This is a genomic window from bacterium (assembly GCA_035549195.1).
Classification (GTDB): Bacteria; Oederibacteriota; Muellerivitia; order Muellerivitales; family Muellerivitaceae; genus DASZRK01.
In genome coordinates, this window is sequence record DASZRK010000055.1 from 1 (window position 1) to 57,501 (window position 57,501).

Consider the following 57,501-nt stretch of genomic DNA (forward strand, 5'->3'; position numbering starts at 1 on the left):
ACGCGGACGAACACGCCGGTGCCTCCGACGAACACCTTCACCAATACCCCGGTGCCGCCGACGGCCACCTTCACCAACACGCCGGTCCCCGCCGGGAACTTCAAGGTCCAGCTCCTGAGCGGTGTCACCTCCGGCACCACCAATAGCCCGCACCCCCAGATCCAGGTCGTCAACACGGGGACCGGGCCCTTGAGCCTCAACAACGTGACGGTGCGCTACTGGTACAACTGTGACTGCACCAACCAGACCGAACAGGCCTGGGTGGACTGGGCGGGCCTGATGCCCACCGGCAGCACGGTCTCCACCAATGCCCACGTCTCGGTCGTGGGCACCAGCCAAGGCGGGCAGACCCACTATGTGCTCTATACCTTCACGGGGAACATGGTCCTGCAGCCGGGCCAGGCCATCCAGGTGCAGAGCCGCTTCAACAAGAGCGACTGGAGCAACATGAGCCAGTCGAACGACTGGAGCTTCGCGGCGAACACCAGCTATGTGGATGACGGCAAGGTGACGGGTTACCTGAGCGGTGGCCTGGTCTGGGGCCAGGAACCGACGTCGACGGCGGCGGCCCTGGTGGCCTCCAACGCGGTGGCCTTCCCGAACCCCTCCACGGGCAATGGGACGACCCTTCAGTTCACGGTGGGCGGGACCTCGAACGGGGTCGGCGCCTCGGACCTGACCAGCGACCATCCGACGATGACGGATGCCAACGCCAAGATCACGCTGAGCATTTACACGCTGGGTCAAAGGCTGATCTGGACGAAGACGCTGACCGGCGGGGCCTATGGGACGACGGGGGACCACCAGATCTACTGGGACGAGAAGGACCTGAGGGGCGGGGGACTGGCCAACGGCCTTTACCTGCTCAAAGTGACCATCGAGTCCAACGGGAAGACCACCACCACCTACGCCAAGATCCTCATCTTGGGGTAAGTTCCAGGGACCAAGCCAAGCATCCACCGAAAGCCGCCAGGAAAATCCTGGCGGCTTTTCTATTCCCGAACGAACTTTAATTGCCCATAAATTGAGACCATGGATAAAAGCGGGCTTTAAGGGCCTTTTTCCCCATCGGTCCCGGGGAAGGTTTTTCCGGAGTTTGAAGCGGTTTTGTGGGAAAATTGGGCCGTGTTCACCTGGTCTTTGGCCGGGCCCCTATCCTAAAATTCCTTTCTTGATCTGGATCGAATATGGACCATCGTTCTTGCGGCTTGAAGCATTATCTGTCTGGCATCCTGTTCCTCCTGATGTTCCTGACAAGAGCCTTTGCCGCGACCGTGAGCAACCAGGGGGCCGATTTTTGGCTCACCTTTCCCCACCAAACGGTGGGGAATTCTACCCAAGCCTACCAATTGTATATCTCCAGCCAAACCGCCGTTTCAGGGACCGTGGCCATGTCCTCGGCCGGTTTTTCCCAGTCCTTCACCATCCCCGCGGGGGGAATGACGGTCATCGATCTTCCGGCTTCGGCGGGCCCCATGGTCCCGGACAATGTGGTCACGGGATCGGGCATCCACGTGACGGCGAACGGTAACGTGGCGGTCTATGGGTTCGGCTATCAGCAATACGCCACCGACGCCTACCTGGCCCTTCCGGTGAGCGCCCTGGGGTCCAATTATATGATCGAGAATTTCCCGACCGAGGACATCAATGGAACGGTCTATAGCGGGGAGTTCAGCGTGGCCGCGCCTTCCAATGGGACCGTTTTGACCATCGTGCCCAGTGTGACCACCCAGGGGCATTCCGCCGGGGTGCCCTATACGGTGACCCTCAATCGGGGGGATGTTTACGAGTTGATGGACCAGACCGTCGGGAACGACCTGACCGGGACCATCATCAACTCCAACAAGCCGGTGGCGGTCTTCCAAGGGAATGAAGCCGCCGATGTCCCCAGTACGCTCTATACGGCGGCCAATTACCTGGTGGAGGAGGCTTGGCCCGTGGCCGACTGGGGGACCCAATTCGTGACCGTGCCCCTGGCCACCCGGTCCAATGGGGATCTTTTCAAGGTCACGGCCTATAGCAACGGGACCCAAGTGGCCTTCAATGGAACGGTGGTCGCCACGCTCAACGCGGGCCAGTCCTATTCCCAGGAATTGACGGCTTCGACGGTGATCACCGCGAACCAGGCCATCAATGTCATGCAGTTCTCCAACGGCTCCTCTTGGGACGGTTCGACAGGGGATCCTTACATGATCACGGTCCCCTCCACGGGGGAATATGACACCTCCTACATCGTGGGCGCTCCCCAGAGCAATTTTTCGATCAATTACATCAATTTGACCGTGCCGACCTCGGTGGTGGGCTCCATCACGCTGAACGGTTCCGCGATCCCGGCGGGGAGCTTCAGCCCCATCGGCTCTTCGGGGTTCTCGAACGCCCAGGTGCCGGTGAGCCCCGGGACCAACCGGGTCTCGGGACCGGTGCCCTTCGGGGCGGCTTCCTATGGCTTCGACCAATACGACGGGTATGGCTATCCCGGCGCGCTGGTCTTGATCGCCAACCCGCCCACCTTCACCCCGACCCCCACGGGCACCCAGGCCACCCCGACCAATACCCCCACGGGGACCCTGACCGTGGTCATCCCGACCGCGACGGACACGCCGACGCCGACCGAATCCCCCACGCCCACCAACACCCCGACGGTCACCCCGACCCTGGGGCCCCGCGTGGATGACTTTTACGTGAGCAAGAACATCATGAGTGCGTCCGATCCGGTCTCGATCCATGTGGCGACCAACCAATTCCCGGGGCATTATGAATTGCGGATCTACAACTCGGCGGGGGAGCACATCAAGACGCTGTCGAACAAGGAAATGACCGGGCCCTTGGTGGAGGATTATCTCTGGGACGGGAAGAACAAATACGGGGACCCTTGCGCCAGCGGGGTCTATATCTTCTACCTGATCGAGCCCTTCGGGACCAAACAGCGCCGGATCATCCTGATGCGGTGAGGGGGTCCTTAGGAACCGCGGCGCTCCTGGCCCGCGGGCCCTCCACCACGGCCGCTGCGGCGGTCCTTGGAGTAGAGGACGTAGTTGTTCCCGATCTTGCGGAAGACTTCCTTGGTCTCGGGATTGAAGAAGAGCCCCTTGGCGATGGGCTTGAGATGGACCGGCAACTCATCGAACTTGGCGCGGCGGTCCTTGACCACGGGGCGGTTGACCCGGCGGCGGTCATGCAGGACGAGGATGAATTGATCCCCCTGCTTCCTCATGATGGTCTTCTGGACCGGGTCGAAATAGAAATTCCCCTGAAGCTTGATGTATTTCTCCGCGCTCATGGTCCCTCCTGGGTTGAAAAGCCTTAATCTACCATCGGCCCCGCGCACGACCAAGCAAGGCCTGCTGGGGTGCGCCTTCCTTTAACCGCTCGAACAAGGGCTAAAACCCCTAAAATAAACCGTTTTAATTGATTATACTGAGGGCCTCTCACGATAGGAGGCCCTATGTTGCGCGACCGTGGATCGAAGTTTTTGGCGGTGGTTTGTTCCTTTTTCCTTCTTTCCCTGGCCGGCGGTTGCGGCCATTCCAACAAGACGGTCCTGCGTTGCACCGGCTGGGGGGACACGGAGGAAGCCAGGATCCTCCAGGCCATCGTGGGCGATTTCCAGAAGGCCCATCCCGGCGTGGAGGTCCGCTTCGAGCGGGCCCCCTACGGGGAATACATCACGAAGGTGCTGACCCTCTTCTCGGCCGGTTCGGCCCCGGATGTCATGGCGGTCAACGCCGAACAGATGGTGGCCTTCGCTTCCCGGGGGGCCTTGCTGGACCTGGGACCCTACGTGGACAAGGACCCTTCGATCCAGATGAAGGATTTCTATCCCGAGGCCATCCGCCATTACACCTACCGGGGGGCCCTTACGGCCCTGCCCCGCGATATCGCGCCGGTGGCCTGCATCTACTACAACAAGAAGGCCTTCGACGAGGCGGGCCTGCCCTACCCGAAGAACGATTGGGACTATCAACAGTTCCTCGCCGACGCCCAGAAGCTGACCTTGAAGGACGACCAGGGGAACATCAAGCGTTTCGGGTTCGTGGACGAGTGGACCGCCTGGGACGCCTGGGTCTATGCCTTTGGGGGAAGCCTGGTGGACGACCTGGACCACCCGACCCGCTGTACGTTGGACAGCCCCCGGGCCGCGGCCGGGGTCCAATTCCGCGGCGATCTCATGACCAAATACCATGTCAGTCCCAGTCCTTCCAACCTGACGGCCATGGGGGCCATGGGTTCCTCGGACATGTTCGTGAACAAGACCGCCGCCATGTTCTTTTCCGGCATCTGGCGCACCCCCCAGTTCCGCGAGATCAAGGATTTCGACTGGGACGTGGTGGAATTCCCCAAGGGGCCCCACGGTCACCGGGGGTTCCCCTTGAGCGCGGCCGGATACGGCATCGTGAAGGGGACGAAGAACGCCGACCTGGCCTATGAACTGGTGAAGTACCTGGCCGGGGAGGTGGGACAGCGTTACATGGCCGCCACCGGCCTGACCCAGCCCGCCTTGAAGACCCTGGCCAAGTCGCCGGTCTTCTTGGACGGCAAGCCGCCCAAGTCCAAGGGATTCCTGGTGGACGCGGTGAAGGACGGCACCTTCCAGCCGGTCGATCCGAACATCAACGAGTGGTACAACAGCTGGGCGGTCCCGGCGCTGGACAAGGTCTGGAGCGGGAAGGAGACGGCGGCCCGGGTTCTTTCCGAATTGACGGCCAGCATCAACAGGAAGTTCTACAAGAAATGATCGAACCACGGAGGGCACGGAGTTCACGGAGAACGGCATCGAACAATGGTTGTGAGGCTTGAGGATGCCGGAGTTTCTCTGTGCTCTCTGTGATCTCTGTGGTTAGAGGGGTGTTGGTGTGATCCTTCTTTTCAACGAAACCGACTTTCCGACCTTGGGCACGGCGCCCTTGCCGCCGGCCCTCCTCAAGAAGGCCCTGGCCTCCGCCGGCCCAGTGACCCTTGCGGGGATCGCGGGTCTCCAGTCCCTGGACCCGGCCAAGACCGAACTTTTGGTCCTGCCCTATGGTTCCGCTTTCCCCAAGGACGCCTGGGAGGGGATCTTTCGTTACCTGGAAAAGGGCGGGAACCTGCTGGCCCTGGGCGGCAGGCCCCTGGAGAACCCGGTGCGCCGGGACGGGAAGGGCTGGGTGGCCGAACCGGCCCAGACGGCCTATTACCAGAGCCTCTTCATCGAACAGCTGAACAGCGTTCCCGTTTCCCGGGTGAAGAAATACCAGGCGGCTCCGGGTGAAGAGTCCCTCCAGGCACTGAACCTGCCCCCCTTGGAGACCCATTCGCTCATGCCTCGGTTCACCACCGTGGATGAGGAGGACCGGACCGGCTCCACGGGACCCATGGACGGGGAATTGAAGCCCCTGATCTGGGGGATCGACGAAAAAGGCCGCCGGGTCTCGACCCCGGCCCTGCTCCTGGACCGCTACCAGGGCCCTTTCGCCGGGGGCCGCTGGGCCTTCCTGCCGGCCAACCTGCCCCGTTGGACCGACGCCCTTTCCCAACTGGTCACCCGCCTGGCCTTGGCCGCCAAGGGCGGCGCTTTCCAAACGACCCTCCGGCCCGGCCTGGCCTGTTACCAGCCGGGCGCCCAGCCGACCCTGAACCTCTGGGTCCGGGGCCACGCGCTCCATGACCGTTCGGTCCAGGTGGACTTTACGGTCTTCGACCAGGGTGGAAAGGTCCATGCGGAGACCTTGAAGGCGCAGGTCAAGAAAGCATCCTTCTATCGGACGATCCCGTTGCCCATCACGGTGGAAGCAGGCCTTTACCGTATCGAGGCCAAGGTCTCGGTCAACGGCCGCTATTCGCACAGCCTAGTCCAGGGGTTCTGGGGTTGGGATGAGGACCTGGTCAAGACCGCTCCGGCCATCACGGTCCAGGGCACCCGGTTCCTCAAGGACGGGAAGACCCTGCCGGTCGTGGGCACCACCTACATGGCCGGGGACGTGTCCCGCAAGTTCATCACCCTGCCCAACCCGGCGGTCTGGGACGCGGACATGGCCGAGATGGCGGCCTCGGGCATCAACATGATCCGTACCGGCATCTGGGCCGCCCACCGCCAGGCGACCCTGGACGCGGGCAACACCCGGGAGGACGTGCTTGGCTCCCTGGACGCCTTCCTCTTGACCTCGATCAAGCATGGGCTGGCGGTCGCCTTCAATTTCTTCTCCTTCATCCCGGACACCTTCCCCTCCGAACACCCCTACCTGGACCCCCGGGCCATCGCCCTGCAGCGGGAATACATGCTTTCCTTCATCCGCCGTTACGCGGGGATCCCCTCGGTCCATTGGGATTTCATCAACGAGCCCTCGACCACCAATCCGGCCCTCCTTTGGAAGACGCGCCCGCTCCCCGGGAAATTGGAGGAGCGAGCTTTCACCGAATACCTGAAGAAGAAGCACGGGGACCTGGAGACCCTGCGGGTGCGCTGGAACATGACCCCCGAGGAGCTCTGCTCCTGGGAACAGGTCACCCTGCCCGAAGAGAAGGACTTCGCCGAACCCTGGGCCCCGGGGGCCAAGCTGGCCCGTTCGCCCAAGGCCTATGACTTCAACCGGTTCGCCCAGCAGGTCTTCGCCGACTGGGTGGCGGGCCACGTGGCGGTATTGAAGGAAGCCACCGGACAGCTTTTCTGCGTGGGACAGGACGAGGGCGGCGTTTCCTCGCTGCGTCCCAACAACCATCTCTTCCACGGCCCCTTGGATTACACCTGCAACCATACCTGGTGGGAGATCGAGGACATCGTGACCGGCGTCACCGCCGCCCGGGTCAAGGGCAAGCCCTTCCTATCCCAGGAGACGGGGATCATGTTCTCGGACAACCTGGACCGGATGAAACGCCGCAGCGAAGAGGAAGCCGCCCGTCTCTTCGAGCGCAAGCTGGCCGCCAGCTTCATGGGAGGCGCCGGGTTCATCCAATGGTGCTGGAACATCAACCAATATATGAGCGACCGCAACGAGGTGCAGATCGGCGCCTGGCGCGCCGACCGGACCGCGCGGCCCGAGGCCATGGTGATGCAGGCCTTCGGGGAGTTCTTCCAAAAGGCCGCCCCCTATCTGCAGGAAGAACCGGAGGAAGCGTCCCTCGCGGTGGTGGAGTCCCTGACCGGGCTCCTCTCGCCCAAGTCCCATGCCCAGGCCGCCCAGCGGATGTCGCACCGGGTCCTGGCGGCCCTGCGCCTGCCCTTCCTCACCCTGGCCGAGCATGAGCATGAGCGGGTGACGGGGGAGAAGGTCCTGCTCTTTCCATCGGTCAAACGCCTCGGCGGCGTGGCCGCCCAAGGTTGGGTCAAGGCCGCCAAGGGCCGGACCCTTTGGGTCTCGGGGCCTTTGGCCCAGGACGGCTGGGGCCGGGCGACGGAGGGTTTCTCCAGTCTGGGCATCCAGGAGGAACGGGTCGAGGTCCTGCCGGAGGAATCCCTGGGGATGAAAGGGGGGACGATCCCCCTGAACTATGGCAGCCACAAGACCGGTGTTGTGGACAAGGACGCGTCCCGGCCCGCCCAACTGCAGGTCCTTAAGAAGAACGGGACGGCCCTCTATTATTCGCCCCTCCCGGTGGAAGCCAACGACCAGCGGGCGAGCGTGGCGGAGTTCTACCGAGCCCTGGCAACCTTCTGCAAGGTCAAACCCTATTGCGAACTGAAAGGCGCCCCTGAGTTCGAGGTGACCGTGCTCCCCAAAAGGTTCTCGAAAGCGGCCCTTTATATCGCCTTCAATGAGAGCTCCCGGGACCACCGGATCCAGGTGAGGGACTTGAAGTTCGGGTTCAAGGCCGTGTTGGATATACCCGCGGGCCGGGCGGCCCTGGCGGTGTTCGACGCGAAGGGGAAAAAGCTGTTGGGATACGAGGGCCCGGACTTCTAACGCCGGATCGAACCACAGAGAGCACAGAGAAGCAAAACCTAATTTGCCACCGATGAAGGGGATGAACTCCGATAAGGATGAAAAGCACGGAGCTTTGGGTCGTGGACAAAAAAAGGCGGAAAAATCCTTTAGTTTTTAGGTTTTCGGTTTTAGGTCCCATCGGTGTTCATCCCCTTCATCGGTGGCTCATGGTCGTGCCGTTAATCCTTCGGAGGTTTTCATGAAAAAGCTATTCCTGTTCCTGGCCGTGATCCTCGCCGCCTCGGCGGCGGAGGCGAAGCTCAAGCTCCCCGCCATCTTCGGCGACCACATGGTGCTCCAGCGGGGCAAGTCGGCCGTATTCGGCTGGGCCGACCCGGGCCAGAAGGTCACGGTCTCCATCGCCGGCAAGAAGGCCGCCGGAAAGGCGGACGCCGAGGGGAAGTTCAGGGTCCCCCTGGCCTTGGGCCAGGCCGGCGGGCCCTATGCCCTGGTCGTGACCTCCGACGAGTCGGTGACCCTCACCGATGTCCTGGTGGGCGATGTATGGATGGGGTCGGGCCAATCCAATATGGAATTCGCCACCAAGGCCTCCAGCGACGCTTCCACCGAGATCCCCAAGGCCGACTTCCCCAAGATCCGGCTTTTCACCGTTGAAAAGACGGCCTCCTTCACCCCCGTGAGCGACGTCAAAGGCTCCTGGCAGGTCTGTTCCCCGGGAACGGTCGGGGATTTCTCGGCGGTGGCCTATCATTTCGGGAAGGAACTCCATGAGGCCTTGAAGGTCCCCGTCGGGTTGGTGGCGGCGAGTTGGGGCGGGACCGGAGCCGAGGATTGGACGCCCCGGGCGGACCTGGACGCGGACCCGGAATTGGCCAAGCTCGCCAAGGATTGGGAGGCCAACCAGGTCCAAAGGACCGCCTGGACCGAGGGGTTCCCCTACGACCTGTCGGTGTCGGACATCCGGTTGATCCCCAAGGACAAGTCGGGGAAGGAGATCCAGGTCCCCGTTTCCCCCCAGGATGGGAAGGGCACCTGGTCCGCGTCGGTCAAACCGGGCTGTACGGGCGATGTGGAAACGGGCCCGGCCATGCGGTTCCACGGGAAAATGATGGGCGGCGGCTGGGGGAGCGTGAGCACCAACCTGGGTTCGCCGACCATCGACCTGAGCGGCTACCAAGCCATCGAGTTCCAGGTCAAGGGAACGGGTTCCTATAAACTGACCCTGGGACAACCCAGCATCGGCGATTATGACTATTACGCCATGACCCAAACCTTCACGGCCGGGGACAGCCCCCAGAAGGTCCATGTGGAGATCGCGGACCTGAAGCAAGGAGGCTGGGGATCGCCGAAAGCCTTCACGCCGGAAAGCATTACCACCCTGAACTTCTCCATCCAGGTCCCCTATTGGCCGGACCTGCCTTCGGTCGCCTATAACGCGATGATCGATCCCCTGACGGGTTTTCCCATCAAGGGCGTGGTCTGGTACCAGGGCGAATCCAACGCCGGCCGGGCGGGGCAGTACGCCCAGCTGCTCTCGGGCCTCATCTCCGGGTGGCGCAAGGCCTGGGGCGAAAGATTCCCCTTCATCATCATCCAGCTCCCGAATTTCATGGCCCGCCAGGCGGCGCCGGTGGAGAGCGGCTGGGCCGACCTGCGGGAAGCCCAATGGGAGGTCTCCCAAAAGGTGCCCGCGGTCGGGTTGGTGACCACCATTGAACTGGGCGAAGCGGAGAATATCCACCCCAAGAACAAGACCGAGGTCGGCCGCCGGGCCGCGCTCTGGGCCCTCAAGAACGTCTATGGAAAGAAGATCGAGGCCTCGGGCCCGCAATTCATGAAGGCGAAACGGTCGGGCGGGAAGGTATTGGTGACCTTCGCCGGCAAGGGATTGAAGACCCGCGACGGCGGGGAAGTGACGGGCTTCGCCCTGGGCGACCAGGACGGCCGCTATCACTGGGCCAAGGCCAAGATCCAGGGGAACGGGGTGCTGGTCTGGAGCGAGGACGTTCCCGAGCCCTATGACCTGCGCTATGCCTGGGCGGACAACCCGGACTGCAACCTGGTCGGGTCCAATGGCCTGCCCGCCGGACCCTTCCACGTGAAGTTGGCCGAACGGCCGGTCCCCAAACCGGGCGCGGACAACTACATCCCGCCCCCGCCGGAGAACTAAGCCGGGGCGTCAGCGGCTTTTTACCGAAAGGGATCCACCTTGATCGGTGGATCCCTTTTTATTTTCAGGCTATTTCACGAATTCCACATCATCGACCTTGAAGTCAAAGTCGGGATCGGCGCTGCCGGGCGTGAAGGTCAATTTGGTGACGTCGTTGAACGTCTTCTCCAGTTGTTTGCCCCAATTCGGCTGGGTGAGGTCCTGGAACTTCAGGGTGACCCGGGTCCAGGCGGCGGGCGACGTGAAATTCCCCTGGAAATCGCAATAGTCGGTGACCGAGGCCTTGTTCAGGGACAGGGAATGGGCCTTGCCGTCCCCCTGGGTGAAGAACCGGACCGCGCTGTAGGCCGAGAGGTCCATGGGTTTACCGGCAGGGTCCAGGGACAATGACAAGAGGGCCCAGGGCCAGGGCGCCTGCATGGGCCCCATGTGCCCCTTCATCCCCGCGCAATGGCCGCTGGAAGTAGGCGAACCGCCGGGCAAGGCCGTGAAAGGCACCGGGGAGAGCTTGGTCACGCCGTTCCCGTCGCAGCCTTCCCACCACATGCCGCCCAGGGCCGAAGCGCCCGATTCGAAATCATCCACCTTCAGGACGTCCATGGCCGGGGCCTTGGCCACGGAAGAGGTATCGATGACGGCGGCCTTTTCCTGGTGGACACCCGCAGCGGCGGCCAGGGTCGGTCCGTGCCAGGCCACGTTCTTGAGCGTCAATTCCCCGGCGTCCATGGAGACCAGGTAGGTGTCTTTTGCGATGGGGGTCAGGACCTTTCCCTTCTGGGAAACCTGGAGCTTGTCCCCCTGGGCCAGGACCTTCACTTGGACCCCCTGGGGGAAATGATCGGGGTTGTTCCAGGTCAAATGGAGTTGGTCCGTGGGGCGGGAGGGAATGGCGGCTTCCAGGGTCTTTTGGCCGCGCCAATAGGCGCCGACCTCGCCGAAGGGGGCCACCCAGAGCTGTTTCGAGTTCTGGGCCAAATAATCCAGCAAGTCGAGGTAGCTCCTCTTGGGGATGGGTTGGTACCAGGTCGAACCCTCGATGGCGTGGATCATGAGCACCGTCCAGGCGCCCCCGGCCAGGTCCTGGTCCACCCAATCCTTATAGGTCCCATAGGCGTAGGCGGTCATGGTGGCTTGGCTGGGGATGTTGAACCAGTCCGGGTCCTGGTCGGGGGTCAGGTAGGCGGCCCCGCCCCCGCCCCGGGCCAGGAAGTCATGGGCGGCCACGCTTTTCTTGAGTTCGGGGGAGATCTCCACGAAGGGATAGGCGAAGGTGAGGACGGGGGAGCCGGTCAGTTTCTCCAGCTTGTCCTTGGCCTGTTCCACCTCGGTCTTCTCGTCCCCGGGTTTGAAGTCGGCGATATGCCGGTGGCTCCAGCTGTGGTTGCCGATCTCCTGGCCGGACTGGAAGGCCTTCTTCCACTCCTCGTCCCGGCCCATCTTGCCGGCGATGAGGAAGAAGGTGCCCCTCAAACCCCGTTTGTTCATCTCGGGGATGGCGACATCCAGGTGGATGGGATCGGCGTCATCGTAGGTGAGGGAAAGGGCGGCTTTATAGCCGTTCCAGGGAAGGACCTCGAAAGGGACCTCCTTGGCCGATAAGGCCAAGGGGGATAGGGCCAGGATGGCGGCCAAGAGACAGGCGGTTTTCATGAAAGACCTTTCGGTTCGATGATCCGGCGGCATATTTTAGACGAAGTAAGAGGAAATAGTGTCAAAGCAGGCCTAGGGGGAGGGCTCCTGTGTCGAACGGGACCGAAAGAGGGCTTCCTTTCCAGAGAGCCTTCAGGATGACGCCGGCAGGAAAAGGGTCGGGTCTTTTCCAAGCGATGGGTCGGCCGGGGAACGCGTCCGCCAGCGCTTTTTCGATGATCTTCTGCGCTTTCCAGTAGGCCCCCACCTCGGCGAAAGGGGCGACCCAGATCTTGTCCTTTTGGGAGGCGATGAGGTCCAGCAGTCCATCGAAGACGGCGCGGGGCATGGGTTGCCAGCCTTCGCCGCCACCCTCGATGCCATGCAGTTGGAAAATGGTCCAACTTTCCTGGCGGTAGGTTTCTTGGACCCATTTCTCGTAGGTCGATAAGGGGAAGCTGCTCATGGCGACCTGGCTTGGGACCTCGGACCAATCGGGGTCCTCTTGGGGCGCCCAATAATAGCGACCTTGGCCGCCGCGCGAGAGGAAGTGGTGGGCCTGGGCCGCCTCTTTCAACCCGGGGGTCGTTTCGGTGAAGGGATAGGCGAAGGTATGGATGGGGACCTTCAGGATCCTTTCCAGGGCCGCTTTCGCTTCGGCGACCTGCCGGACATCCTCGCCGGGACCCAGGTCCTTGGTCCTTTTATGGGAGATGGAGTGGTTGGCGACCTCATGGCCGCCTTCGACGAGCCGCTTCCAGCCTTGCTGGTCCTGGGATCGTCCCGCCACGACGAAAAAGGTCCCGCGAAGCCCCCGGCGTTCCAACGCGGGCGCGGCGATCTCCCAATGGGCGGGAACCCCGTCATCGAATGTCAGGGATAAAGCGGCTTTATGACCGTTCCAGGGGAGGATTTTAAGGGATAGGGAGTCCATGGATTTCGTGGCCTATGCTCGCCGGTTGGTTAAAATACCCACCCATAGAATAAGCCTGGAGGAAAACCCTGAAACAGTCCAAAAAGACCTCGGCCCAAGGCCCCTTGACCCTGTCCATCGACATCGGGGGCACCGGCCTCAAGGCCTCGGTCCTGGATAGGAACGGAAAGATGGTGGTGGACCGGGTCCGGATGGACACTCCCTATCCCTGCCCCCCGAAGGTCCTGGTGGAAGCCCTCGTTCAACTGGTCGAACCCTTGCCCGCCTTTGACCGGGTCTCCATCGGATTTCCCGGTGTGGTCCGGGAAGGAAAGGTCATCACCGCCCCCCATTTCAAGGATGAGAAATGGTCGCGGTTCCCGCTTTGCACAACCCTGGGAAAGATATGGGGCAAGCCCGTGCGGCTCCTCAACGACGCGGACATGCAGGGCCTAGCGGTGGTGAAGGGGAAGGGGCTGGAATTGGTGGTGACCCTGGGGACCGGGGTGGGGACGGCGCTTTTCAAGAACGGGGAGCTGATGCAGAGGATGGAACTGGCCCAGCATCCGGCCTGGCACAACAAGACCTACAACGAATATATCGGCGACAAGGTGCTCAAGAAGAAGGGCCGGAAGAAATGGAACAAGCGGGTGCGGCACGCTTTGGAACTTTTGAACACGCTCCTGAACCCGGACCTGGTCTATATCGGTGGGGGTAACGCCCGCGAGTTGAACTTCAAGTTGGCGAAGAACACGAAGGTCGTTCCCAATGAAGCGGGGATCTTGGGCGGGATCGCGCTTTGGGAGCAAAAGGAAGGGTCGCTGTAGGCCCTATATCACCCATATAAGGAAGGGAACATGCCAGTCCTCGACATGCCGTTGGCCAAGCTGAAGAAGTACAAGGGGATCAACCCCAAACCCAAGGACTTCGATGCCTTTTGGGAGAAGGGGCTGAGGGCGATGCGGGAGACCGATCCGAAGATCGAGAGCGTGCCGAACAAGACCCTGTCGGTCTCTTACGCCCAATTCTTCGATCTTTATTGGACCGGAGTGGGCGGGGCCCGTATCCACGCCAAGTTGGTCCGGCCCACCCATGCGAAAGGCCCGCAACCCGTTCTCTTGTCCTTCCATGGCTATAGCGTCCATTCCGGGGATTGGTCCGATGCGTTGGCTTATGTGGCGGAAGGGTTCACCGTCGTCAGCCTGGATTGCCGGGGCCAGGGCGGTAGCTCGGAGGACAACGGCGGCACCAAGGGGATGACCCTGCGCGGACACTTTGTCCGGGGTTTGGACGATGAGCCGGAAAAGCTCCTGTTCCGGCAGATCTTCCTGGATTGCGCGCAGATGGCCAAGATCGTTCTGGAGTTGCCGGGTGTGGACGTGAAGCGGGTGGCGGCCCGGGGCGGGAGCCAGGGTGGGGCCCTGACCCTGGCCTGCGCGGCCTTGGAACCGAGGGTCAAGCGCATCGCGCCCTTTTATCCCTTCCTTTCGGACTACCAGAGGGTCTGGGAAATGGACCTGGCCAAGGACGCCTACGAGGAACTTCAATATTTCTTCCGCAGCTTCGACCCTTTCCATGAGAAGGAAAAGGAGATATTCACGAAACTGGGCTATATCGACGTCCATCACTTGGCGCCCCGCATCAAGGCGGAGACGCTGATGGGCATCACCCTGATGGACCCCATCTGCCCGCCCTCCACCCAGTTCGCGGCCTTCAACAGGATCAAGGCCAAGAAGGAAGCGGTCATTTACCCGGATTATTCCCACGAATACCTGAGGGGCTGGGCGGACATTTCCATGAAGTTCCTCTTGGCCGTCTGATGGGCGGGACCGTCCGGCCCTGCTTCCTTTGCGGGAAAGAGGGCGTCCCCTATGCCAAGGTCGAGGACCACGACTACCTGAAATGTCCCGGGTGCGGCCTGGTCTATGTGGATGTCATCGAGCCCCCGGACAAGCTTTATGGGTCCTATGACGGGGGAGGCTTCAAATCCCTCCGGCGCAAGCTTTTCATGCCGTTCCGTTCCTTCCAGGGCGCCAAGAACTTCGAAAGGTCCATGGAACGGGCGCGGCGCGTCTTCGACCAGGTGATGCGGAACTCGGCCTGCCCGGCCGGGGTTTTCCTGGATATCGGTTGCAATAAGGGGTTCCTCCTGGCGGCGGCCGCCGAGAAGGGCTGGGACGTCCATGGGGTGGAGCTGGTGCCCGAGTTGACCATCCCTTTCAAAAAGCAATATCCGCAGTTCGCGGACCAGGTCCACTCGACGGGTTTCGGAGAAGCCCAAACCTCTTTCAAGGCGGGCATGTTCGATGCCATCTCCGCCATCGATGTGATCGAGCATTTTGAGGACCCCCGCAAGGACATGAGCCGGATCTTCGAAATGCTGGCGCCCCAAGGACTTTTGCTGGTCCAAACCCCGGATACCCAGGACCCGCTGGCCATGGAAAGACGGGAGAATTGGGGCGCCTTGAAGCCCCGGGAACACCTGCATCTTTTCAGCCGCCATAATCTGGAAAGATTCGCGAAGGAATTGGGTTACCGGGAAATGAAGATCGTCGAGGCTTTCGATCAGGAGGACGGCAACTTCGCGGCTGTCCTTAAGAAATAAGGCTTTTACCACGGAGGGCACGGAGAACACGGAGAAGGATTTTTGACCTGAACCAAACGGCTTTAACTCCGTAACCGCCGGGTTCCCTGTGGTTCAAACTTGGTGATTTTCGATAAAGTCTTTCATATCGGCGGGTAATTCAGCGGCGAACGAGATCTTTTGACCGGTGACGGGGTGGGCGAAGGCCAGTTTCGAGGCGTGGAGCAGTTGCCGGTCGCTTTCCAGGACCCCTTTCCAACCCGGGTCCCCGCCGGCCTTGACGTGACGAAGATAAGCGAGGAATTCGGCGTCGGTCCTTCCATAAAGCTTGTCCCCGACGACCGGATGGCCGATGGAATCCAGGTGGACCCGGATCTGGTTGGTCCGGCCGGTCTTGGGGATGCAGCGTAGGTGGGTATAGCCCCTCAGGCCAGCGATCTTCCGGAAAAGGGTCCGGGCCGGTTTTGAAAAGGGCGTCCCCTCGGGAACGACTTTCTGCCGGACCGAGATCTCGCTTTGCTCATCCCGGCCGATGGCACCGGCCACCTCGAATCCCTCCTCGGCCAGGTCGCCCTTCACCACCGTCTCGTATTCCTTTTCGACCAGTCCCTTCTCGAATTGCTGGACCAAGGCCTGGTGGGATTTTTTGTCCTTGGCCACGACCATGAGCCCGCTGGTCTCGCGGTCCAGGCGGTGCACCAGTTTCGCCTCGCCCTTCCATCCCTTGGACCGGAGCATTTCCCCGAGGATGTAAATGAAGGTGTTCTTGATGAAATTGCCGTCCGCATGGGAAGGGAGTTGGCCGGGCTTGTCGGCGACCAGGAAGGTCCCCTCCTCATGCAGGATGCGGATGTTCCGGTCCACGGGCGGTTCCCGGAGGATGACCGAATAGGAGACCAGGTCGCCTTGGCGAAGGATGGTCTCCGGGGGGACGGAATTCCCGTTGACCGTCACCTTGCCTTCGAGGATCAGGTCGTGCCAGGCTTCGGCTGTTTGATAACGGAAGCGCTTGGCGAGGTAATCGACCAAGCCCAAGGAGGCCAGATGGGCGGGAACCTTCGAACGGAGTTGGGTCTCTTCGGACATCGTTCCTCGGTGGTTTGTGGTTTCCGTCATGGCGAGCCCCGGTCCCTGGACCGGAAAAACCTGGGATCCCCGCGTCGCTCACCAAGCCTATCGGCTTAGCTCCTCGGGATGACGGCGAACCGGTAAAGGGTCCTACTTCACCCGAATGTTTTCGCCGTCATTTTGGGGTAAGCTGGAAACATGGACAATCGTCTTTTTGCCCTCCTGATCCTGCTCTTCATCGTGCCCTTCGCGGGATGGTTGGTCTACGACTGGCGACAGGACGCCTTGAGCATCCGCACCAGCGGGTTGAGCCGGGATGTCCTGGCCGACCCGAGGAACAACGCCATCGTTCCCTTGGAATACCGGTTCCATTTCGCCGAACCGGCCTATTCCCACGTGTTCTCCACCGCCCAGATCGAGGCCATCGCCCGAAAAGGGGATTATGGGGAGCATTACCATATCTATGGCCTCACCCAGGCGGACTTCTCCCTGGCGACCCAATTCGAGGTGGGGTGGTCCAAGGCCTGGTTCAAGGACGAGTACCGGGTCTGGGTGGAGGACCTTCGGGTGGAGTTCGAATACAACACCTTGAACGTCTATGTGACCAACGCCTATCCGGAGGCCTCCTGCGAGTACCGGACCACCTTGGATCACGAGAACCAGCATGTGGCGATCCACCGGGCGCTCCACGAGAAGTACGAGGGCATCTTCCGGGACAAGATCGGGAACTCCCTGGAGATACCCTTGGAAAGCCGTCCGGTGACGGCCGCTTCCTTCGAGGCGGGGAAGGCCCGGGTGGCGGAGATCATTTCGCAGGTCACGGACCCGCTCTTCCAGGGTTTCCGGGACGAGTTGGAGGCCGAGCAGGCGAAACTGGACACCCCGGAGAACTATGCCGCCCTCAAGGCGCAATGCCAGCATTGGTAGGGATTAAGGGGCGGGGATCTCGGACATCTTCTTGGAATAACGGCTGAGGACCGGGGCGGCGTCGCGCAGGTGGACCAGGATGTCCCGGACCCCCCAATGGCGGTCGCATTTGGCCAGGGTCCGGCGGGCCAGGATGGCGGCCCGCAGGTCCTCGGCCTTGTCGCCCTCGAATTCGGTATAGGCCATCCCGATGAACTGGGAATTATGGGCGTCGCTGCAGCCGATCGGGGCCAGCTTCCTCTCTTCCATGACCTTTTGGGCCTTCTTGTTGCTCCAGAAGGAAAGGGCGTCCCCGTGATTGATGGTCTCGACCCCGTCGAAGGGGATGTCGTCCATGATATCGACCGCCTTCGGATGGCGGTACTGTTTGCCCGTATAGACGTGGAAGGGATGGGCCAGGATGGCGATGCCACCCTGCTCGTGGATCAGGTCCACCGTGCGGCGGGCGCTGAGGCGGGCCGGGATGAATTCGTGGAGGAAGAGGCCGATCACATGGCCGTTCACGGTGCTGACCTCCTCGCCCAGGATGACCTGGACGCCCAGGTCGGGCCGGCGAAGGGAGTATTCCTTGGCGCGGAAAGCGCCTTCCATGGTGTCGTGGTCGGTGACGGCGATGAACTGAAGACCGGCGAGGGAGGCGGCTTTTACGACCCTGTGGGGAGGGTGGAGACCGTCGGAGAAGTCGGTGTGAAGGTGTAGGTCAGCCTTGGCCATTCGCGAACAGGTTAAAAAAGCGGGGTCAACGCGCGGTCAAGCGGGCGTTAAATCGAGGTTAATAGATCTTCCGGTTCGGGACGGGCGGGCGCGGGCTTCGAGGGGAAATGGGCCAGCATCTCGCGCAGTTTCTTTTCCGCGCGCTCGGCGGCGCAGGGCTTGGAAAGCACCACGTCCACCTTCCAGCGGAAGATATCCTCCAAGGTCCGGGTGGAGCGGATCCTGGTCAAGGCCAGGACCGGGATCCGGTAGCCACCGGGGAGCTCCCGGAGCGAACGGAGGAAGCCGCTTTCCGGAAGGCCCGGAGTGGTGGGGTCGAGGACCAGGGCGTGCGGGAGGAAGATGCGGTAAAGGTCCAGGGCCTTTTCGCCCCGGCTGCAATTCAACAGTTGGAAAGAGTTCGAAAGGCCCTTGTCCAGGGTCCGGAGTTGTTCGACGTCCGAATCGATCAACATGATCTTTTTCATCGCGACCTCCTTCGATGCGGCCCACGATAGGCCCTGCCCGAAAGTCCGGGGCGAAGCCGGGGTAAATTCACCGTAAAACCATCCTCGGTCTTTGGACGCGGCGGAGAGCGTTCCGTCCCGTGTAAATTGGTTTTACAAGTTTTTAACATGGCCCCGGAAGCCCTTCGATATAATCCGTCCCATCCGACGGCATCGAGGGACCGGCATGAAGCAGATTTTCGTAGTCGAGGACGAGAAGGACCTTGTGGAGCTTTTGACCTATAACCTGGAAAAGGACGGCTACCGGGTCCTTTCGGAGATGGACGGGGAAGCCGCGCTGAAGAAGATCCCGGAGAAGATGCCCGACCTGGTCCTGCTGGACCTCATGCTCCCCAAGGTGGACGGGTTGACCGTCTGCAAGACCCTCAAATCCAACCCCAAGACCAACCACATTCCCGTGGTGATGCTGACCGCCAAGGGCGAGGAATCGGACAAGATCGTGGGCCTGGAGCTGGGCGCGGACGATTACGTGACCAAGCCCTTCTCGGTCAAGGAACTCCTGGCCCGGGTGCGGGCGGTGCTCAGGCGCTTCAGCAAGGCGGGCGAGGGGGAAGTGCTCCAGAAGTTCAAGGACCTGACCCTGAACCGGGCCAAGCACGAGGTGGTGCTCAAGACCCAGAAACTGGGCCTGACCGCCAAGGAATTCGAGCTTTTGGATTATTTCCTCACCCACCCCGGGCGGGTCCTGTCGCGGGATGTGCTTTTGAACAATGTTTGGGGTTATGATTATTTCGGCACCACCCGCACGGTCGATGTGCATGTGCGCCGCCTCCGGGAGAAGCTGGGGGGCTACCAAAAGCACATCCAGACCGTGAAGGGATATGGTTATCTCTTCAAGGAAGAAACCTGAGCCCTTCCTGATCCCTCCAAGGTCCAACATGCCCGAAGGCCGTCCTCCGTCATCGCCCCTGGTCTGGGTCCTCCCCGCCGGGGTGGGACTATTCCTTTCCTTCCATTATTTAGGGTGGGCCGGGCTGGCCTGCCTCGCGGGAGGCGCCGGCATCGCGGCGGCTTTCGCCGGGTGGAAGGGCTCCCCGTCCCCCGGGGTCCCGGAACCGACGGCCGCAAGCGTCCCCAAGGGACCGGAAGGCCTGCGGGATGTCTACATCCCGGGCAGGAATTTCGAGGAGATGCTGGAACGCCTGGGGTCCAACGAGTCCATGCTCAACGTCATCCTCAACAGCATGGGAGAGGGCGTCCTCCTCTTGAACCAGGCGGACCGGGTGGTCCTGATGAACCCCACGGCGGAGAGGATCTTGGGAGGGTCGGAAAAATCGCACCTGGGGAAGCATTACCTGGAGTTGGTCCGGCACCCGGCCCTGGCCGACCTCCTGGCCCGTTCCAAGCAGGAAGGCCTTTCGGTCGGCGAGATGGAGTTCAGCGGGACCGAGGAGCGGACCTTCACGGTCAGCGTGGCCTCGGTGCGCACGGACCGGGAACAGGTCCTAGGGCACATCCTGGTCTTCTCCGACATCACTTCCTTCAAGCGCCTCATGCGCATGCGCACCGAGTTCGTGGCCAACGTTTCCCACGAACTGAAGACGCCCCTGACGGCCATCCTGGGCTACGTCGAGACGTTGATCTCGGGCGCGCTGGACGACAAGAAGAACCGGGTCCAATTCCTCCAGAAGATCTCGGACCAGGCCCAGCGGTTGAACGCCCTCATCACCGACGTCCTGGAGCTTTCCCGCATCGAAAGCGGAATGTTCATCACTTCCCTCGAAGCGGTGGACGTCGCCGAGACCGCCCAGCAGGCGGTGGACCTGCTGAAGGCGAAATGGGAGGCCAAGGGCATCGGGATCGATCTCAAGGTCCCGCCGCGCACCCTGGTGGAGGCCCATCGGGAAGGCCTCTTCCACGTCTTCGAGAACCTGTTGGACAACGCCATCAAGTATTCGCCGGAGAAGAGCCGGATCGTCATCGGCGCCGAGGAAAGGCCGCAGAGCAAGGTCGCCCTTTTCGTCCAGGACCAGGGGCCCGGTATCCCCAAAGAGGCCCAGGCCCGGGTCTTCGAGCGCTTCTTCCGGGTGGATGTTTCCCGCAGCCGGGAGGCGGGCGGGACCGGCCTGGGGCTTTCCATCGTGAAGCACCTGGTCGAAAAAATGGAAGGGGAAGTGGTCCTGCAGAGCGAGGAAGGGAAGGGCAGCACTTTTACGATCCTTTTAGCCATTCCCCTGGACTGAACCCCTTTCGGGGGCCTTCTTTTGGCGATCTTTTCCCGGTCCTTTCCTTAGAATGACCCTGTCCGTTCGAGACGGCCGGATCTTGGGCCGGTCCGGGCGGTGAAAAAGCCTTCGGGGAGGCTGGGATCATGGTTCGCGCTTATCCGGGATGCCGGCATTGAACAGTCTTGAGGTCGCCCGTGAACTGATCGGTTCCTCGGGGTTGGAGGAGAGCCTGTCCCTTTTCAAGACGGCGGGCCATGGCGGGACCGCGCCTCCGGAGGAACTCTTGAAATGGGTCCTGGCCATGAGCGCCTGCAACCTCAGCCGGACCCTGAAGCTGGAGCATATCCAGGCCCAGGTCCAGGAGGAGGATCGCCAGGACATCCTGGACGATTACATCGTGGAATCCCTCCGCCGCCAGGACCTGCAGGTCTTCCGGGATGGGGCGGAGTTGATGGAAAAGTGCCAGGATATCCTGAAGGCCGCCGAAGAACTGGAGTCCTTTTGGTACGGGACCCCTCAGGATCCCGGCAACCCGGGGCCCCGCTATTTTTGCGTGAAGGCGGTCCTTGAACACCTTGGGGCCGAGGACCAGTTGGACCTCCGTGACGCCCTTTTCGAATTCATGTACGTCCAGCACAGCCATTTCCTGGCCCATTTCCGCAGGCCCCGCCCGCAGGCCTAAGGACCTTGGGTAAGTTGTTGGGGCCGGGGCCTGGTCTTGGGTAGAATCCAGTGACTGTGTGGCGTGAGAAAAATATTCCTTGCCCAAGAGGTTACATGTTTTCCTTGTTCGAGGGCGCCAGCCTCAAGATCGCCAAGAACCTGATCAAGGTCACCGGGGTCCAACAGACCCTGGCCGTGATCCAGGCCAAGAACCTGGCCGCGGTCGGCGCGCCGGAGCTCCTGGAGCAGATCCTGGCCCTCAACGCCTGCAACCTCTTCCAGACCCTGAAGGAGGACTTCGTCGAACGGCAGATCGACGCGGAGGACCGCCAGGACATCGTGGACGATTACATCGTGGAGAACCTGCGGCTCCAGACCGTGATCCCCTACCGGGACGGCGGGCACCTGATGGACCTCTGCCTGAAGGTCCAGGACCTGTCGGAGAAATACAAGGTCCATTGGATGGAGGAACAGGAGGAGTCGGGCGGGCCGGGCCCCCGCTATTATTGCGTGAAGGACCTCCTGCGCCGGTTGGGGAACGAGAAGAACTACGAACTGCATGACACGCTGTTCGAGTTCGTTTACCTTCAGCACAAGCATTTCATCCACTACTTCAAGACCCTTTTGGAACCCATCGATGCCATGGAACCGAGGACCCCGGAGGGACCCGCCGGGGAAGCGGCCCCCGGCGAGCCCGGCGGGACGGCCTAGTTCACTTCTTGGCGGGGGAGTCCGGGACGAAGGTGACCGAGGCCGAGTTCACGCAGTAGCGCAGGCCCGTGGGCGGGGGACCATCCTCGAAAACATGGCCCAGGTGCCCGCCGCAACGGGGACAGTGGATCTCGACCCGGTCCATGCCCCAGGAGTGGTCCTCGCGGGTGGCGATGTTCTCCGGATAGATGGGTTTGAAGAAGCTGGGCCAGCCGGTGCCCGACTCGAACTTCGTGTCCGAAACGAAGATCTCCAACCCGCACCCGGCGCAGTGATAGACGCCCTTCTCGTGGTTGTTCCAGTAAAGGCCGGTGCAGGCCCTCTCGGTCCCGTGGCCGCGCAGGATCTCGTATTGCTCGGGGGTCAGCGCCTTCTTCCATTCGGCGTCCGTCTTGACCACCTTGTCGCCCTTCCACTTGCCCATATAGCACCCCTTGATGCCGATCTTTTCCTTCGCCTTGGCCTTCGCCTCGGAGCCGCCCGGCAGCAAGGCCAGGAGGCCCAAGACGAGGGAACCAGCCACTATCTTTCGGTCCATGGTACCCCCCTTCGGTCGTTCATCTTCGTTGAGGATTACGGGACGGCCGGCCGCGGGGTTACAGGCGACCCCCGGGTCAGTTCGTGGTTTCCTTGGGGGCCGCGGACTTTTCGGGCGGCGCCGCCGGTTCCTTGGGAGGGACGGCGGGGGCGGCGGGACGGTCGGAAAGGAGGATCTTCTCCACCCGCGCCCGGATCTCCTTGGCGATCGAAAGGGGGGATCGGGAGGCGGCGACGCTGAAGAAACCGTACTCCCGCTGCAGGGCCAGGAAGACCTTGTGGAGCTTGTTCTGGTACTTGATGAAATTATCGTACATGCTCCCGACCCGCTGGATGTCCATGCCCGATTCCCAGTAGTCCAAATAGCCCCGTTTCTGGAAATTCCGCTCGGCCAGGGTCTTGGGGCTGGTGTTGAGGTAAAAGACGGCGTCGGGCTCCAGGGCGAAACCGTAGATCTCCCGGAGCCAGTCCATGGAAGATCCCCGGACGATGTCCCGGGCCATGAGGGTGTAGATATAGCGGTCGGCCAGCACCACGAACCCCGCCTTGAGGGCAGGCAGGATGACCCGTTCCAGCTGGTCGGCGAAATCAGTGGCGTAGAAAAGGTTGAGGGTCAGGGCGTTCAGGGTGTTGCCGTGCATGGCCTCCGCCAGGGCCTCGCCGACCAGTTCGGACCTTTTGAGCCCCACCACCACGGTGGGATAACCCCGCCGCTCGAGCCAGTTCTGGAGGAAGCTGATCTGGGTGGAACGTCCCGCCCCGTCGGACCCCTCGATGACGATAAGGTTCCCCTTGAGCTGGGTCGGGTCGACGTTCGGGAGGCCCTTGCCGTAAAAACGCTTGGTCTTCATTCCGCGCCTCCCCGCTTGAGCTTGAATTTCTTGAGGTCGATCAGTTTCTTGACGACGTCCCGCATCCGGGCCTGCTGGAGTTCGGAGGGATCGGTGGCGTTGATGCGTTCGGCGTTGAATTCCTTGAAGATGCGGCCGTATTCCTCGTAGATCCTGCCCTGGAAGATCCGGAAGGATTCATAGGGGTCCTTGGAGAATCCCATGTCCAGGCCGGCCTCATGGTATTTCAAGGCGGGGCGTCCCTCCAGGATCCGGCCCAGGGCGACCTCCAGGGGAAGCTCAAAGAAGAAGGTGATGTCGGGCTTCCGGGCGAAGCGGTAGAGCTTGCGCAACCAGTCGCGGTCGCAGCCCCGGACCGAATCGCGGGCGAAGGCGGTATAGACGTAGCGGTCCGCCAGGACCAGGTAGCCCCCCTTCAGGAGGGGAAGGATCTGCCGCTCGTAACGGTCGGCGAAGTCGGTGGCGTGGATGAGGGAAAAGGTGGTGGGGGTTAGCAGTTTCTTCTTCTTGCCCTTGCGGGTCGCCTTTCGGACGAGTTCGGAGGAGTTCCATTCGGTGAAGAAGACCTTGTAGCCTTCCAGCTCCAGCCAGCGCTTCAGGAGCCGTATCTGGGTCGACTTTCCGGACCCGTCCAGGCCTTCCACGGCGATCAGTTTGCCTTCGACCTCTTGGTTGGACTTGGGCATTCTCAAGACTCCTTTGGAACAGGGATGGACGCCGATGGACGGCGATGGGAAGAAAGGCGATTCGAGAACCGCCGGATCCGTACCTTGGGCTGCCCGAAGTTCATCAAGTCGCTGACCTTGTAGGCGCAACCGATCACCTGCTTGGTCAAATCACTAGGTCCTTTATCCTTATTCATCCGGGTTTATCCCTGTTCCTTGTCAGCTTTTGACGGCGAATTTGACCTTGAAGGTCTTCTCGAACATGTCGCACTTCTTCATCAGGGCCCAGCGTTCCAGAAGGAGGTCGCCCTTGCCGACCATCCGGATCGCGAATTGCGGGCGGGTGGAAAGGATACGGAACTCCTGGACCCGGCCCGAGTGGTCATGGTCCATGGCGTCCGCCACGCGGAGCAGGGAAGCGAGCTTCCAGACCAGGACCTTTTGACGGGGGTCCAGGGGGCGGAAGTTCTCGTGGGTGGCTTTGGGCAATGCCTTACGGTGATAACGGGCGATATTGGCGATCAATTCGACCTGCTCGACCTTCAGACCGATCAGGGGGGTGGCCTTGATCAGATAGTAGGAATGCTTGTGATGGGCCGCGTAATTCACGAACTGGCCGATATCGTGGAGGCGGGCGGCGGCCTCCAGCACCAGTTTGAATTCGTCCCCCAGGCGGTGCATTTTCTTCGTCTTGTCGAAAAGGTCCAAGGCCAGGCGCGAGACGGTCTCGGCATGGGCCTGATCGTAGGCGTAACGGAGGCCGGTCCTTTGGATGGACTCCATGACCTCGTCACGGTGGAGGGGAGGCTTCCCGGTCAGCAGCTCGGAGACCATGTCGATCAGGAGCCCTTCCTTCACGCCCACATTGGGGATGTAGATCCGGGGACTATGGCTCACGTCCATGATCTGGCGGAGGGCCGTGGTGGCGGGGATGATGACATCCGCGCGGTCCGGCCGGAGGCCCAGCCGCGTTATCCTTTCGTCGTAGGGGATCTTCCGCAAGCGCGTCAGAAGGGCGTCCAATTCGGCCCGGGTGACGAAACCGGATCCTTCCTTATGGAGGAGCCTGGATTTGAGGTCGAGCAGGGCATCCAGGTTGCCCCCGGTGCCCACGCAGAGCTCGATCTTTTGGCCGGACAATTTGGCGTTGAAACGGCGCCGGGCGGCCTCCACGTATTCCTGGACCATGTGGTTGAATTTCTTCTCGCCGTATTTTTCCTTTTCCAGGACCTGCAGGAGACGGACGGCCCCCATCTGGAAGCTCTCGGCGGCCAGGATCTTGCCGTTGCGGGCCAGGGTGATCTCGACGCTGCCGCCGCCGATGTCCACCAGCATGGCGGTGCGCCCCTCCAGGGGGATCTTCTTGGAGACGGCCAGGTAGACCAGCAGGGCCTCTTCCTCGCCTGTGATGGTCTTGAGCTCGATCCCGGTGGCCTGGAAGACCTTCTTGATGAAGACGTCCCGGTTCTTCGATTCGCGAAGGGCGCTGGTGGCCACGGCCCGGGTCTTGAGGACGCGATTCTGGTCGATCACCTCGCGGAAGTGGCGGAAGGCTTCCAGGGCCCGTTGGGTGGTTTCCTTCGTTATATAACCCTTGGTGAAGACATCCTGACCGAGGCGGACCGGCTCCCGAAGGTCCTCGACCACGTGGAGCTGGCGGTTATGGTCCATGAATCCAATGGCCAGCCGCATGGCGTTGGAACCGACATCGATGGAGCAAAGGGTGGGCATCAGGGGCCTTCTCGAGGGTTGGGACTGAAAAGGCCGTATTTTATCAGGAAAAAAAGGGCGGGCATGGAGATCAATGTTAAATCTTCAGGATTTTAGGGCCTTTTTGTCCTTCCTTTGTTTTCGGGGCTTTAATGGCCGCTTTACCGTTCGGAAACATAGGGGCCCTAGCCTTCTCCCAACGAAAAGGGGGAACTTTGGCCTCGGGGATCCTGCAAAAAGTCACGGCTTGGGATGGGCGGCTCTTTGAGCGCGTCTTCGACAACGCCCATCGCCGCTTCTGGAAAGCGTTCTTCCGGGTCCTTTCCCACAGCGCCGAAAGTTATTCCTTCCTGATCCTCGGGTTCCTGGGCGTTCTTTTGCGGCCGGAAACACTGCCATGGGTCATGGCGGGAATGATCGGGTTCGCGTTGGAGCTTTCCGCCTATTACCTCCTCAAAAAGAACATCAAACGGCCAAGGCCCTTCGTTCAAAGACCGAACGTTCATTTCCATATCGTCCCGCCCGATGAATTCTCTTTTCCTTCCGGCCATACGGGCGCGGCCTTCCTGATGGCGGTCCTTATTTCGGGCGCATTCCCGTTCCTGATGGTCCCGGCGGTCCTTTGGGCCTGCCTGGTGGGTTTTTCAAGGGTGTTCCTGGGCGTCCATTATCCGACCGATGTGGTGGCCGGGATGGTCCTGGGGGTCAGCAGCGCCTTCGCCGGGATCCATTGGGTGCATTCGCTTCTTTCGTAGAGCTGGTTTTCTTTTGGTAGGTCCATCCAAACTTAACCCGGATTTAACCTTGGTGAAATGTTTCGAGGGACCCCTACCTGTAGAGTTCGCCCAGATTTTTTCCTGAAGTGGGTCTAGGTCCCGGAAGTCTCCTGACGTGGGTAATCATCAAGGAGGCCGGGCCGCCCGGTCCTTAGATGATGTTGGAAGGCTAAGCCACCCCCACACCCCGCCTTCGACCTGGGAACTGATGAACCCGTTTCGGGGAGAGCCGTAAAAAAACAAGATCTAAGGAGAGGTTATGAAACGCTTTTGGTTGCTGGCGCTTTTGATGGCCGGAATGCTGGCGTTGCCCCTGGGCTCGTCCGCTTCCGCCCAAGATGAAGGTACGTCCATGGACGATATCAATTCGGCGTTGGGCAGCATGTCCGCCCACATGAACGACATTGATAAGCAGTTGAAACTGAAGTTCTTCGGGGATGTTCGTCTTCGTTACGCCTTCATCGCCCAAAGCTCGAGCACGGCTGGGACCACGATCGCCGACCAGAGCCTGGGTCGGTATCGCGCCCGCTTCGGGGCCGCGATGACTTCCGGGGATTTCACTGGGAAGATCCGGATCGCCACTGGCTCGAACAATTCCCCTTGGTCGCAGAACAATACTTTTGACACTGGTATGGTCACCCCGTTCTTGACGATCGATACCGCTCAGATCGATTGGAAGCCGAGTTTCGCGAACGGCATGTTGCTTGTCACCGCCGGCAAAATGGGGAACCCTTTGACGAAGTCGGTCATCACCTGGGACCCGGATATCCAACCGGAAGGCGCCTTGATCCAATTCCAGAAGAGCGACTTCACCCTCCGGGCGACCTATTTTGAACTGGTGAACCAAGCTCCGGTCACCATCAATGGGGTTGCCCAAAAATGGGACTTCTTCATGGACAACGTTCAGGCCGAATATGACATCAAGATGGACAAGGATTCCTTGGGCATCATGGTCGGCTACGAGTACATTCCCAATACCACCCTTCTTGCCGCCAATGGATTGGGTTTTGGGTCCACGACCGTTTTCACCTCTGGCGTCACTGACCCGGGTGGTGTTTACCGCGATTTCAACGTGGTGGAAGGGATGTTGACCTTCAAGTCCAAGCTGGGGGATGTCCCCATGAAGTGGACCTTGCACATGACGGACAATCTGAACGGCATGAACCTCCCCATCGCCGGCAATGTCTATAGCTCGACCTTCACCAACCAGTATGCCTGGTTGTTGGGCGTGGACTTTGGCCAGAACAAAGAGGTGGGCGAGTTCGCCGCTGGCGTTTTCGCCGCCCAGGTGGATCCGAATGCCCAGTTGCCTACCCTGGTGGATGACGACTCCGGCCGGACCAATACCCAATATCTGTCGGGATATTGCTCCACCTTGTTGGATCCGGGTGTGACCTTGAAGCTGACCCAGTGGGTCAATGGCAAGGAGTATTACGCTTTGATCAGCACTGCGAGCAAGCACAATCCGGAATTCCGCACTTACCTGGATTGCATCGTCAACCTTTAATCGACTTCATCCTGGGGCCGCCCGGTAGTCAGGGAACCGGGCCGGCCCCCTCTCCCCTCGTTAAAAAGGGGGTTGGCAGGAAGGTTAGTTAACATCCCTGTAACATCTGAAGTACGAACGAGAATTAAAATCCAAACGAGGAGAAGCGAAAATGAAAAATCTGCAAACCATCCTGAAAGGAGCCCTGGCGGCGGCCGTCATGACGGCTACCAGCTTGGCCAACGCCGGTTCCTTGAACGGAGCCGGGGCCACTTTCCCCTATCCCATCTACTCCAAGTGGTTCTATGAGTACAACCAGAAGACCGGGACGGCCATCAACTACCAATCCATCGGGTCCGGCGGGGGCATCCAACAGATGACCAACGGCACCGTGGACTTCGGGGCGTCCGACGCTCCCTTGACCGACGAGCAGGTCGCGAAGATCAAGGACGGTTGCATGCACTTCCCGACGGTCGCCGGCGCGGTGGCCTTGGCCTACAACGTCCCCGGCGTGTCCAGCGGGTTGAAGCTGACCCCGGCCGTCCTGGCCGATATGTACATGGGCGCCATCACCAAGTGGAACGACCCGCAGATCGCCGAGATCAACGAAGGGGTGAACCTTCCTGACCTCAACATCACGGTCGCCCACCGGTCCGATGGAAGCGGAACGACCAACATCTTCACCAACTACCTGACCAAGGTCAGCGTGAAGTGGGCCTCCACGGTCGGCTTCGGCACCGCGGTCAAGTGGCCGGTCGGCGTGGGTGGGAAGGGCAACGAGGGCGTTGCCGGTCTCATCTCGCAGATCCCGGGCACCATTGGCTACGTCGAGTTGGCCTATGCCGTCAAGAACAAGCTCTCCTACGCCATGCTGAAGAACAAGTCGGGCAAGTATGTGGAGCCCACCTTGGCGTCCACCACCGCCGCGGTGGCCGGGGCGAAGATGCCCCCCGATTTCCGCGTGATGATCACCAACGCCTCGGGCGCGGATGCCTACCCCATCTGCGGTTTCACCTGGCTGCTCATCCACAAGAGCTATGGTGAGAAGGCCGCGGACATCAAGGGATTCTTGAACTGGTACCTGACCACGGGTGAGGGAATGGCCTCGGAGCTTTACTATGCGCCGCTGCCTTCCGCCATCATCGACAGGGTGAAGAAGAAAGTCGATCTGATCCAGTAATCGGGAAAAGAGAACATCTTGAACGGTTCGAACGAGTTGACAGGCAACGAGGAGGTCCGGAACCGGACCTCCTCGTTGTTCTTTTTAAAGTCCGGTTTCGCGGACAAGGCCTTTGAGGGTATCACGGCCTTTTTCGCCTTTTTGATCCTTTTCCTCGCCGTTCTGACGGCCTTCACGTTGTGGAAAGCCTCCGCGCCGACCATCGAAAAGATGGGCTGGCAATTCCTCACTTCCTCCGATTGGGACCCGGTCCAAGGGGTCTTCGGTTCCTTGCCTTTCGTCTATGGCACCCTGCTTTCCTCCTTCCTCGCCTTGCTGATCGCAACGCCTTTCGGAATCGGCATCTCCCTTTTCCTCACCGAGCTTTCGCCCATGAAATGGCGGGACCCGGTCGCTTTCCTGATCGAGATATTGGCCGCCATCCCCAGCGTGGTCTATGGGCTTTGGGGCATGTTCCTTCTGGCGCCCTTCATGCGGGTCCATGTGGACCCGATCCTGATGAAGACCGGGCTTCCGTTCTTCAAGGGGCCGTCCACGGGCCTGTCCCTCCTGACCGCCGGCATCATCCTTTCCATCATGATCCTCCCGACCATCACGGCCATCAGCCGGGAGGTGTTCGAGGCCGTCCCGAACCCCTATCGTGAATCGGCCAGGGCCCTGGGAGCCACCCGGTGGGAGACCATCCTGCTGGCCGTGGTGAGCCCCGCGCGGGTCGGGGTCCTGGGCGCCATCATGCTGGCCCTGGGCCGGGCCCTGGGCGAGACCATGGCGGTCACCATGGTGATCGGGAACAACCCCCAGATCGTGGCCGACCTGTTGGCCCCTTCCCACAGCATGGCCAGCGTCATCGCCAATGAATTCTCCGAGGCCACCAGCGACCTGCATATCTCCGCTTTGGCGGAGATCGGCCTGCTCCTGATGGTCATCACACTGGTCTTGAACATCGCCGCGAACCTCCTGGTTTGGGCCACGGCCGCAAAATTCCAGAAATAAGGACCCGAAGATGATCGATCACCAGACCCGCCGCCTTTGGTTGGACCGAGCCATGGTCTTCCTTTGCGGGGCCGCGGCTTTCATCGCGATGATCCCGCTGGTGAGCCTGATCCTTTATGTGTTGGTCCAGGGGGTCCACCGCCTGGACCTCACCTTTTTCACCCATCTGCCGACGCCTGTCGGCGTTCCGGGCGGCGGCATGGGGAACGCCATCCTGGGGACCTTGACGCTGATGCTGGTGGCTTCCTTGCTCGGTCTTCCGATCGGGATCCTGGCCGGGGTCTACCTGTCCGAATACGGGAAGAAGAACAAATTCGCCTGGCTGGTGCGTTTCACCTCGGACGTCCTCTCGGGGGTGCCTTCCATCGTGACGGGCATCGTGGCCTATTCCCTGGTGGTCCGCCCCATGCACGGGTTCTCCGCGCTGGCCGGGGGAGTGGCCCTGGGCTTCATGATGATCCCCATCGTGACCCGGACCACCGAGGAACTGGTGAAGATGGTGCCCCACTCCATCCGGGAAGCCTCCTGGGCCTTGGGCGTTCCCCAATGGCAGACCATCCTGGCCATCGTGATCCGCACCGCCAAGAACGGGATCCTGACCGGGGTCCTGCTTTCCATCGCCCGCATCGCCGGGGAAACGGCGCCCCTGCTCTTCACGTCCTTCAACAACCAGTATTGGCCCCACGGGTTGATCCAGCCCACGGCGTCGTTGACGGTCCAGGTCTTTACCTATTCCATCTCCCCCTTCAAGGACTGGCAGGACCAGGCCTGGACCGGCGCCTTGGTGCTCTTGATACTGGTATTGACCATCAATCTGTCGGCAAAACTCTTTTTCAAGAATCCCAGGAGCGCTTTAAGATAATTCGGAGGGGAAGGATGGGACCCATGATCGACGAGGTCGCCGCAAGGCCTGAAAAGGAAAAAAAGAAAATGGACTCCAAGGAAGGCAAGGTCGAGGTCCGGAAGGTCGAAGTCGTCCGGCAGGATGCCCCTGCGGGCGAGAAAAAGCTCAAGATGAAGGCCGAGGGCGTTTGCGCTTGGTTCGGCACCAAGCAGGCCCTCTATGACGTCAACATGCCCATCTACGAGAAGGAAGTGACCGCCATCATCGGGCCCTCGGGTTGCGGCAAGTCCACCCTGATCCGCTGTTTCAACCGCATGCACGAGACGGTCCCGGGCTCGAAATTCGCCGGGGACATCTTCCTGGAACAGCAGAGCATCTTCGATCCCCGGATGGATCCGGTCGAGGTCAGGCGCCGGGTGGGGATGGTCTTCCAAAAACCCACCCCTTTTCCGACCCTTTCGATCTTCGACAATGTGGCCGTGGGGCTTCGCTTGAACGGCGTGCGGGACCGCAAGGTCCTGGAGGAGGTCGTGGAGCGCAGTCTGCGGAAGGCCGCCCTTTGGGAGGAAGTGAAGGATTCGCTGGGCAAGGCCGGCGGGGCCCTTTCGGGCGGGCAGCAGCAGCGCCTTTGCATCGCCCGGGCCTTGGCCATTGAACTGGAGGTCCTGCTGATGGACGAACCCTGTTCGGCCCTGGATCCCATCTCGACCACCAAGATCGAGGAATTGATCCACGAACTGCGCCAGAACTATACGATCATCATCGTGACCCACAACATGCAACAGGCCGCCAGGGTCTCGAACCGGACCGCCTTCATGCTCAACGGGAAGCTGATCGAATACGACGCGACGGAAAAGATGTTCACCAATCCCGAGAATAAACTGACGGAAGATTACATCACCGGCCGTTTCGGCTGAGGCGGGGTGTAGAATGGCGAGTGAAAGTATGGAATTGGAAGGAAAGAGAATGCAGATATCGTTCGACGAGGAATTGTCCCAGCTGAAGGAAAAGATCCTCTTCATGGGGAGCAAGGTGGAAGAGGCCATCCGCTTGGCCTTGAAATCCCTGGTGGACCGCGACTCCAAGCTGGCCCGGCAGGTCATCCAGGGCGACCGCGACATCAACGACATGGAGATCGAGGTGGACGAGATCTGCCACCGCCTTTTGGCCCTGCACCAGCCCATGGCCGGGGATATGCGGTTCGTGACCAGCGCCATGAAGATCAACGCGGACCTGGAGCGGATCGGCGACATGGCGGTCAACATCGCCGAGCGGGCCCTGACCCTCAATGAAGTGGCGCCCTTGAAGCCCTTCATCGACATCCCCCGGATGGCCTCGATCGCGCAGGAGATGGTCAAGGTGTCCCTGGATTCCTTGGTCAATCGGGACCCGGCGGCGGCCAAGAAGGTCTGCGAACGCGACGACGAGGTGGACAACCTGAACGACCAGATCATCCGGGAACTGATCAGCTACATGCTGGAGGACCGGGCCAACATCAAGCGGTCCTTGGACCTCATCCTGGTCTCGCGCTACCTGGAACGGGTGGCCGACCACGCCACCAACATCGCCGAGGACGTCATTTACATGGTGGCCGGCAAGGATATCCGTCACCATCGCGGCTGATCCCGCCGTCCCTTCCGTCGGGCCTTGTTAAATCCGTGGGGCTTTTAACATTGACGTAACATGGGCCCTGGGGCAAACTTGCCCCGCTCCAACAACCTTGGAACGGGGTGCCCATGTTCGACTTCCTGATCCCAAAAGAGTTCGGTTTTTTCGATGTTTTTGACCAACACGCGGCCACCTGCGTGGAAGGAAGCCGCATCCTCTGCGAAATGCTGGACCATTACGGGGACGCTCCCGCCAAGGCCCGGCGCATCAAGGATGTGGAACACCAGGCCGATGACATCACCCACCACACGGTCGAGATGCTCCATAAGACCTTCGTCACCCCCATCGACCGGGACCAGATCCATGAGCTGATCACCAACATGGACGACATCATGGACCTCATCGACGGGGCCGCCCGCCGGATGCTCCTTTATGATGTCCGCTCCATCCCCGCGGAACTGAAGGAACTGGCCAAGGTCCTCCACCATTCCACCCTGGAGCTCCAGGTCGCCATCAAGAGCCTCCGGAACCTCAAGAACGCCAAGGTCATCATCAAGGCCTGCATCGAGATCAATAAATTGGAGAACGACGGGGACGCCATCCGGGACGCGGCCATTGCCAAGCTCTTCCAGGAAGAAAAGGACGCGGTCCAGGTGCTGGTCTGGAAGGAGATCTACGAGGCCGTCGAGACCGCCATCGATCGTTGCGAGGACGTGGCCAATGTGATCGAGGGCGTCGTCCTCGAGAACGCCTGAACGACGGGGCTCCCTTGGAACATCATCCTTTATTGATGGCCTTCATCATCCTGATGGCCTTGTCCTTCGACTTCCTGAACGGTTTCCACGACGCCGCCAATTCCATCGCGACGGTCGTTTCCACCCGGGTGCTTTCGCCAGGCCAGGCGGTCATCTGGGCAGCCTTCTTCAACTTCGTGGCGGCCTTTACGGTAGGGACCCATGTGGCCAAGACGGTGGGGAAGGGGATGGTGGACCCCGCGGGCATCACCGTTTACGTCATCCTGGCCGCCCTCTTGGCCGCTATCCTCTGGGACCTGATCACCTGGTATTACGGCCTTCCGACCAGTTCCTCCCACGCCCTGATCGGTGCCTTCGGCGGTGCCGCCGTGGTCCACGGCGGATGGAAGGTGCTGATCCTGGCGGGTTTCCAGAAGACCATCCTGTTCATCTTCCTGTCGCCCATCCTGGGGCTCATCCTCGGCTACATTTTCATGACATTGGTCTTCAATCTCTTCAACCGCTTCACGCCCTCGGCGGTGGACGGGATCTTCCGGATCGGGCAGTTCTTCTCGGCGGCGGCCTATAGCATCGGGCATGGGGCCAACGACTCCCAAAAGACCATGGGCATCATCGTGGCCCTGCTCCTGGCGGCCCGGCGGCCTGAATGGGCCTACCACGCGGGGAGCGAGGAGATCGCCTGGTGGATCATCGTCTGTTGTTATGCCGCCATGGCCCTGGGGACCATGTCGGGCGGTTGGCGCATCGTCAAGACCATGGGCCAGAAGATCACCAAGTTGAAGCCCGTGGGCGGCTTCTGCGCCGAGATGGGCGGGGCGATCTCGCTCTTCATCGCGGCCTCCATGGGGGTCCCGGTCTCCACGACCCACACCATCACCGGCGCCATCATCGGGGTGGGGAGCACGACCAAGTTCTCCTCGGTCCGTTGGGGCGTGGCGGGACGGATCGTCTGGGCCTGGATCCTGACCATCCCGGCTTCCGCCCTTGTCGCCGCCCTGTTCCAGTACGCCTTCATTTCCTGGGGATGGAACTGATCACTGCAGGATGGTGATCTCGCTGGTCGAGGAACGGCCCGCGTCGTCCAGGCAGACCACCCGGTGCTTTCCGGGGGCCGGAACGTAGAAGACCTTCTGTTCCGGCGGGCCCGACCCCGCCAATTTCCCGTCCACCAGCCAGTAGACCTTCTTCACATTGGAGTAGACCGAGGCCAGGAGCAGGATCTTCTGGTCCTCCCGGGCGATGCCGGGCCTGAGGCTGAACTCGGTCTTGTCCTCGGGGGAATGGATGTGGGGCGCGGACCCGTCCTCGGGCCTCTGGCACCAGGAAGCGTGAGGGGGAAGGGTCTTGAGGGGATAGCCCGCCCGCCGGAGCCAGGTGGCGATCCAAGCGGGCCAGACCTCGAAGGGTTTCTCATAACACTTACGCCCCTTCTCGCAGGCGCTGCAGACCAGCTCGCCCGTCAGGGCGTCGACCTTGCGCATCTGATGGAAGGTGCATTCCCGGGTCGAGGAGACGTTCTTGAGGTAATAATCGGTGGTCCTTTCCGAACAGGCCTGTCCCGGGGGCGCCCCGCTCAGGGCGCAGACCTCCCGGATGCCGACGTCGTCGGGCCGGCGGAACCATCCACCCGGTTCCAATTGGTCCAAGGCCCTGAAAATATGGAAGAGAAGGGGGGCGGCCGCGGTGCCGCCCACCAGGTCCCGCGACCCTTCGCCCGTGAAATTCCCCGTCCAGACCCCGACGGTGAACCGGGAGTTATAACCGATGCTCCAGGCATCCTTGTAGCCATAGGAAGTCCCGGTCTTCCAGGCGATCTTGGGGGCGTCGGCCAGGCTCTCCCAGGTGTCGGGGAAATCCGGGCGGTGGACGTCGGTCAGGATCTCGGAGACCAGGTAGCAGGCGCCGGGGGAGAGGATGGGGCCCAGATCCTCCCCCTCCAGGTCCTTCAGGAAAGAGGCCTTCTTCAGGTCGCCGCCCCGGGCGAGACAGCTGTAGAACTCGCAAAGCTCCACCAGGCTCACCTCGCAGGCACCCAACACGATCGGAAGACCATAGTAATAGGGATTCGGGTTCAGGCCCCGGACCCTGTCCCGGGCGAGCAGGGTGTAAAGGCCGTCGGGCCCCAGCCGATGGTTGAGGATGACCGCCGGGACGTTGAGCGATTGAGCGAGGGCGTTGCGGGCGCTGACCACCCCGGCGTATTTCCCGTCGAAGTTGGAGGGTTGGTATCCGTCGTAGGAAATGGGCACATCCTCCAGGAGGGTCCGGGGCGTGATCATGCCCTTGTCCATGGCCAGGGCGTAAAGCAGCGGCTTCAAGGTGGAACCGGGCGACCGAGAGGCCAGGGCCCCGTTGACCTGGCCCTGGTAGCGGTCGTCCTGGAAATCCCCGGACCCGACCATGGCCAGGACCTGGGCGGTCTTGTTGTCCATCACCACCACGGCGGCCTGGTGGATCTGGGAGGCGGCCAGGATCCGCAGGTGCCGCTCGGTCAGGCTCTGGCAGATGGACTGGATCCGCCGGTCCAAGGGCGTGCGGATGTCGGCCGCCCGGGGGGAGGAGGACTTGACCCAATCGGTGAAATGGGGGGCCTCGAAAGGGAACTCCCGTTCGGCCACGGGGTTCTCCTCCCGCAGGGCCAGTTTCAGGTCGTTCGGGGAAAGGGCCCCGAGGACGGCCAGCTTATGGAGGACCTGGTCCCGGCGGAAGCGGGCCGCCCCGTAATTGCGGTCCAAACGATAGCCGTTGGGGGATTTGGGGATGACCGTCAGTAACGCCGCCTGGGAATAGCTCACCCGGGAAGGCGGTTCATGGAAATAAGCGAGGCAGGCCGACCGCACCCCCACCAGGTTGCCGCCATAGGGGGCCAGGTTCAGGTAAAGTTCGAAGATCCGGTCTTTGGGAAGATGCCATTCCAATTGGAGGGCCCGAAGCACCTCCAGGGCCTTGGAGGAATAGGTCCTCTCCTTGGGCTCCAGGAGCCGGGCGACCTGCATGGTGAGGGTGGAGCCGCCGCAGACCACCTTTCCCGCCCGGTGGTTGGTCCAGAATGCCCTGATAAGGGAGAAGGGGTTGATCCCCGGGTGCCAATAGAACCAGCGGTCCTCGTAATAGAGGATCGAGCGCCGCAGGGGTTCGGAAACATCCTCCAACCTGCATTTGAGCCGCCATTCGTTGCGGCTGTCGCTGAAGATCCGAAGGGGGACGCCTTGGGTGTCGGAGACGACCGTGGAATAGTCCTGGAGCGCCCGGTCGAGGGGGAGCGGGAAGAGCAGGTCCAGCAGCTTGAACGACAGGAGGAAGGCCAGGAAAAACCGGGCCTTCCGGGAAGCGGCCAGGGTCTCCAGGGCGGGCCGGGCCACCGCCCAGGCCCGCCGGGACCTCTGCTTCCATTCGCGCCGCAAGGCCAAAGCGATCCTCCGCCGGGTCCGGTTACTGGCGCAGTACGGTCACGCCGCCGGCGTCGGAGATGCTGGTGACGGCCGGGTCGTACATGGACTCCACCTTGACCGGGGGCAGTTGGAACTGGCCGGCGGTCACGGCCCGCAAGGTGTAGTAATAACGGTAGGTCTGCCCGGTGCCCAAGGGCAGGAAGAAGATCACCCGGTCATCCCGCAGGTCCAGGAAGTCGACGGGGGTCTTGCCGTTCTCCTGGGAGACCCAGGGAAGCACCTCCCGGGATTCCAGCCGTGGGTTCTCCACCTCGAAGCCGGCCGGGAGCAGGTCCACGACCGCCAGGTTCTTGTAGTCGTCCTTGGCGCCCGAGACCGTGACCTCGGCCACGATCATCTGGCCCTGGGCGACCTTGGAAAGGTCCAGGTTCCCGCCGTCCCGGTCCTTGTAGACGCGGCGCACCGAGATGTCATTGTCGTAGGAGGTCACCGGCCCGTTCCCCTGGACCACGCCGTCCGCTTCCCAGAAATAGAAGGCGGTGCCTTCGCCCTGGGTCTCGATCTCCACCTTCTGGCCGCCCATATCCTCGCCCCGCACCTCGACGGTCGATTTCGAGTCAAAGGAGCGGACCTTCTTGCCGCCGATGCGGATCTCGCCGGTGAAAGTGCCGGTGGAAAGCTTGGTGAAGGTCTTGCCCAACGCCATCAGGGCGAAGGAGGTCTCCTGGGTGTTGTACCAGCGGCCCATGCGCGAATGGGTGTTGAGGAACTTGAGGAGGGACGGGATGGCCGGGTGTTCCCCATCCAGTTCCACGTAGGCGTCCAGGAGCATGGCGGCCTCCCGGACGTCCGAGTTGAAGTAGCCGCCCGTCTCCCGTTTGCCGTCGTTGTTGGGTCTGGCGTTGGCCGGCAGGATGGACCGGGCCGTCTTGGGGTCCCCGGCGTGGATATAGGCCAGCGCCAACTGGGCGCGGGAGTAGAGGGGGAGCTGGTTGAGTTTCTGCTCCCGGAAATAGTTCATGGTGCCCATGTCCGGATCCCCGAGGAGGGAAAGGACATAGCAGGCATAGACGCGGGTGTTCTCCCCCCAACCGTCGTAATAGGAGTAGTAATCCCGCTGCTCGTCGCCCCGGGCCACGGACCGGAGGTTGTGGGTGATGCCGTCGATGACCCGGTCGGAGACGTCATAGCCCTTGAGCTTGGCCTCGGCCAGGAAATGGGAGGCGTAAACGCTGCACCAATAGTTGCTGTAGGAGCCTCCCGGCCAGTAGCTGAAGCCGCCCCTGGAATCCATCATGGATTCGATCTTGCGGATACCCTCCCCGACGAAGTAATCCGCCGAGTTGTTCTTGAACAGGTCCGGGGCCGCCACCTTGGCCACTTCGTTGAAATAAAGGAGGGGGAAAGCGGCGGAGGTGGTCTGTTCGATGCAGCCATAGGGGTAATGCAGGAGATAGGCGAGGCCCCCCATGTAACGCATGGTCGGCAGGCCCGAAAGGACCAGGGAATAGCGGTCGGTGCCCTGGACCAGCTTGTCCGGGAGGTCGAAGGAAACGGCCTTGCCGGGCGGGACCGAGCCCGAACCGCCGAAGTTCTCGATCGGGCGCGCGGGCCGCACGGGGATGGATGTGACCTGGCTCACCGACGCTCCCAAACCGTCGGCGGTCAAGGTGATGTCGGTCGGTTCCACCCGTTCCAGGACATGGGCCTGGAAGAGGACTTGGCCCATGGAAGAGGGGCCGATCTCCACCTCGGCGCTGGCGGGACCATCGACCTGCACGGGGCCGGAGGAGGACAGGTGGACGGTGACCTTGCCCTTTTGCTTGGTGCCGTTGAAGACGCCCACGGGGATCTCGAAGGAGTCGCCCATGGCCAGGAAGCGCGGCAGGTTGGGGGTGAGCACGATGGGGGAGCGCACGATGAGGGGCGATTCGGCTGCCCCGAAGCGGCTTCCCTTGAAGGCGACGGCCATGAGGCGCAGCTCGCCGTCGAACTGGGGCACCTGGAAGGTGACCGTGGCGTGGCCCAGCATGTTCGTCTTCACCAGACCCGACCAAAGGGCCACGGGCTTGACCCGTTTCACCTGCGGACGGGCCAGGTTCCTTTCGCGCCTGCCGTCGGAGCCGCCGGTAGGGCCCTTGCCCTTGGCGACCTCGGGAAGGACATAGGAATAAAGGTCCATAGGCACGGTCGCCAGACGGAGGGGACCGTAAAAGAAGTCATAGGGGTCGGGGGACCGGAAATCGGTCAACTGCAGGATGCCCGAATCCACCGCGGCCAGGATGACCTGGGCCCCGGGTTTGGCGTTGACCTCGACGGTCAGGGAGGTGAGCGGCCGGATCTCGGCGGGGGCCTTCAAGCTCACCGGGATACGGTCGGCCGGCTTCGAGACCATCATGCGCACCAGGCCGAAGGCGCGGGCCGGGGCGTGGGTCTCCATCGAATCGGTCGAACGGATGAGGGTGGCGGTCACGTAGACGTTGGGTTTGAACCGCTCGGGGACGGGGATCTGGATGACCCCGGTGTTCTCCGTCAGGGTGGCGGTGGTGTACCAATAGACGTCGTCCCGCTCGACGGTGACGAGGATCTTGCCGGGGAAGGGCGAGCGGACGCGTAGTTGGGCGATATCGCCGGGCGAGAACTCGCTCTTGTCCAGGCTCAGGTCCAACTTATCGGGCTGGGCCATGGAGACCGAGGAGTAGCCCCAGCCCCAGGCGGAGAACTCGTCGGAGGTGATGACCTGTCCGTCGGCGGAGGAGACCTCCAGCTTGAACTGGCCGTATTCGTTCACGTCCATGCCCAGGGGTTCGATCCCACCGTCCAGGTCCAGGGGGACCTGCTTGACGATCTGGAACTGGTATTCGGAGACGAAGCGGTAATGGCCGTCGTTGTCCTTGCGGTAGAGCGATTCCCAGACCTTGCGGTAAAGGGTGGCCTTGGCGGGCCCGGCCTTGAAGGGCTTGCCCTGGGGATCCAGGGAAACGATGTCGTAGCGGACCTTCCGGCCCTCGGAATCGCCGTATTCGTCGCTCTTCATACGGTTGCGGAGCCCGATGTAATAGGGATAGGGGTGGAAATCCACGGTCTTGACGCCGGAGATGGCGCGGCTTCCCTCGTCCAGGACGGTCCCGACCACCTGGGCGGAGAGCAGGCCCCGGGGTTTGGCATCCGGGAGCTTGAGGGTGACGGCGAAGCCGCCCTGGGCGTCCAGGGTCCCTTGGCCGGCCTCGGTCTCGAATTCCTTGAAGTCGTTGTTGGGATCGCCGAACTTGAAGTCCGAATAGCCCTTGGGACGGAAGGCCTTGTCCGTGAAGACGGTCCGCACGGAGACCTTCTGGTTGGCGGCCGGGGCGCCGAAGAGGAAGTCGCCCTGGACATGGGCTTGCAGGCTGTCACCCAGTTGGTAGGAGTCCTTGTCGGTCTTGACCGCGACGCGGATGCGGTCCGGGATGAAGTCCTCGACGCTGAAGGAGACGGCGCCCACCTCGTTCTTTTCCCCGATGGTCAGGCTGGCCCGGTATTTCCCCGTCTTGGCGTAGGTGGGGATGGGGATGTCCAGGTCGAAGCCCCCGTCGGACTGGGACTTGGCCATGGTCTCCAGGAAGACCTTGGATTGGGGGTCGTAGAGGGTCAGTTTCGCCGGCATGGAAGGGGGCGTGTCCAACTGGGCGGTGCGCAGGATGCCCGCCAGGTGGGCCTTGTCGCCGGGCCGATAGACGCCCCGGTCGGTGAAGAGATAGGCCTGGAGGTCCTTGGACTGGTCGCGGCCGGAGATGTCGTAGTCGGCCAGGGAGATCTCGGACGAATCGAAAAGAAGGAAGGATTCGTCGTCCCCCAGCTTGGCGGTGATGAGCAGGGGGGTCATCTTCTCCTTGTCGAAGGCCGAAAGCCCCTCGAAGACCGCCTTCCCGTCCTTGTCGGTGGTGGCATGGGCCAGGGGCTGGTTGTTGGTGCTGATGAGGGTCAATTCGACCCCGGCGAGGGAATGGAGGGTGGTCAGGGAATTGGCGAAGACCACATAGGAATCGGCGGTCTTGCGGGCGATGAGCCCGATGTCGGTGACCAGCACCCACTTGGAGTCGGTCAGTTTTCGGTTCGTGTCGTAGTCGTAATCGTCGTCCCCGCCCTCCTCGTCGTCGCCTTCCCCGGCGTCGGCCTGGTGGGGACGGCCCCCGGTCCTCAGGAAGACCCGGAAGAGGCCTTTGCGCTTGCCTTGGGCCAATTCGCGCATGCTGTAGGCGGTGGTCACCATGGTGTTGCGGTCGCGGCTGAGCGTCACATCCTCGGTCTTGACGTGCTGGCCCAGGTTCTGGAATTGCCCCTCATAGTAGTAATAGCGGTAATAGCCGGAGGCCCCCAGGATCCGCCCGCCGAATTCCCTCAATAGATAGACCAGGTTGTTCATGAAGACCTTGTCCACCATCACCTGGGCCTTGGAGACGTTCACCGAATTGATGGCCAGGTTCATCTCCCCGCGGCGGGGGAGGTAGAAGCCGTCGTCGGCGAAGGTGAGCATGGGTTCCAGGTCGGTGATCTCGATGTCCTTCTTGACCTCGGCGGGAAGCACGGACCCGTCGATCCCCTGCAGGCCGTCCCGGACGGTCACGTGGTAGGTCTGCCCGCCCTGGAAACGGCCCCTGAGGAAGACGGTCTGATAGGAAGCGGTGGCCGAGAACTCGACGTCGGGGCTGACCACGATGTAGTCCTTGAGGCGGGAGGTGTCGACCGGCGAGGAGAAATTCAGTCGGATGGCGATGTTCCCCGGGTTGGTATCCACCTCGGCGCTCTTGAGCTCCAGGTCCTTGGCCATTTGCGGCTCCAGGTCCTGGGTGACGGCGTGCCCCAGCCCTCCGCCGCAGCTGACACAGGCCAGGTCGCCCGTCAAGGCCACCTTCAAGTGGGCCTTGCCCTTGCGCGGTTCGATGGGTTGGGTGATGAGGGAATGGAGGCTCCCGGTGGCCAGGGTCTCGAAGGAAAAGGGGACGGTCTTTCCGTTCTCGTCCAGCACGATCACGTTCTGTACCAGGTCCTTCTGGGCGACGGGATAGTTGAATTCCAGGCCGATCCGCACCCGGCTTTTTTCGCCCTTGGACAGGGTCCTTTCATAAAAACCGCTGACGCTCTTGACCTCGAAATCGGGGGTCTGGAAATGGAAGGTGCTGCTGCCGTCGATCTTCTTCCCGGAAACGGCGTCCTCCAGGACCTGGACGGTGTAGCGGGTGGCGGGGGCCAGGGGAACGGCGGCGGTATAGGAGAGGGTCCGGGCGTCCTTCCAAATATAAAATCCCGGGATGGGCGGATCGATGTCCATCAAATGACCCTGAAAGCGCCGGTTCAGGGCGGATTCTTCGGCGACCTTACGGTTGAACTGGATGGTGAGTTCCTGTTGGTTGACGGCCACTTGTCCGGTCGGGCTGAATTGGGAGATCCGGATCCCGGGACGGTAATGGAACAGGGTGCCCAGCGCGAGAAGGAGAAGTCCCCCAAGAAAGAGCTTCTTGCGGGTGCCCGGGTCCTTCCAGCGGATGGATCTTAGGGAGGATAGGGAACGGCCGAATAACGAAAGGACCTTTTTCATATATAGAAGGCTCCTTGGCTGGATGGTCGATAGGCTGGAGGAAGGGCCTATGATAAACCTGGGCCGAAGAGGCCAGTGTAAATAAACCGGCAAAAATACATCCTTATATAAGGGGAACCATGGCTTCCGCATTGACGCACGCTTTCGTTGGGTCCGTGATGGGGAAGATCATCCGTGGAAAGGACCGGATGCCACGGCGATTTTGGATCGGCCTGGCTTTAACGGCCGCTCTACCCGACCTGGATGTGGTCTCATTTCATCTGGGGATCCCCTATGAAAGCCCCTGGGGACACCGGGGATTCACCCATTCCCTGGTCTTCGCCGCTTTCCTGGGATGGCTGACCCTCGAACTGTTACGGCTGGGGGAAAAGCGTTTTTCGAGGAACTGGTGGATGCTGTGGGCCTGTTTTTTCCTGGCGACCGCCTCCCATGGGCTCCTGGACGCCATGACCAATGGCGGTATGGGCATCGCCTTCTTTTGGCCCTTTCGTAACGCCCGCTATTTCCTGCCCTGGCGGCCCATCCTTGTCTCGCCGGTCGCGTTCCAAGCTTTCTTCCACCATCGCGCCTTCGCGATCCTGAAAAGCGAGTTCCTGTGGGTCTGGATCCCGGTGGTCCTGCTTTGGGTTCTCTCCGCCATTCTTCGCCGGGTCTTGGGGAGTGAAAGGCCGAAATGACGCCGGTGGGGCCATTGCTAATCACGGCCTTTTTCCCTTAAACTTGAATCGCATCGTCGTAAGCATCAGTGGCGGTGTGTTGTCATCGGTGGTGGGCCTTTTCAAGTCGGCATCCCGGTAACAGGAACGCGACGGTGGGAAGCCTCGGGGCCGGTGGGACGCAAAGGATGCGGAAAGCGTAGGGCTCGAAAGATGCCACAGGGGCGCGTGAAGTGGTTCAACGCGGGCAAGGGCTACGGGTTCATCGAACAGGAGGGCGGGGAAGACGTGTTCGTTCACTTCTCGGCCATCCAGGGGGATGGGTTCAAGACCTTGACGGCGGGACAGGAAGTGACCTTCGAGATCGTGCAGGGCGCGAAGGGGAAGCAAGCCGCGAACGTAACCAAGACGGGGGCTTAACCGACACCAACCCAAAGGCCTTCCCAGCGATGGGAAGGCCTTTTTTGTTTGGATCCACTGGGAAGCATGGCCATGAAAAAAAAGAAGAACATCCAAACCTTTGAGACCGTCGCGCCCGGTGGCGCCGCCCAGGACGGCGCCAAGATCGACGTGCTGGCCTTCGGGGCCCATCCCGACGATGTCGAGATCGCCATGGGCGGCACGATCCTTTCCCTGAAGGACCGGGGCGCCCGGGTGGTCGTCTGCCACCTGACCGATGGGGAACCGACCCCCTATGGGAACCACAAGCTCCGTTTGAAGGAAGCGGAAGCCGCCGCCCGGGTCCTGGGACTGGACGATCACCTGATCCTTCCGCTCAAGAACCGTGAACTGCAGGACACGATCCCGGCCCGCCGCAAGGTGGCCGAGGTCATGCGCCGATACCGGCCCGCCATGGTCTTTGCCCCCTATTGGGTGGACGCCCATCCGGACCATTGGGGCGGCAGCCGACTGGTGGAAGCGGCCCGCTTCTGGGCCAAACTGGTCAAGACCGACATGAAAGGGGATCCTTGGTATCCCCCGAAGTTCTATTACCACCTTTGTTCGCACCTGCGCCCGAACGTCCAGCCGGCCTTCATCGTGGATACGACCGGTTTCCAGGACCGAAAGGTCCGGGCGGTCTCCTGCTACGAGAGCCAGTTCATCAAGAAGCCCGGGAGCCGGGCCCTGGAGTTCATCGGGGTGGCGAACCGCTATTGGGGGTCCATGATCGGGAGGGAAACGGGCGAACCCTTCTTTTCAAAGGAAAATATCGGGGTGAACGATCCGAGGATATTGCTTTAGGGCCGGCTTAGATCCGGCGGTTCTTCTGGCGTTTGATCGGTGCCAAGGCGAGCCCCACCATCCAGAAGCCCGACATCCCCAAAAAAGCCAGGCCGTCCAGGACCAGCGTCCCCAGCATGTTCTTGATCTTGCGGCCCATGACGAACCTCCTTCACTTTTTCAGACGGGCCAACATCCCCATTGGTTCAAGGTGCATAACCGATGCCAAGTGGCCCGGTCGGGCCGGGAAGAAAAGTATACGGCCGTATACTTTTTTCTTGACGGGGCATTGGGCGGCTTTTAGGATGTGCCGCGTAGGCCTCCTACCCCGTAGGACCTACCCCGCCTTCCTGCCAAGGAAGGTGACACCCACTACGAACCGCGTAAAAGCACGAAAAACCCGTCAAACGGGCTATAAATCAAGGAGCGATGAAATGGCGAGCGAGAAACAAAAGGCGTTGGATAACGCGATCCTGCAGATCGAGAAGGACCACGGCAAGGGCGCGATCATGAAACTGGGGGAGGCCAAGGTCCAGGACGTGAAGTCCATCTCCACGGGGGCCATCTCGGTCGATATCGCCACCGGCATCGGGGGGGTTCCCCGGGGCCGCATCGTTGAGATCTATGGACCGGAATCCTCCGGTAAGACCACCCTCACCCTCCATATCGTCGCCGAGTGTCAAAAAGCGGGCGGGACCGCCGTGTTTATTGACGCGGAACATGCCATGGACCCGGTCTATGCCAAGAAACTGGGGGTGAACGTGGATGAACTGCTCATCTCCCAGCCTGATTCGGCCGAAGAAGCCCTCCAGATCGCCGATACCCTCATCCGTTCCGGGGCCATCGACGTCATCGTCATCGACTCCGTGGCCGCCTTGGCCCCCAGGGCCGAGTTGGAAGGCGAGATGGGCGATGCCCACGTGGGGCTCCAGGCCCGCTTGATGAGCCAGGCCCTGCGTAAATTGACGGCTTTGCTCTCGAAATCCAACACCAGCGCCCTTTTCATCAACCAGATCCGCGAGAAGATCGGGGTCATGTTCGGGAATCCGGAGACCACCCCAGGGGGACGGGCCTTGAAGTTCTACTCCTCCATGCGGCTGGATGTGCGCCGGGTCGAGGCCATCAAGAGCGGGGACCAGAACATCGGGAACAAGGTGAAGGTCAAGGTGGTCAAGAACAAGACGGCCCAGCCTTTCCGGGAGGGTTTCGTCGACATCATCTTCGGGGAAGGCATCTCCAAGGAAGGTTCGCTCATCGATGTGGGCGTGGAAATGGGCATCGTGGACAAGAGCGGGACTTGGTTGAGCTTCGGGGAGACCAAGATCGGCCAGGGCCGGGACGCCGGCAAGGCTTTCTTGAAGGAACACACCGATGTCGCCGCCCAGATCGAGAAGAGGATCAAGGAAAAGGTCGGGCTGATCCCGGCGCCGGCCCAGGCACCCGCCAAGCCTTCGGCGACGGGCTCCGCCCCTGCGGCGGCTTCGGCGGACAAGCCGGTGGCCGCGCCCACGCCCTTGAAGCCCGAACTTAAGAAGGATGCCGGACTGGTCCTGACCGAGAAGGCCAAAGTCGCCTTGCGCAAGTGAGGTGGATCGATGGAAACCTATCGTCCGACCTATCGGAACGGCCAGTGGGTCGTGGTTGACTCGAACGGCGACGTGGTCGCCCTGTGCGAGAGCCAATCCGATTCGTTGGTCCAGGCGAACAGCCTGAACGGCTACTGACGAGTCGTTCTTTTGAAAAGGGGGCCTTTGGCCCCTTTTTTCATTTCATGGACCTGTCAAACACTGCCGGTTGCCTTAAAATGGCCCCCATCTCCAAAAGGGAAGGCCCATGACCCAGAAACCCATGAACAAGTTCCTGAAGATCATCCTGTGGATCATCGGCGGTTTTGTCGGCCTGGTGGTCCTGCTCCTGGCCGCTGCCGCCATCATCATCCCGATCAAATATCCGCCCGAGAAGTTGAAGGCCATGGCCACGGAGAAGCTCACCGAGACCCTTCATCACCAGGTCGCCGTCAAGGACGTTCGATTCAACATCCTCAGCGGCTTCAAAATCCAAGGCTTGAAAGTGGCGAACCGGGCGGGTTGGGACCCGACCCCGATCGTGGACGCCAAGGAGATCTCCATCTCCTATCAGTTGTTCCCCCTGCTTTGGGGCCAAGTGAAACTGGACGAGGTGGTGTTGGACCGCCCCGAGATCTTCATCGAGCGCCGGGGGATGGATTCCTTCAATTTTTCCGACATGACGGCCTCCACTTCTTCGGCCGTTCCGGCGGCCGCCCCCGCGGCCCAAGCGTCCGTCGCGGCCAAAAAGCCGGCCGCTAAGCCCAAGGCCAAGCCGAAACCGAAGAGCAAAAAGAAGGCGAAGCCCCACGCCGGATTGCCTTCCGAGACCCGCCCGGATGCTTTCGGGTCCTTGTTCGTCGCTTCCGCCTACGCCGATGACGGGACGGCTTCGAAGCCCGCGGACAAGGCTTCCAAGACCACCCTCCTGCTCACGGTGGGGAACGCCAAGATCGTGCACGGGAAGATGACCTACCTGGACCGCTCCGTGAACCCGCCTCAAAAGTACCTTTTGAGCGATCTGAACCTCCATATCGAGAACATCTCGATGGTCGGTGGAAAGTCCAATTTCACCATGAGCACCCCGGTGGAAGCCAATAACCAGAAGTATCAGTTCTCGCTCAAGGGGACCTACCGGTTCTTGATGGCCAGTTCGATGATCAAGGACATGGACATCGAAGGGATCTTGAACGACTCCCACAGCTTCCAGGTGAAGGGCGACCTGTCCTATGGGGATGGTATCGCCCCCAAATTGGATGGGGACGCCAGTCTCGACAGCCTGAAATTGGTGGATCTCATCCCCCGGAACCTGGCCAAGATGCCCCAGGGCCTGGTCTTAAAGGGACCCGCCCGGGTCGATTTCCACTTGGAAGGGAACACCAAGGCCGGTTTGGAATTGGACGGGTCCGCCGATGGCTCGAGCCTGGCGATCCAGTTCAAGGACTATTTCATCAAGACCGACAAGACCACCTGCAAGGTGGAGTTCAAGAGCTTGAACCGCATGGCCCAGGGGATCTATGACATCCCTTCGTTCAAGATCCATTACCAGGATTGGGATGTGAACGGTTCCTTCCATTACCAAAGCAATGGGCTTTATTCCGGCTCGGTCCATTCCAAGTCCTTGCCTTTCCAGGGGCTGCCGGGGATGTTCCCGAAATTGAAGAACACCACCGTGAACGGTTCGGGGGCCATGGACATCGATTTTTCCCAGGTCCTGGGAAAGCCCGAGTCCCTGAAGGTGAACGGGCTGGTGTCCTTGAAGGGGGTCGGGATCATCCTGCCGAAACAAGAACCCTATTTGGAGGACATCACGGGGCCGATCTACCTGAACGGGCAGGTCCTCCGGGTGCCCAAGGCGACCTTCAAATCCTTTGACGGGACGGGAGCCGCGGGGGTCACTTGGAACTACGTCAACGATGGTTATACGTACGGATTCGTCCTGAAGGATGTGAGCGCCCAGAAAGCCATCGATGCCAGCATCGACGCCTATGTGACCACCAAGGACTTCACCGACTATAAGGACAAGCTCCTGGGAAACCTCAACCTGTCCTATGCCGGTTCGGGAAGGGGATTCGGCGGCGACCAGATGATCGCCTCGGCCCTGGGGAACGGGAGCTATACGCTCGACCACGCCAAGGTCAAGGACCTTGCCCTGGTCAAGGCCATCAACAAGTACTTCAAGGACTCGAGCAACGAGATCGCCTTCGATCAGATCAAGGGTGTCCTGGTGATGAAGAACAAGGTCTTCACTTACACGGCGGATACGAACGGGAAGGTGGGCGCGGTCCGGGAAAGGGGCGGCATCAACGTGGCGGAGATGGTCTATGCCCCCGACATGACGGTCCAGGCCGATGTGAAGAAGGACTTCCTGAATTCGGACGCGGTCCTGGCCGGACTCCCGGGGGAAGTGAGGGGGCTGGTCAAGAACGTGGATTGGTTCGCGGACGGGAACGGGAACATCCCCATCGATTTCAAGTTCACCGGGCCGGTCAAACAGAACAATTACGCCTATGACTGGGACCGGCTGAAGAAGAACGTCGGGGACCATGCGGCCCAGGAGGCCAAAAAGGCCGTTGGCGACGCGGCGAAGCCCGTGCTCAACGATATCGGCAATAAATTAAAAGGATTGTTCGGCAAATAAGTCCCAAGAAATTCGTTCGGAAGCGATCGGGGCGGGGCGAAAGCCCCGCTCTTTTTTTATATAAGGAGAACCATGTTCGACCTCTTTTTCGCCTATGTTTACAAGTTCCTGCACCGTTACCTGGGTGTCCGCCGGCCCCTTTCCCACCGGGAAAAGACCCTGGCCTGGATGTTCAGCCTCTACGACTTCAATTACACCCTTTCGAGCGTCTTCCTGACGGTCTTTCTCTTCAAGAAGGACCATGACCTTCAGGTGCCGGTGTTCTTCTACCTGGCCCAATTCCTGGTGATCGTCCCGGCCTTCTGGGTGGGCGGACACCTTTCCAAGCGCTGGGGGAACCTGACCTCCTATCAACTGGGCTTTTTCTTCAGCGCGACCGTTTATGGCGCCACCCTGATCCTCCGGGAGAACGCCGCCGATCATCCCTTTCTCTTGGGGACCCTGGCGGGCACGGGGATCGGGTTCTATTTCCTGGGAGAGCATTCCCTGACCCTGGAGGAAACGAGCGAGAGGACGCGGGATTATTTCCTTTCGCTGACGACCTTCTTCACTTCGGTCCTTTGCATCCTGGCCCCGCAGATCTCGGGTTGGCTGATCGTTTCCTTCGGCAACCCCGCCAGGCCCGGCGGAAGCTCCTTGATCGGTTATTACTTTGTCTTCGCCATCGCCCTGGCCCTTTATTTAGTGCTTTTCTTCAAGAGTTTCCAATTCAAGGCCCATCCCACGGGGAAAGGGTTCGACTTCTGGCGGATCCTGACCATGCCCAATACAGGGGACTGGAAACGCCTCATGTGGTCGCAGGTCTTCCTGGGTTTGAGGAACGGGGCCTTCTGGTTTCTGGTACCTCTGCTCGTTTACCAGGTCTCCAAGAACGAGGCGGTGGTGGGGGGCTACAGCACCTTTGCCAACCTCCTGGGCGTCCTCACCTCTTATGGATTGTCCCTTTGGGCCAAGGCCGAGAACCGGCGGCAAGGACTTTGGGTCTCGTCGTTGCTTTTGGGTTTCGCTTCCGTGGGGCTGGCCCTCAAGGTCGCCTATTTCACCCTCTTCCTTTACGCCATCCTGGCCATGATCGGCGGCACCTGGCTCCAAGTGGTCTTCGGGGCCTTTTCCTTCAACATCCTTGAGAGGGCGAAGGAGGGAAAAAAGCACCGGATCGAATACCTGGCCGTCCGTGAAGTGCCTTTGGCCGTCGGCCGCCTGCTGAGCCTGGTCGGGCTCTACCTGGGCCAAGCCCACTTCGGGGAGTTGGGCCTTCGCCTGGCGGTGTTGGTCCTCGGGTTCTCCCACATGGGGATCCTCTGGCTGTTCCCCGGGGAGAAGTCCGCGGAAATACGCGCCCGGGAACGGAAAAGAGCTTAAACTGGACGGCGAAAAGGAGCTTCCGTGATCTACGCGATCGGTGACATCCATGGTTGCCTGAAGGCCTTGAAGGAGCTGGTGGCCCAACTGCCCCTGAAGGAAGGGGATGAGGTCGTCTTCCTGGGCGACTATATCGACCGGGGCCTCGACAGCAAGGGCGTCCTGGATTTCCTCCTGCAGAACCAAAAGCCCGGATGGCATTTCCTTCGGGGGAACCATGAGCAAATGCTCCTGGATTGGCTGGGGACGCCCAATCCGCTCGCGGCGGCCAATTGGCTCTTGAACGGCGGCCATGCGACCCTGCAATCCTACGTGCCGAAGGAAAAGCTGGACGAGGTCCGGGGCGAGGGAGCCCATATCCTGCTCCAATCCTACATTCCCCACACCCATGTGGAGTTCCTGAACGCGCTCCCCCTGACCCTGGACCGCCCGGAAGCCTTCTTTTGCCACGCGGGGATCAACCTGGATAATCCCTTGGACGCTCAGGATCCGGACGATCTCCTGTGGATCCGCCGCAAGTTCATCCAAGACCCTCGGCCCACCCCGAAGCTCATTGTCCATGGGCACACGCCCATCCAGGAAGTGGACCTAGCCCGCGACCGGATCAACCTGGACACGGGTTGCGTCTATGGCAACCGCTTGACCGCCCTGGCCCTCCCTGAGAAGCGGCTTTATCAAGTGGGGTTCTCCCAGGAGTGACCCGCCTGGAATTTTCATCCTTTTAACAGACCCTTATCCCCGGTTCCGGGAAGAATACCTGCCGTTCCCGATGGAGGGACCATGAAAGAACATTTCCGGATGAAGGATGGGACCGTCCAAGGCGGGGATGCGGACGGATCCAACATCACGGTCTATACCATCCCCGACGAGGCGGAGCGGGAGGAACTGCTGCAACTCCTCCATTGTGACCGGCATGTGTTGGAATCGGGGCTGGATCCGGACGAGATCTCCCGCCTGGAGATCCTCAGGGACGGGCTTTTTGTTGTCTGGAAGAGGCCCAACAACACCTCCTTCGCCGAACAGTTCAAGCTCGAGGTCTCCTCGATCGGGCTTTTTCTCCAGAAAGAAAGCCTGACCGTCATCCTGGCCGAGGGGGTCGTCCCCTTCGCCGAGAAGGAGTTCCAGGGGGTCGCCTCGCTCCCGGACGTGATGCTGCGCATCCTCCAGCACACCATCCACCATTTCCTGGGTCACCTGAAGGCCATCAAGATGCTGACGTCGGAGATCCAGGCCAAATTGAACGCTTCCATGGGCAACCAATACCTCCTGCAGATGTTCACCCTGGGCGAGAACCTCATCTATTACCTGGATGCCCTGGAGGCCAACGCGGCCGTCCTGGCGAAACTGCATAAGGACGGTGAAAAGTGCGGTTTCAGCCGTTCCGAATTGGCGGTGATGGAGGATGTGATGATCGAGCATCATCAATGTTGCAAACAGGCGGAGATCTATTCGAACGTCCTCTCCGGCCTGATGGATACCCGGGCCAGCATCATCAACAACAACATGAACACCTTGCTGAAGAACCTGACCGTCATCAGCATCGTTTTCCTTCCCCTGAACCTGGTAGCGGGGATCGGGGGCATGTCCGAGTTCAGCCAATGGACCCATGGGGTGGATTGGCGCATTTCCTACGGGCTGGTCCTTTTGGCGATGTGGATCGGGGGATGGGTCCTGTGGCGTTTTTTGATGCGCAACATCCGTTGAGGGACCCTAGCGCCGGGTCGGTTCTTCCGACTTCCGGAAGGAACGTTCGAACGAGGCGGAGGCCCGTTGAAGGGCCATCTCGGCATGGACGCCCTCCGCTTGGGCCAGGCGGGTAAAGGCGAGCAGGAATTCACCGGCGGCCCTTTCTTTTCCCCGTCTTCCGGCCTTGAGGCTCTTTTGCAGGCCCTGCCAGGCCTTGGCCGCCTGTTTTTCCAGGTCCTTCTTATCCGTTGCTTTTTGCCCCTTGTTGATCTTCTCGAACATCCGCTGGGTCCTCAGCAGGGACGGGAGGGACTTGGGGAGGCCGTCCAAGGCCGATCTCCGCTCGGGTTTTTCCTGCCGTTTCAATTCTTCCCATTTACGGTTGATGTCGGAGATCCTGCGGCTGGATTTCCCGAAGACGTGGGGATGGCGGCGGATGAGCTTGTCGCCGATACCCTTGGCCACCTCCTGGAGGTCGAAACGGCCCTTTTCCTTGGCCATTTGGGCGTGGAAGACGACCTGCAACAAGAGGTCCCCCAGTTCTTCCTGGAGGGCCTTGGGATCGTCCATGTCGATGGCGTCCAGGACCTCGTGGGCCTCTTCCAATAGGTAAGGTTTCAGGGTGCGGTGGGTCTGGCGGCGGTCCCAGGGGCAGCCGTTCCTGGATCGGAGCCGGGTCATGATATTTTCAAGACGGCGCAGATAATCCATGCTTGCCTCCGGGGTGGGTGGAATTTACCATGCCTGGCGTCGGGAAAACCATCCCCAACAAGGGCGGAGGCGGACATTGGATCTGTCTTTCTGGACCGAACGGTTGATGAAGGTCCCCGGAGCCCAGGGGACCAAGGCGCACCTCTTGGCGCAGGGCCACACCGAACAGGAGGCGACCTTCGGCGGGGCCATCGTCGGGGCCCTGGGGATCTTCCTGGGCGTCATCCTTTTCAATTCCTTCATTTATGGGATCATCCGCGGGTTCTTCGACCAGGCCTGGGCCTATTGCCTGGAGAACCCGGTGGAAGCCACCTTGGCGGGGATCTTCGCCACCCTTCTCTTCCTGGCGGTCCTCTTCAAATGGATGGGCCATAGCTCCCAAAAGAAGATCGAGTCGGCCCAGCAAACCCGCCGGGACCGTCACCGCATGGAGGAGAAACGGGACTACCTGCGCAAGGGGGCCATGGGGAACTTCGAGGAGATATTCCGCTACTTCCTCAAGGAAACACGGCCCGACCTCGAGGTGAAGACCTGCCACGTGGTGGACAACATCCCGCGGATCCTGTTCCTGGCCCGGCGGTTCAACACCGAACTGGGCGGTGACGTGGGGAAGAACTACAACCTTTTTCGCGACGCCCTCTTCCAGGATACCTTGGACCTTCTCGGGGCCGCTTTCGACCTGGCCGAGAACATTCCCGCGGTCATCGTGGACGCCCAAATGAACTTCATCAGCGGTAAGGCCAAGTATTACGAGGGATCGGTCCTGAGCGTGAAGGCCCAGCGGGACGTCTTCCTCCACGCCCGGGGCAAGAAAACGGCCCCCTTCAAGGCCCTGACCTCCTTTGACCTACGCTACAACGACGGTATGGAGGTCAAGTCCATCCCCCAGGAGGAAAGCAAGCAGGCCCGGGTCCTGGAAAGGATCAAGGAGAACGCGCCCAGGTTGAACGTGCGTTATGAGGCGCCCAAGGCCAAGGCCGATGACGGGTGGGAGAAGCCCAAGGAGATCGCCGAGCCCGAGGTCATCCAGGAGACGACCCGGGGGAAGGAAATGAGCGCGCTGTCCCTGTCCCAATTCCAGGACCTGGTCCTCGGCGTCCTGGCCAAAATGAGCTTCGCGGTCCAAAAGGTGAAGAAGGTGCCCGGCGGGACGCTCCAGATCCAGGTGGATTTCGCCCATCCGGTGGTGGGGGGCAGTTTCCTGGTCCTGGCCCGCCAATATCCGGAGACCGCTCCGGTGCACGCCGACCTCATCCGGGAACTGGACGAAGTCACCCGCGAGGAGGCGTGCAAACGAGGCATCTATATCGTGACCGGGCGCTATACCGAGGAGGCCCGCAACATCACCCGGAAGATGGCGGTGGACCTGGTGGACGGGGCCCGGTTGGAGGAACTCGTCGCGGGCCCGCCCTATGACGGACGCTGGACCTTCCGGATCGTGGATGAGAAGGGGGTGGTCCAGGACCTGTCCCGGATGCCCCTCTTGAGCTTCGAGAAGGAAACGGACCTTTTCTTGAAAAGCATGGGGTTCCGCGTGGAGAAGATCCGGCGCCAGCCGGGAGGGTCCGTCGTGGCCGTGGCCCAATATCCCCACCCGGTGGTCGGGGGCAAGTTCTGCGTGATGGCCAAGCAATTCCAGGCGAGCGAGACCGTTTCCCCGGAGTTCGTCAGCGAGATGAGCCATGTGATGAAGGCGGAGTTCTGCGACCGGGGCTTGTTGATGGTGACGACGGCCATCGGCCAGGAGGCCCGGGCCTTGGCCCGTTTCTCGAACGTGGACCTGGTGGACCGGAACACCTGGGAGAACCTGCGGCGCCAGATCTGACGGTCCTCCGGGGCCGGGACGCGAGAGCGAACACCACGGTAAATTTAGGGAAGGCGAAAAGGCCAGTCCCTTGACAGGACCCCGAAGTCAAAGTATCAGTATCCCAAGTGAATTTTCCACAGGAGGATCCCCTTGCCCCGTAAGCGTGGTCATGAGGATGACGAAGATCTCGTCGAGGACGATCTGGAGGATGATGACGATCAGGTCGAGGACGATGAGGATGATGAAGAGGATGACGACGACGATGACACCATCGACCTGGACCAGGCGGAGGAAGAGGAAAAAGAGGACGAGGACGATTCCGACGATGATGACGAGGACGGCGAGTCCGTGGACACGATCGAGCGCCGCCGGCTCTTCCAGAACGAGGCCGAGGAGCTCCTGGAGAACATGACCCTGGAGGACGTGCGGGAGGTCCTCCGGGAGAACGAGCTGGATGAGAGCCAGGCCCAACGCCTGCGCAAGCTCCTGAACGAGGTGGTGGACGAGGGGGAGGTCGTTTCCATGGACGAAGCCTGGGAAGAGGCCTTGGAGCGTTTGGAGGAGGAATGAAGTTCCGCATGGGCCCGGAGGCGACCCCTCCGGGCTTTTTTTATTTCGGGTCCCTTCGGCCCCTTTGGGGCCTGTGTTACACTCTAGCCCCATGATCCAACGTTATTTCCAAGACATGCGCTCCCTTTGGCTCGATCCTTCCGGATTTTTCGCCCGTTCCCCGGAACGCTTGAACGAGAAGGAGGCGTTCCGTTTCGCCAACCTGACGGGCCTGGCCATCGCGCTGGAGCTGGGGCTGGTGGAGATCCTTTCCGGGAGCTCCTGGATGAACGTGGTCCTGGTGACCCTGGTCATGTTCCTGGCCTTGCCCTTCCTCGTGAACGCCTGGATCTATCTTTGGGACGGTTTCCTGCGGCTTTGCGCTTTCCTGCTGGGGGAGAAGGTCCCCTTCACGGAGACCCGCTCCGTGGTGGCCTATTCGCTGGGCGGGTTCCTTTTCGTCGGCATCGGTTTCGGGGTCGGGAAGTGGTTGGCGCTGGCGACCTTCCTTTTCCAGGTCCTGGGACTGGAGAAAAGCCTGAAATGCTCCCGTTGGACCGCGGGCGTTTTGGTCCTTTTTCCCCTATCCCTGGTCCTGGTGTTGGTGGTCTTCACCCTTTTCATGTTCAAGGTCTTCCAATGAGCCCCCGGGCCCGCCGCGCTTCGACCCGGCCCCCCGCGCCTGTTCCCTCGGCGGGAGGATCGATCACCGAATACCGGCTGGTCTGGTACCTGCTCTCTTTCTGCGTGCCCTTCGCCGGGATCCTGGTGGCCCTTTTCCTTTACGACCGGGACGAAAAGGAGGTCCGGCGCATCGGCCGGAACTGCCTCCTGATCGGTTTCGTGTTCTGGGTCCTTTTGCCCCTCTTGGTCGGGTTCCTCCTGGTGGTCATCGCGCTCTTTTCCATGGCGGGATGGGTCTCGGACGTGATGGACGCGGCGGATTAAGCCTTTCCTCGGGCGTTCCTGGAGGCTCCTTTGAAGACCCTTCTGATCAGCGGCGGGACCAGGGGCATCGGACTCGCCATCGCCCGCGCTTTCCTCCGGAAGGGCTGGGCCCTCTCGACCTGCTACCATTCGGATGAGGTTTCCGCCCAAGCGGCGGCCGTGGAATTCACCGCCCTGGGGGGCGATTTCCAGGTCGTCAAGGCCGACATGGGAAAGGAAGCCGAGGTCCGGGCCTGGGTCGCCGGCGCCCTGGAACGTTGGGGCCGCCTGGATTGCGTCCTTCACAATGCCGGGGCCACCTGGAACGCCCGCCTTCTGAACGTGGAAGAAACCGAATGGAAGGCCACCATGGATGTCCATCTCAAGGGGGCCTACCTGATGACCCAAGCCGCCTTGAAGCCCATGCTCAAACAGAAGGACGGCCACTTCATCTTCATTTCCTCCATCGTGGCGACCACCGGCAATATCGGCCAGGGGGCCTATACGGCGGCCAAAGCGGGCATGCTGGGTTTTGCCCGGAGCCTGGCCCAGGAATATGGGGGAAGGAACCTGCGGGCCAACGTGGTCTTTCCGGGTTTCCACAAGACCCGGATCGCGGACAACCTTTCCCCGGAGGCCGAGGAGGCCATCCGCCAGCGGCACCTTTTGGGGCGAACGGCGGACCTGGGCGAGGTGGCGGAGTTCGTGACCTGGCTTGCGGGGACGAAGAACATCTCGGGCCAGGTCTTCAACCTGGATTCCCGCCTGCCCGGCTGGCTTTGATGCCCGAACCCATCGTGGTGACGGGATGGGGCGCGGTGACCCCCTTGGGGCCCGATTCCCAGAGGACTTGGGAGGGTCTTTGGTCCGAGGAGAAACCCTACCGTCGTTTGAAGGGCGGCGAGTGGGACGCCTTCGAGGAGCCCAAGGCGGCCTATGCCATCGAAGGATGGACGCCTGACAAGCTGCTGTCCCGGGATCGTTCCCTGAAACTTGCCTATGTTTGTTCGGAGGAAGCCTGGAAGATGGCGGGTCTCTACAAAGTCGCGCCGGGACGTATCGCGACCACTTTTTCCTCGAGCAAAGGGGGAGTCCTCAGCCTCCTGGCCGCCGCAGGGGACCCGCCTCCCGAATGGGATTTCCTCAGCGACTTTTTTCCCCATGCCAGCGGCAAGCTCCTGAGGGAAAGGTTCGGTTTCGCCGGACCTTCCCTGTCCGTGACCTCGGCCTGTTCCACGGGGATCGGGAGCATCGCCATGGGCGCGCGTCTTTTGGAGGACGGGGACTGCGACGCGGTCCTGACCGGGACGACCGAATCCTCCATCCACCCCCTGATCTACGCAGGTTTCCAGAACATGGGGGTCCTGAGCCGCAGGGATGAGGGGCCGGCGCCCTTCGATAGGGCCAGGGATGGTTTCCGCATGGGCGAAGGCGCCGCCATGCTGGTCCTGGAAAGGGAGCGGACGGCGAGGAAAAGGAAGGCGAAAGTGCTGGCCAGGCTTTCGGGATGGGCCTTGGGCGCCGACGCCCATGGGATGCTGGAAATGGAACCCAAAGGGGATACCATCATTCCCTTGGTCCTGCGCGCCTTGGATCGGGCGGGCCTCCAACCCTCCGATATAGGCTATATCAATGCCCATGGCACGGGGACGCGTTTGAACGACCTGGTCGAAAGCCGGGCCTTGAAACGGGTTTTTGGGGAGGACGGCCCTTGGGTCAGTTCCACCAAAGGGGCCACGGGCCATCTCTTGGGCGCGGCGGGCAGCGTGGAGGCGGTCCTGGCCGCCATGGTGCTGGAAAAGGGACGGGTGCCCGATACGAGGAACCTCCAGGACCCGGACCCTGAATGCCATTTGCGCCATGTTCCCAAAGGGGGCGTGGAAGAGAAATTGGACCATGTCATGTCCCTTTCTTATGGGTTCGGGGGGCAATTGGGGGCTGTGATCTTTTCCAGGGCCTGAAAGGTTTTCGGTGAAAATAAGAACGGCACAACTCGAGGACAGTTCATTGCTGGCTTTGATGAATCGCCGTCTCATCCGGGACTCGGGGCATCGTAATTCCATGAATGCCGCTCAATTGAACCGCCGAA

The 57,501-nt window shown here is 61.3% G+C and carries 52 protein-coding genes (1 of these 52 only partly in view); 38 read left to right on the forward strand and 14 right to left on the reverse strand.

Annotated features, from left to right (window positions below; translation table 11 throughout):
- The coding region (locus VHE12_10055) for a cellulose binding domain-containing protein (GenBank protein ID HVZ81117.1) at positions 1-933 on the forward strand (933 nt) is incomplete at its 5' end.
- Between the two features lie 275 nt (positions 934-1,208).
- On the forward strand, positions 1,209-2,951 hold the full coding sequence (locus VHE12_10060) for an IgGFc-binding protein (GenBank protein HVZ81118.1): 1,743 nt from the start codon (positions 1,209-1,211) through the stop codon (positions 2,949-2,951).
- Positions 2,952-2,959: 8 nt separating this feature from the next.
- On the opposite strand, the gene VHE12_10065 is transcribed toward VHE12_10060, so the two are convergent.
- The gene (locus VHE12_10065; GenBank protein HVZ81119.1) at positions 2,960-3,280 is read right to left on the reverse strand and encodes a hypothetical protein; all 321 of its coding nucleotides are present in this window, start codon (positions 3,278-3,280) and stop codon (positions 2,960-2,962) included.
- Positions 3,281-3,445: 165 nt separating this feature from the next.
- On the opposite strand from VHE12_10065, the gene VHE12_10070 reads away from it, so the two are divergent.
- The 3 genes from VHE12_10070 (at position 3,446) to VHE12_10080 (ending at position 10,029) form a co-directional block, all read left to right on the forward strand.
- Positions 3,446-4,735 (forward strand): sugar ABC transporter substrate-binding protein, encoded by a 1,290-nt coding sequence (locus tag VHE12_10070; protein ID HVZ81120.1) that lies wholly within the window; start codon positions 3,446-3,448, stop codon positions 4,733-4,735.
- Between the two features lie 118 nt (positions 4,736-4,853).
- Positions 4,854-7,877, forward strand: coding sequence for a beta-galactosidase (locus VHE12_10075; protein ID HVZ81121.1), 3,024 nt, complete (start codon positions 4,854-4,856; stop codon positions 7,875-7,877).
- Positions 7,878-8,097: 220 nt separating this feature from the next.
- Entirely contained in the window at positions 8,098-10,029 is a 1,932-nt protein-coding gene (locus VHE12_10080; GenBank protein HVZ81122.1) for a CIA30 family protein, read from the forward strand.
- A 69-nt stretch (positions 10,030-10,098) separates the two neighbouring features.
- Here VHE12_10080 and VHE12_10085 read toward each other — a convergent pair whose 3' ends face one another.
- Together VHE12_10085 and VHE12_10090 are read right to left on the reverse strand one after the other, a co-directional pair.
- On the reverse strand, positions 10,099-11,679 hold the full coding sequence (locus VHE12_10085; GenBank protein HVZ81123.1) for a CIA30 family protein: 1,581 nt from the start codon (positions 11,677-11,679) through the stop codon (positions 10,099-10,101).
- Positions 11,680-11,740: 61 nt separating this feature from the next.
- Complete coding sequence (locus tag VHE12_10090; GenBank protein HVZ81124.1) at positions 11,741-12,592, reverse strand: polysaccharide deacetylase family protein; 852 nt, start codon at positions 12,590-12,592, stop codon at positions 11,741-11,743.
- A gap of 104 nt (positions 12,593-12,696) precedes the next feature.
- Between VHE12_10090 and VHE12_10095 the strand changes: the two genes are divergently transcribed.
- Genes VHE12_10095 through VHE12_10105 form a run of 3 tightly spaced genes read left to right on the forward strand, consistent with a single transcriptional unit; the run spans position 12,697 to position 15,176 of the window.
- On the forward strand, positions 12,697-13,398 hold the full coding sequence (locus tag VHE12_10095; protein HVZ81125.1) for an ROK family protein: 702 nt from the start codon (positions 12,697-12,699) through the stop codon (positions 13,396-13,398).
- Positions 13,399-13,428: 30 nt separating this feature from the next.
- Positions 13,429-14,391 carry an alpha/beta fold hydrolase gene (locus tag VHE12_10100; GenBank protein HVZ81126.1) on the forward strand — a complete coding sequence of 321 codons (963 nt, stop codon included), beginning with the start codon at positions 13,429-13,431 and terminating at the stop codon, positions 14,389-14,391.
- Positions 14,391-15,176 (forward strand): class I SAM-dependent methyltransferase, encoded by a 786-nt coding sequence (locus tag VHE12_10105; protein HVZ81127.1) that lies wholly within the window; start codon positions 14,391-14,393, stop codon positions 15,174-15,176. Before VHE12_10100 ends, VHE12_10105 begins: the two co-directional genes overlap by 1 nt.
- A 93-nt stretch (positions 15,177-15,269) precedes the next feature.
- Here VHE12_10105 and VHE12_10110 read toward each other — a convergent pair whose 3' ends face one another.
- Positions 15,270-16,241, reverse strand: a complete 972-nt coding sequence (locus VHE12_10110) for an RluA family pseudouridine synthase (protein ID HVZ81128.1) — start codon at positions 16,239-16,241, stop codon at positions 15,270-15,272.
- Positions 16,242-16,421: 180 nt separating this feature from the next.
- On the opposite strand from VHE12_10110, the gene VHE12_10115 reads away from it, so the two are divergent.
- On the forward strand, positions 16,422-17,150 hold the full coding sequence (locus VHE12_10115; protein HVZ81129.1) for a hypothetical protein: 729 nt from the start codon (positions 16,422-16,424) through the stop codon (positions 17,148-17,150).
- A gap of 3 nt (positions 17,151-17,153) precedes the next feature.
- Here the strand turns inward: VHE12_10115 and VHE12_10120 are convergent, their stop codons facing one another.
- Together VHE12_10120 and VHE12_10125 are read right to left on the reverse strand one after the other, a co-directional pair.
- Positions 17,154-17,864, reverse strand: coding sequence for a PHP-associated domain-containing protein (locus tag VHE12_10120; protein ID HVZ81130.1), 711 nt, complete (start codon positions 17,862-17,864; stop codon positions 17,154-17,156).
- Positions 17,865-17,911: 47 nt separating this feature from the next.
- Entirely contained in the window at positions 17,912-18,331 is a 420-nt protein-coding gene (locus VHE12_10125) for a hypothetical protein (GenBank protein ID HVZ81131.1), read from the reverse strand.
- 205 nt (positions 18,332-18,536) lie between these two features.
- Between VHE12_10125 and VHE12_10130 the strand changes: the two genes are divergently transcribed.
- The 4 genes from VHE12_10130 (at position 18,537) to VHE12_10145 (ending at position 21,912) form a co-directional block, all read left to right on the forward strand.
- Positions 18,537-19,220 (forward strand): response regulator, encoded by a 684-nt coding sequence (locus tag VHE12_10130; GenBank protein ID HVZ81132.1) that lies wholly within the window; start codon positions 18,537-18,539, stop codon positions 19,218-19,220.
- Positions 19,221-19,248: 28 nt separating this feature from the next.
- Positions 19,249-20,553 (forward strand): ATP-binding protein, encoded by a 1,305-nt coding sequence (locus VHE12_10135; GenBank protein HVZ81133.1) that lies wholly within the window; start codon positions 19,249-19,251, stop codon positions 20,551-20,553.
- 157 nt (positions 20,554-20,710) lie between these two features.
- Complete coding sequence (locus VHE12_10140; GenBank protein ID HVZ81134.1) at positions 20,711-21,220, forward strand: hypothetical protein; 510 nt, start codon at positions 20,711-20,713, stop codon at positions 21,218-21,220.
- A 95-nt stretch (positions 21,221-21,315) separates the two neighbouring features.
- On the forward strand, positions 21,316-21,912 hold the full coding sequence (locus VHE12_10145) for a hypothetical protein (GenBank protein ID HVZ81135.1): 597 nt from the start codon (positions 21,316-21,318) through the stop codon (positions 21,910-21,912).
- Position 21,913: 1 nt separating this feature from the next.
- Here the strand turns inward: VHE12_10145 and msrB are convergent, their stop codons facing one another.
- The 4 genes from msrB to VHE12_10165 all read right to left on the reverse strand — a co-directional run bounded on the left by msrB (position 21,914) and on the right by VHE12_10165 (position 25,696).
- A complete protein-coding gene (gene msrB, locus VHE12_10150; protein ID HVZ81136.1) occupies positions 21,914-22,450 on the reverse strand; it encodes a peptide-methionine (R)-S-oxide reductase MsrB in 537 nt (178 codons plus the stop codon).
- A gap of 76 nt (positions 22,451-22,526) precedes the next feature.
- Positions 22,527-23,300 (reverse strand): dTMP kinase, encoded by a 774-nt coding sequence (gene tmk / locus VHE12_10155; protein ID HVZ81137.1) that lies wholly within the window; start codon positions 23,298-23,300, stop codon positions 22,527-22,529.
- The gene (tmk, locus tag VHE12_10160) at positions 23,297-23,986 is read right to left on the reverse strand and encodes a dTMP kinase (protein ID HVZ81138.1); all 690 of its coding nucleotides are present in this window, start codon (positions 23,984-23,986) and stop codon (positions 23,297-23,299) included. Before tmk (VHE12_10160) ends, tmk (VHE12_10155) begins: the two co-directional genes overlap by 4 nt.
- Positions 23,987-24,184: 198 nt before the next feature.
- Positions 24,185-25,696, reverse strand: a complete 1,512-nt coding sequence (locus VHE12_10165) for a Ppx/GppA phosphatase family protein (GenBank protein HVZ81139.1) — start codon at positions 25,694-25,696, stop codon at positions 24,185-24,187.
- Between the two features lie 194 nt (positions 25,697-25,890).
- On the opposite strand from VHE12_10165, the gene VHE12_10170 reads away from it, so the two are divergent.
- The 9 genes from VHE12_10170 to VHE12_10210 all read left to right on the forward strand — a co-directional run bounded on the left by VHE12_10170 (position 25,891) and on the right by VHE12_10210 (position 34,351).
- Positions 25,891-26,430, forward strand: a complete 540-nt coding sequence (locus VHE12_10170; protein HVZ81140.1) for a phosphatase PAP2 family protein — start codon at positions 25,891-25,893, stop codon at positions 26,428-26,430.
- A 280-nt stretch (positions 26,431-26,710) separates the two neighbouring features.
- Complete coding sequence (locus tag VHE12_10175; GenBank protein HVZ81141.1) at positions 26,711-27,958, forward strand: putative porin; 1,248 nt, start codon at positions 26,711-26,713, stop codon at positions 27,956-27,958.
- 151 nt (positions 27,959-28,109) lie between these two features.
- Positions 28,110-29,117 (forward strand): phosphate ABC transporter substrate-binding protein PstS, encoded by a 1,008-nt coding sequence (gene pstS, locus VHE12_10180; GenBank protein ID HVZ81142.1) that lies wholly within the window; start codon positions 28,110-28,112, stop codon positions 29,115-29,117.
- An 18-nt stretch (positions 29,118-29,135) separates the two neighbouring features.
- Positions 29,136-30,110, forward strand: coding sequence for a phosphate ABC transporter permease subunit PstC (gene pstC, locus VHE12_10185; protein HVZ81143.1), 975 nt, complete (start codon positions 29,136-29,138; stop codon positions 30,108-30,110).
- 10 nt (positions 30,111-30,120) lie between these two features.
- Positions 30,121-30,972 (forward strand): phosphate ABC transporter permease PstA, encoded by an 852-nt coding sequence (gene pstA / locus VHE12_10190; protein HVZ81144.1) that lies wholly within the window; start codon positions 30,121-30,123, stop codon positions 30,970-30,972.
- 152 nt (positions 30,973-31,124) lie between these two features.
- Entirely contained in the window at positions 31,125-31,871 is a 747-nt protein-coding gene (gene pstB, locus VHE12_10195) for a phosphate ABC transporter ATP-binding protein PstB (GenBank protein HVZ81145.1), read from the forward strand.
- A gap of 49 nt (positions 31,872-31,920) precedes the next feature.
- Positions 31,921-32,577, forward strand: coding sequence for a phosphate signaling complex protein PhoU (gene phoU, locus VHE12_10200; protein HVZ81146.1), 657 nt, complete (start codon positions 31,921-31,923; stop codon positions 32,575-32,577).
- A 113-nt stretch (positions 32,578-32,690) separates the two neighbouring features.
- Complete coding sequence (locus VHE12_10205; GenBank protein ID HVZ81147.1) at positions 32,691-33,317, forward strand: DUF47 family protein; 627 nt, start codon at positions 32,691-32,693, stop codon at positions 33,315-33,317.
- Positions 33,318-33,352: 35 nt separating this feature from the next.
- Positions 33,353-34,351, forward strand: coding sequence for an inorganic phosphate transporter (locus VHE12_10210; GenBank protein HVZ81148.1), 999 nt, complete (start codon positions 33,353-33,355; stop codon positions 34,349-34,351).
- On the opposite strand, the gene pbpC is transcribed toward VHE12_10210, so the two are convergent.
- On the reverse strand, positions 34,352-36,727 hold the full coding sequence (pbpC, locus tag VHE12_10215; protein ID HVZ81149.1) for a penicillin-binding protein 1C: 2,376 nt from the start codon (positions 36,725-36,727) through the stop codon (positions 34,352-34,354).
- 22 nt (positions 36,728-36,749) lie between these two features.
- Positions 36,750-42,287, reverse strand: a complete 5,538-nt coding sequence (locus tag VHE12_10220; protein HVZ81150.1) for an alpha-2-macroglobulin — start codon at positions 42,285-42,287, stop codon at positions 36,750-36,752.
- A 119-nt stretch (positions 42,288-42,406) separates the two neighbouring features.
- On the opposite strand from VHE12_10220, the gene VHE12_10225 reads away from it, so the two are divergent.
- From VHE12_10225 to bshB1, 3 genes are all read left to right on the forward strand, one after another.
- Positions 42,407-42,964 (forward strand): metal-dependent hydrolase, encoded by a 558-nt coding sequence (locus tag VHE12_10225; GenBank protein ID HVZ81151.1) that lies wholly within the window; start codon positions 42,407-42,409, stop codon positions 42,962-42,964.
- A 192-nt stretch (positions 42,965-43,156) separates the two neighbouring features.
- Entirely contained in the window at positions 43,157-43,363 is a 207-nt protein-coding gene (locus tag VHE12_10230) for a cold shock domain-containing protein (protein ID HVZ81152.1), read from the forward strand.
- 72 nt (positions 43,364-43,435) lie between these two features.
- The gene (gene bshB1, locus VHE12_10235) at positions 43,436-44,185 is read left to right on the forward strand and encodes a bacillithiol biosynthesis deacetylase BshB1 (protein ID HVZ81153.1); all 750 of its coding nucleotides are present in this window, start codon (positions 43,436-43,438) and stop codon (positions 44,183-44,185) included.
- Positions 44,186-44,192: 7 nt separating this feature from the next.
- Here bshB1 and VHE12_10240 read toward each other — a convergent pair whose 3' ends face one another.
- Positions 44,193-44,324 (reverse strand): hypothetical protein, encoded by a 132-nt coding sequence (locus tag VHE12_10240; GenBank protein HVZ81154.1) that lies wholly within the window; start codon positions 44,322-44,324, stop codon positions 44,193-44,195.
- A gap of 274 nt (positions 44,325-44,598) precedes the next feature.
- On the opposite strand from VHE12_10240, the gene recA reads away from it, so the two are divergent.
- The 6 genes from recA to VHE12_10270 all read left to right on the forward strand — a co-directional run bounded on the left by recA (position 44,599) and on the right by VHE12_10270 (position 51,436).
- Positions 44,599-45,750 carry a recombinase RecA gene (recA, locus tag VHE12_10245; protein ID HVZ81155.1) on the forward strand — a complete coding sequence of 384 codons (1,152 nt, stop codon included), beginning with the start codon at positions 44,599-44,601 and terminating at the stop codon, positions 45,748-45,750.
- A 9-nt stretch (positions 45,751-45,759) separates the two neighbouring features.
- Positions 45,760-45,888, forward strand: coding sequence for a hypothetical protein (locus tag VHE12_10250; protein HVZ81156.1), 129 nt, complete (start codon positions 45,760-45,762; stop codon positions 45,886-45,888).
- Positions 45,889-45,997: 109 nt separating this feature from the next.
- Positions 45,998-48,370 carry an AsmA family protein gene (locus VHE12_10255; protein HVZ81157.1) on the forward strand — a complete coding sequence of 791 codons (2,373 nt, stop codon included), beginning with the start codon at positions 45,998-46,000 and terminating at the stop codon, positions 48,368-48,370.
- Between the two features lie 72 nt (positions 48,371-48,442).
- Positions 48,443-49,732, forward strand: a complete 1,290-nt coding sequence (locus VHE12_10260) for a hypothetical protein (GenBank protein HVZ81158.1) — start codon at positions 48,443-48,445, stop codon at positions 49,730-49,732.
- Between the two features lie 24 nt (positions 49,733-49,756).
- The gene (locus tag VHE12_10265; protein HVZ81159.1) at positions 49,757-50,431 is read left to right on the forward strand and encodes a metallophosphoesterase family protein; all 675 of its coding nucleotides are present in this window, start codon (positions 49,757-49,759) and stop codon (positions 50,429-50,431) included.
- Between the two features lie 81 nt (positions 50,432-50,512).
- Positions 50,513-51,436 (forward strand): magnesium transporter CorA family protein, encoded by a 924-nt coding sequence (locus tag VHE12_10270; protein ID HVZ81160.1) that lies wholly within the window; start codon positions 50,513-50,515, stop codon positions 51,434-51,436.
- Positions 51,437-51,442: 6 nt separating this feature from the next.
- On the opposite strand, the gene mazG is transcribed toward VHE12_10270, so the two are convergent.
- The gene (gene mazG / locus VHE12_10275; GenBank protein ID HVZ81161.1) at positions 51,443-52,129 is read right to left on the reverse strand and encodes a nucleoside triphosphate pyrophosphohydrolase; all 687 of its coding nucleotides are present in this window, start codon (positions 52,127-52,129) and stop codon (positions 51,443-51,445) included.
- Positions 52,130-52,205: 76 nt separating this feature from the next.
- On the opposite strand from mazG, the gene VHE12_10280 reads away from it, so the two are divergent.
- From VHE12_10280 to VHE12_10310, 7 genes are all read left to right on the forward strand, one after another.
- Complete coding sequence (locus VHE12_10280) at positions 52,206-53,954, forward strand: restriction endonuclease (GenBank protein ID HVZ81162.1); 1,749 nt, start codon at positions 52,206-52,208, stop codon at positions 53,952-53,954.
- A gap of 132 nt (positions 53,955-54,086) precedes the next feature.
- Positions 54,087-54,506, forward strand: a complete 420-nt coding sequence (locus VHE12_10285; GenBank protein HVZ81163.1) for a hypothetical protein — start codon at positions 54,087-54,089, stop codon at positions 54,504-54,506.
- Positions 54,507-54,597: 91 nt separating this feature from the next.
- Positions 54,598-55,128: a hypothetical protein gene (locus VHE12_10290; GenBank protein HVZ81164.1), complete on the forward strand. Its 531-nt coding sequence runs from the start codon at positions 54,598-54,600 to the stop codon at positions 55,126-55,128.
- A complete protein-coding gene (locus VHE12_10295) occupies positions 55,125-55,433 on the forward strand; it encodes a hypothetical protein (GenBank protein HVZ81165.1) in 309 nt (102 codons plus the stop codon). Before VHE12_10290 ends, VHE12_10295 begins: the two co-directional genes overlap by 4 nt.
- A 30-nt stretch (positions 55,434-55,463) precedes the next feature.
- The gene (locus tag VHE12_10300; protein HVZ81166.1) at positions 55,464-56,195 is read left to right on the forward strand and encodes an SDR family oxidoreductase; all 732 of its coding nucleotides are present in this window, start codon (positions 55,464-55,466) and stop codon (positions 56,193-56,195) included.
- Positions 56,195-57,373, forward strand: coding sequence for a beta-ketoacyl-[acyl-carrier-protein] synthase family protein (locus tag VHE12_10305; GenBank protein ID HVZ81167.1), 1,179 nt, complete (start codon positions 56,195-56,197; stop codon positions 57,371-57,373). The genes VHE12_10300 and VHE12_10305 overlap by 1 nt, the downstream gene beginning before the upstream one ends.
- Before the next feature lie 100 nt (positions 57,374-57,473).
- Positions 57,474-57,501, forward strand: partial view of a GNAT family N-acetyltransferase gene (locus VHE12_10310; GenBank protein HVZ81168.1) — the start only. The gene runs 302 nt beyond the window's last position; only the first 28 of its 330 coding nucleotides appear in the window; the start codon lies at positions 57,474-57,476; its stop codon lies beyond the right edge, outside the window.

Excerpts from the sequence above, each read along its gene's own strand:
- pstB (HVZ81145.1), top strand. The coding sequence starts at position 31,125 with ATGAAGGCCGAGGGCGTTTGCGCTTGGTTCGGCACCAAGCAGGCCCTC.
- VHE12_10210 (HVZ81148.1), top strand. The coding sequence starts at position 33,353 with ATGGCCTTCATCATCCTGATGGCCTTGTCCTTCGACTTCCTGAACGGT.
- VHE12_10305 (HVZ81167.1), top strand. The coding sequence starts at position 56,195 with ATGCCCGAACCCATCGTGGTGACGGGATGGGGCGCGGTGACCCCCTTG.
- VHE12_10085 (HVZ81123.1), bottom strand. The coding sequence starts at position 11,679 with ATGAAAACCGCCTGTCTCTTGGCCGCCATCCTGGCCCTATCCCCCTTG.
- VHE12_10220 (HVZ81150.1), bottom strand. The coding sequence starts at position 42,287 with ATGAAAAAGGTCCTTTCGTTATTCGGCCGTTCCCTATCCTCCCTAAGA.
- VHE12_10125 (HVZ81131.1), bottom strand. The coding sequence starts at position 18,331 with ATGAAAAAGATCATGTTGATCGATTCGGACGTCGAACAACTCCGGACC.
- VHE12_10120 (HVZ81130.1), bottom strand. The coding sequence starts at position 17,864 with ATGGCCAAGGCTGACCTACACCTTCACACCGACTTCTCCGACGGTCTC.
- VHE12_10070 (HVZ81120.1), top strand. The coding sequence starts at position 3,446 with ATGTTGCGCGACCGTGGATCGAAGTTTTTGGCGGTGGTTTGTTCCTTT.
- pstA (HVZ81144.1), top strand. The coding sequence starts at position 30,121 with ATGATCGATCACCAGACCCGCCGCCTTTGGTTGGACCGAGCCATGGTC.
- VHE12_10230 (HVZ81152.1), top strand. The coding sequence starts at position 43,157 with ATGCCACAGGGGCGCGTGAAGTGGTTCAACGCGGGCAAGGGCTACGGG.
- tmk (HVZ81137.1), bottom strand. The coding sequence starts at position 23,300 with ATGAAGACCAAGCGTTTTTACGGCAAGGGCCTCCCGAACGTCGACCCG.
- VHE12_10110 (HVZ81128.1), bottom strand. The coding sequence starts at position 16,241 with ATGTCCGAAGAGACCCAACTCCGTTCGAAGGTTCCCGCCCATCTGGCC.
- VHE12_10065 (HVZ81119.1), bottom strand. The coding sequence starts at position 3,280 with ATGAGCGCGGAGAAATACATCAAGCTTCAGGGGAATTTCTATTTCGAC.
- phoU (HVZ81146.1), top strand. The coding sequence starts at position 31,921 with ATGCAGATATCGTTCGACGAGGAATTGTCCCAGCTGAAGGAAAAGATC.
- VHE12_10080 (HVZ81122.1), top strand. The coding sequence starts at position 8,098 with ATGAAAAAGCTATTCCTGTTCCTGGCCGTGATCCTCGCCGCCTCGGCG.
- tmk (HVZ81138.1), bottom strand. The coding sequence starts at position 23,986 with ATGCCCAAGTCCAACCAAGAGGTCGAAGGCAAACTGATCGCCGTGGAA.
- VHE12_10205 (HVZ81147.1), top strand. The coding sequence starts at position 32,691 with ATGTTCGACTTCCTGATCCCAAAAGAGTTCGGTTTTTTCGATGTTTTT.
- VHE12_10135 (HVZ81133.1), top strand. The coding sequence starts at position 19,249 with ATGCCCGAAGGCCGTCCTCCGTCATCGCCCCTGGTCTGGGTCCTCCCC.
- msrB (HVZ81136.1), bottom strand. The coding sequence starts at position 22,450 with ATGGACCGAAAGATAGTGGCTGGTTCCCTCGTCTTGGGCCTCCTGGCC.
- VHE12_10100 (HVZ81126.1), top strand. The coding sequence starts at position 13,429 with ATGCCAGTCCTCGACATGCCGTTGGCCAAGCTGAAGAAGTACAAGGGG.
- VHE12_10295 (HVZ81165.1), top strand. The coding sequence starts at position 55,125 with ATGAGCCCCCGGGCCCGCCGCGCTTCGACCCGGCCCCCCGCGCCTGTT.
- recA (HVZ81155.1), top strand. The coding sequence starts at position 44,599 with ATGGCGAGCGAGAAACAAAAGGCGTTGGATAACGCGATCCTGCAGATC.
- VHE12_10090 (HVZ81124.1), bottom strand. The coding sequence starts at position 12,592 with ATGGACTCCCTATCCCTTAAAATCCTCCCCTGGAACGGTCATAAAGCC.
- mazG (HVZ81161.1), bottom strand. The coding sequence starts at position 52,129 with ATGGATTATCTGCGCCGTCTTGAAAATATCATGACCCGGCTCCGATCC.
- VHE12_10260 (HVZ81158.1), top strand. The coding sequence starts at position 48,443 with ATGTTCGACCTCTTTTTCGCCTATGTTTACAAGTTCCTGCACCGTTAC.
- VHE12_10255 (HVZ81157.1), top strand. The coding sequence starts at position 45,998 with ATGACCCAGAAACCCATGAACAAGTTCCTGAAGATCATCCTGTGGATC.
- VHE12_10290 (HVZ81164.1), top strand. The coding sequence starts at position 54,598 with ATGATCCAACGTTATTTCCAAGACATGCGCTCCCTTTGGCTCGATCCT.
- pstS (HVZ81142.1), top strand. The coding sequence starts at position 28,110 with ATGAAAAATCTGCAAACCATCCTGAAAGGAGCCCTGGCGGCGGCCGTC.
- VHE12_10250 (HVZ81156.1), top strand. The coding sequence starts at position 45,760 with ATGGAAACCTATCGTCCGACCTATCGGAACGGCCAGTGGGTCGTGGTT.
- VHE12_10270 (HVZ81160.1), top strand. The coding sequence starts at position 50,513 with ATGAAAGAACATTTCCGGATGAAGGATGGGACCGTCCAAGGCGGGGAT.
- VHE12_10145 (HVZ81135.1), top strand. The coding sequence starts at position 21,316 with ATGTTTTCCTTGTTCGAGGGCGCCAGCCTCAAGATCGCCAAGAACCTG.
- VHE12_10175 (HVZ81141.1), top strand. The coding sequence starts at position 26,711 with ATGAAACGCTTTTGGTTGCTGGCGCTTTTGATGGCCGGAATGCTGGCG.
- VHE12_10130 (HVZ81132.1), top strand. The coding sequence starts at position 18,537 with ATGAAGCAGATTTTCGTAGTCGAGGACGAGAAGGACCTTGTGGAGCTT.
- VHE12_10240 (HVZ81154.1), bottom strand. The coding sequence starts at position 44,324 with ATGGGCCGCAAGATCAAGAACATGCTGGGGACGCTGGTCCTGGACGGC.
- bshB1 (HVZ81153.1), top strand. The coding sequence starts at position 43,436 with ATGAAAAAAAAGAAGAACATCCAAACCTTTGAGACCGTCGCGCCCGGT.
- VHE12_10225 (HVZ81151.1), top strand. The coding sequence starts at position 42,407 with ATGGCTTCCGCATTGACGCACGCTTTCGTTGGGTCCGTGATGGGGAAG.
- VHE12_10115 (HVZ81129.1), top strand. The coding sequence starts at position 16,422 with ATGGACAATCGTCTTTTTGCCCTCCTGATCCTGCTCTTCATCGTGCCC.
- VHE12_10165 (HVZ81139.1), bottom strand. The coding sequence starts at position 25,696 with ATGCCCACCCTTTGCTCCATCGATGTCGGTTCCAACGCCATGCGGCTG.
- VHE12_10105 (HVZ81127.1), top strand. The coding sequence starts at position 14,391 with ATGGGCGGGACCGTCCGGCCCTGCTTCCTTTGCGGGAAAGAGGGCGTC.